Below are 57,115 nucleotides of genomic sequence, written 5' to 3'. Positions count from 1 at the left end.
ACCGCGTCGTGCGGGACGATCTCGTGGATCGCGTTGAAGACCGCGTCCACCGGGCCGTTGCCGTCGGCCTCCGCGGTGAAGACGCGGCCGTCCATCTCGATCTTCATCGTCGCGCGCTGCGGGCCCCGCGTGCCGGCGATCACGGACAGGGAAACGAGCTTGATGCGGTCGTGGGCAGTGGCGAGCTTCTCGTCCACCAGCGCCTCGATATCCTCGTCGTAGACGTGCTTCTTGCGATCGGCCAAAGCCTTGAAGCGCTCGAACACGTCCTGGAACTGGTTGTCGGACAGCGAGATGCCGAGCTCGCCGAGCTTCGACTTGAAGGCGGCCCGGCCCGAATGCTTGCCCATCACCAGCGAGGTCTTGGCGAGCCCGACCGAGGCCGGGGTCATGATCTCGTAGGTCTCGGAATGCTTGAGCATGCCGTCCTGATGGATGCCGCTCTCATGGGCGAAGGCGTTCCGGCCGACGATGGCCTTGTTGTACTGCACGGGGAAGTTCGCCGCATGGCTGACGAGCTTCGAGGCGCGGGTCAGCATCGTCGTGTCGATGCCGGTGTCGTAGGGCATCACGTCGGCACGGGTGCGGATCGCCATGACGATCTCTTCGAGCGCCGCGTTGCCGGCGCGCTCGCCGATGCCGTTGATCGTGCACTCGATCTGCCGGGCGCCCCCTTCCAGGCCGGCGAGCGAGTTCGCCACCGCCAGCCCGAGATCGTTGTGGCAATGCACGGAGAAGATCGCCTTGTCGGCGTTCGGTACGCGCTCGCGAACTTGACGGAACATCGCGCCGTATTCCTGCGGCGTGGCGTAACCGACGGTGTCGGGCAGGTTGATGGTGGTGGCGCCCGAGCGGATGGCCGCCTCGACGCAGCGGCAGAGGTAATCGATGTCGGTACGGGTCGCGTCCATGGCCGACCATTCCACGTCCTCGACGAGGTCGCGGGCCTGGGCCACGGTCTTGAGGATGATCTCGATCACCTCGTCCTGCGTCTTGCGCATCTGATGGGCGAGGTGGATCGCTGAGGTCGAAACGAAGGTATGGATGCGGCCGCGCTCGGCATGCCGCACCGCCTCGCCGGCCCGGGCGATGTCAGCCGGGATGGCGCGGGCGAGGCCCGCCACGGTCGCCCGCTTGGTGCGCCGCGCGATCTCGGAGACGGCCTCGAAGTCGCCGTTGGAGGCGATGGGGAAGCCGGCCTCGATGATGTCGACGCCCATCCCGTCGAGCAGCTCGGCCACCGCCAGCTTCTCGTCGAGCGTCATGGTGGCGCCGGGACATTGCTCGCCGTCGCGCAACGTCGTGTCGAAGATGACGACGCGGTCCTTCGCGCTCTGAGTCGTGTTCGCCATGGGTCTTCGTTCCTCGCAGCCGGCGCGCTCGACACTCTGGGAGCGGCGCCGGAAAAGCCTGTCTTCCGGTCGATGGGCGGCATCCCCTGAGAGCCCAGGCGATCGCGCCCGGACGGCCCTCAGGGGCGGCTAAGAAGCAGGCCTGCGAGAATGAGCGCGCACGACGAAGCGGCCGCGAGAGCGGCGCCATCGTTCGTCTGCGCAGGGCGGCCAGGGGCCACGCTCGATTCTCCTCAAGAGGCTGACTCGCCGGAAGACCGCTACGAGACCAGGGTGGCGGTATGTACCGATTGGCGGGGATCGTGACAAGCACATGCCTGTGCCGCGTCTCTCCAACGATTGACCGGCCCACGCGCGGAGGGCACAAACCGGCGGCCAAGCTTGGCTGCAGCGAACCTCCTCTCGCAACCGGAGAGACCCGTCGTGCCCGCGCCGCTTCCCCGTGCCATCTCCCTCCTCGTCCTCGGCTGCGCCTTGAGCGCCTGCCAGTCGAGCGCGCCGCCTCCGGTCGCGGCCGTGGCCGCAGCACCGGTTGTCACGGCCCTGCCGACCGGCACAGGGTGCGGCCCGACCATCGCTCGGACGCAGGCCATCGTCGCGGGCGACGTGAAGACCGGTGATCTGTCAGCAGTTGTCGGCACGCGCTTCAGCGCCGACCTCGACAAGGCGGCGGGCGCCTGCGCCGCCGGCCGCGAGGGTGAGGCGATGAGCCTGCTCGCGGCGGCCAAGGCACGCTACGGCTACCGGTAAAAGCCGGGCGTTCAGGCCGGGAAGATGCTCGCGAGATAGGCCTGCACGAAGCCCGGCATCCGGGCGGCGTCGATATCGGAGCGCGAGCGGGCAATGATGCTGCGGGCGAGTTCCGGCTCGTCCTCGTGGCCGCGATGCGATTCGATGCGAGCCTTCAGCGTCTCGGCCGCGCAGTCGAAACGGACCGGGCGCAGGAAGGCGAGTTGGCCGTCGCCGCGCAGGAGCACCCATTCCTCCTCCGCCCCGTCGGGAAGCGTCAGGCCGGTCTCCTCCAAAAGCTCGCGCGCGGCGCTGCCGGCGAGATCGACCGTGCCGTCGTCGCGCAGGTCGCCGGGATCGGGCGTGCCGCAGGGGAAGTAGATCTGTCCGGCATTGGCGGTCTGGGCGCCCATCACGCCGAGGAGAACCGCCCCGTCATGGCTGTGCGGGACGATCGCCGCGAAGGCGTTGGCCACCAGCGCGTCGGGCACGCCCGCATCGCGGAAGGCGAGGAAGCGCGAGTAGCGCACCTCGAACAGGCTCGCCTCGCAAGCCCCGTCCGCGAGGGTGCAGCCGCTAGCGAGGTAGACCGGCCCGTCGAAAAGGCCCGGCGTCTCCGCCCGGCGGCGCTCCCAGTTGCGGTCGATCGCCTCGGCGTTGTCCCGCGCCCAGGCCCAATCGTGCTCGACGCGCCGCGCGGAGATCCGCTCCAGCGGCGTGAGGCTGAAACCGGGCGCGGCGTCGCCCGCGATCTCAATCGACACGCAGCACGCCCTCGCTCACCACCACGGCCTGCCCGCCGATCTCAACGGAGCGCAGGGCGCCCTCCGCGATGACGACCTGAAGGTCGATCGTGCTCGGCCGCCCCATGGCGACGCCCTGGCGGATGGTCACATCGTGGGTGCCCTCGCCCAGCGGCTCGAACTGCATCAGCACGCCGGCGAAGGCCGCCGCAGCGCCGCCCGTCGCCGGGTCTTCCGTGATGCCGAAATGGGGCGCGAACATCCGTGCCTGGTAGCTTTGCCCAAGGCCCTCCGCGTCGAGGGCGTAGAGGTAGAGCGCGTCCGGCTCGGCATGTCGGAACAGGCGCTCGAACCGGGCGGGATCGAGCCGGGCCTGCGCCAGCGCCTCGCCGGAGGCGAGCGGCACGAAGGTGAAGGCAGGGCCGGCGCCGTGCCGGCTCGGCTGATGACGGTTGAAGCCGAGATCGCCGGGCTTCAGTCCCAAAGCCGTGGCCAGGGCTTCGTTGGCGGGGGCCTCGCCGAGATAGGTCGGCAGAACCGGCAGCTTGAAACGGGCACGACCGTTGCGGCCATCCTCCGCGGCCTCGACGACGCAGGAGACGATGCCGATCTCTTCCTCGAGGCCGAAGGCGGCGGCATCCGCCAGCGCCACTTCCTGCCGTTCGGCCCGGTCGCGGAGGGCGAGCAGCACCGCCGTTCCAACCGTCGGGTGGCCGGCGAAGGGCAGTTCACGGGCCGGTGTGAAGATACGCAGGCGGGCCCGGTGACGCGGCTCGGCCGGCGGCAGGACGAACACCGTCTCCGACAGGTTGAACTCGCCGGCAATCACCTGCATCGCCTCGGCGCTGAGCCCGTCGGCATCGAGCACCACCGCGAGCGGGTTTCCGGCCAGCGGCGCGTCGGTGAACACGTCGAGGGTGGCGAAGCGGCGTTCCGGCATCATGACTCCTTGAGAAGGTTCAAACGATCTCGACAGGGAAGGCCGCGCTCGGCGCGACGAATTCTTCCTGCGCGGCGACGGTCAGCAACTCGTCCGAACCGGCCTCGGCGGTCCGGCGCAGCAGGCCGTGGATCGAGGCCGCCGCCATGCCGAGCGCCAGGGCCGCCGAGCCGGTGCGCAGGTAATGCACGAGATAGAGCGCGGCGACCGCATCGCCCGCGCCCGAGACCGCTTTCAGGTCGAGCCGGGGCGTGCGCACCCGCCAGAACGAGCCACCCTCGGCCGCCATCATGTCGATCGCGTCCGGCGGCGTCTCCGCCGTGACGAGCGAGGTGACGAGCAGGACACGCGGGCCGAGCGCCTGAACCGAAGCGGCCGCCGCCTTGGCGGCCGCCAGCGTGTCGCTCGGCGCATCCGAGATGAGGTCGAGTTCGAACTGGTTCGGGGTGAGGATGTCGGCTGCCGGAACGGCCTGCGATCGCATGAAGTCGGCGATGCCGGGGCGGACGTAGACGCCGGAATAGGTGTCGCCGATCACCGGATCGCAGCAATAGAGCGCCTCGCGGTTGGCCGCCCGCACGGCGGCGACCGTCCGCAGGATCGCGGTGCCGATATCGGCCGAGCCCATATAGCCGGAGAGCACGGCGTTGCATTCCTTGAGCGCGCCGCGCTCGGCCACGCCCTGCACCACCTCCTCCACCGCCGGCCCATCGAAGACGCGCCCGCGCCACTGCCCGTAGCCGGTATGGTTGGAGAACTGCACCGTGTGCACCGGCCAGACCTCGACCCCGAGCCGCTGCATCGGGAACACGGCGGACGAATTGCCCACATGGCCGTAGGCGACGTGCGACTGGATCGACAGGACCTTCATGGTGCTCCGGTATCCGCTCCTGCATCGTGATAGCCCGGCGGGCCCCCGCGCGCATCCGATCGGTGCAGCGGCGCGTTAGGGCTCGGCCGACCTTGAGCGCATCCCGACGAAGCGGTCACCGCTTCGTCGAAGGAATGTGCATCAAAACAAAGACCTAGAGACGCCGGCCGGATGCCATCAGGGTGGATACGGCTCTCGGCCCATCTTCCGGAGTGAGTATGGATTTCGACGCCGCCCGCCAATCCATCCTCACCTTCCTCGAGACATACAAGGCGTGGGCACCGCTGGTGACGGGGGTGATCGCCTTCTGCGAATCGCTCGCGGTCCTGTCGCTGCTGGTACCGGCCACGGCGATCCTGCTCGGCATCGGCGCTCTGATCGGCAGCAGCGGCCTGCCGTTCTGGCCCCTGGTGATCGGGGCGGGCATCGGCGCCGGGCTGGGGGATTGGGTCTCCTACGAAGTCGGGCACTACTACAAGGACGGCGCGAAGCGTCTCTGGCCGATGAGCCGGTACCCGGAAATGACGGCCAAGGCCGAAGCCTTCCTGCGGCGCTGGGGTGCGGGGGCGATCCTCATCGGCCGCTTCATCGGTCCGGCGCGGGCAGTGGTGCCATTGGTCGCCGGCAGCTTCGGCCTCGCGCGCATTCCGTTCCAGCTCGCGAACTGGAGTTCGGCCTTCGTCTGGGCCTTCGTGCTGCTTGCCCCCGGCGCGGGCCTGCTGACGTGGCTTCATTACTGACGCGCCATGCGACGCTTCCCGCCCGAACGCATCGTCTGCCTCACCGAGGAGACCGTCGAGACGCTCTATCTGCTGGGCGAGGATCGCCGCATCGTCGGCGTCTCGGGCTACGCCGTGCGCCCGCCGCAGGTGCGCCGGGAGAAGCCGCGGGTCTCGGCCTTCACAAGCGCCGATCTGCCCAAGATTCTCGCCCTCGAGCCGGACCTCGTCCTCGCCTTCTCGGATCTCCAGGCCGAGATCGTCGCCAGCCTCGCCCGTGCCGGCGTCGCGGTCCACCTGTTCAACCAGCGCGATGTGGCCGGCTGCCTCGCGATGATCCGCACCGTCGGCGCCCTCGTCGGCGCGGCGGAGCGGGCCGAGGTGCTGGCGCAGTCCTACGCGGCCCACCTCACCGAGGCCGTCGCCGAGAGCGCGGGACGCGTCCGGCCGAAGGTCTATTTCGAGGAGTGGGACGAGCCGATGATCTCCGGCATCGGCTGGGTCTCCGACCTGATCGGCTATGCCGGGGGGCAGGACGTGTTTCCGGAATTGAGCCGCGCGCAAGCAGCGAAAGACCGGATCGTGACCGCGGCGCAGGTGATCGCGGCCGCGCCCGACGTGATCCTCGCCTCCTGGTGCGGCAAGCGCGTCAACATCGAGCGCATCCGCGCCCGGCCCGGATGGGGCGCCATTCCCGCCGTGGCGGCGGGGCGCATCCACGAGATCAAGTCGCCGCTGATCCTCCAGCCGGGCCCGGCGGCCCTCACGGACGGGTTCGCGGCGATCCGGGCGGCTTTGTCATTGACGACAGGTCGATAATCTGCAGAATTTGCATTTGACCTCATATATTGCTTTTGTACTGAGTATAAGTAAATTTATAAGATTTGCCATAAAAAAATATCTGTTTCATCGTGATTTTAAGGTAAATCATACAGATAATGCTTCGAAAACCCGGAGCCGAAATGACTAGAGAGCCGTCTCAAGTTTTCGACGAATTCACCATCTCGCTACTATTTCGCTCATACGGATGGAGTGATTTAGACATCATAACCTCTCGAAAAAATTTAAATTGCCGCGTCTCCGCAGTTTTTACTGATGTCATCGAGAAACTTATCTGCTTTTGCAGCATGCTGATCGACAACCATGGCGGAGAGATCCTGCTTCAAGATGAGCCCGGTGGATATATTTGGTCGCTCACTCCAGTTGATGTACAGCGGCATACGATGTTTTTCACCGTTGATGAGTTTGATGGAATCTGGGACTTCAACTCGCCCCCCCTCAATCGAAGGCGGGAGATGGAGTTCGTCGTCAAACGCAAATCGATGGCAACAATCCTGATCGGCGAGTTGTGGAAAGTTTCGACGCTGTCCATCGAGCCGTCCTACCAAAGGAGCCGTGAAGTCTTCGCTCGCGAGGGGTTCGAGCGCCTGCTCGACCGATGGGAGGAGTGGACATCGGGCAGAAGCAGGCTGCCAAGCAACGCCTGATTTACTGGAGCATCGTCCCTAATCCGTTTTTTGGACCATCTCCTGGCAAGATCATGGTTCGGATACCCAGCGGCTCGCGGTGGCGATCTTTGAATCCAACCAAGAGGTTTGCCTGTGCTGCCCGTGCGCATCTTCAGCAACGACCGCCTGATCGGCCATGCCGATCTCTTCGCGTCAGATCCGGGGATGGGCGTAGCGTCGGGAGAGTTTCGTCCGACCGAAGCCTACTTCGAGATCCGCTCCGCAGTCGATGCGATCTGCAACGGCCTGTCATCGGGCTATGAAAGCCTCGGCCTCCGCGCGGAAACGGAGCAGGGCGTTCGCCTGGAAGCGGCAGGCGGCATCGTCATCCTAGATGCCATAGAATTCGATATCGGACCTCCGCAAGTGGACGTATGCGGAATCAGCAATGCGAACTATCGCTATGGAGAGTGGTTCGGGGACGATCCATTTTACAAGAGCTACTTCTCGGGCGAGCCGTGACCTGATGTCGGCGACTGCCCCGTGCGGCAAAGCGGCCGGTGACACCGCGGTAATCCGGCTGGCAGGATGCGCGGACTCGATTCGGCCTCATCCGCAAGCCAACGCCCCGGCATGTCCACAGCCCTCGCCCACATCGTCCTGCCTCCGGACCGGCGCCAGTCACCGACCGCGCTCAATATCCAGCGCGGGGTCCGACGCCTGCTCGCCGAAATGGGCTGCGTGAGCCTGCCGGAGTTCTCGCTCGCCAACGGGCGCCGCGCCGACGTGATCGCGCTCTGCGGCGCCGGACGGCTCACCATCGTCGAGATCAAATCGAGCGTCGCCGACTTTCGCGCCGACCGGAAATGGCCGGATTACCGCGACTATTGCGACCGCTTCTTCTTCGCGATCCCCGAGACAGTGCCGGAATCGCTGATCCCGGAGGAATGCGGCCTCATCGTCGCCGACTCCTTCGGCGCGGCGATCCTGCGTGAGCCGCCGGACCATCCGCTGAGCCCGGCCCGGCGCAAGTCGGTCACCCTACGCTTCGCCCACTCCGCCGCCGGCCTCCTGCACGCCCTGGCCGATCCCGGCGCGATTCGCGAGGGGGCCCTCTGAAGGCGCGCGCTCGTCACGAAACACGCCGAGCACGAACACCCGGATCGCCGAGGAGAGGTTGCGCGCGCCTCGCTCGGAATCGATGGTGCCGATCAGCGCCTGCACCGATTGTCCGCGCGCCTGCGCGATCTCTTGAAGCGCCGTCCAGAACTCCGCTTCCAGCGAGACGCTGGTGCGGTGGCCCGCGATCATCACCGAGCGTTTCGCGTTCTCCCGCAGGGGCGCACGCGTCATTCCTTGTCGGAATCGGCGAGGCGGTGCCCCTCGTGGCGGGACTGCTCGATCGCCTTGCGCGTCTCGGCCAGCGTCTTCGCCTTTTTCGGCCGGCCGAACAGGATGCGGTTCTCCGCGGCCTTGGCCTCTTTGCCCGCCTTCTCACGGTCCTTGCGCACTTGGCGCAGGTTGATGATCTCGGCCACCGTGTCAGCCCTCCGGACGACCCGGCGCGGAGAGTCCGCGCCGGGAAGCGAAACTAGCGCTTATTCCGCGCTGGGCGCCAGCATGGTTTCCGGGCGCACGACCCGCTCGAACTCCTCGTCCGTCACGTAGCCGAGCCGCAGCGCCTCCTCCTTCAGGGTGGTGCCGTTCTTGTGCGCGGTCTTGGCGATCTCGGCGGCCTTGTCGTAGCCGATCGAGGGCGCAAGCGCCGTCACCAGCATGAGCGAGCGGCTCATCAGGTCGCTGATCCGGTCGGTGTTGGCCTTGATGCCGACGACGCAGTTGTCGGTGAAGCTGACCGAGGCGTCGGCCAGAATCCGCACCGATTGCAGCACCGCGTTGGCGATCACCGGCTTGAACACGTTGAGCTCGAAATGACCCTGTGAGCCGGCAAAGCTCACCGTGGTGCCGTTGCCGATCACCTGCGCGCAGACCATCGTCAGCGCCTCGCACTGGGTCGGGTTGACCTTGCCCGGCATGATCGACGAGCCGGGCTCGTTCTCCGGCAGCGACAATTCGCCGAGGCCCGAGCGCGGTCCGGAGCCCAGCAGGCGGATGTCATTGGCGATCTTGAACAGGCCCGAGGCCAAAGCCGTTAGCGCGCCCTGGAGGAAGACGAGGGCGTCGTGGGTGGCGAGCGCCTCGAACTTGTTCTCGGCCGAGGTGAAGGGCAGCCCGGTCAGCTCGGCGACCTTGGCCGCGAACCGCTCCGCGAATTCGGGATGCGCGTTGAGGCCGGTGCCGACGGCCGTGCCGCCCTGCGCCAGCGCCAGCACTCCGGGAAGCGTGGCGGCGATGCGCGCGCCGCCGAGCGCGACCTGCGCGGCGTAGCCGGAGAATTCCTGGCCAAGCGACACCGGCGTCGCGTCCTGAAGGTGGGTGCGGCCGATCTTGACGATGCTCTCGAACTCCTTGGCCTTGGCGTCGAGCGCGGTGTGCAGGTGGGAGAGCGCCGGCAGCAGCCGCTCGTGGACCTCGCGGGTGACCGCGATGTGCATGGCGGTGGGAAAGGTGTCGTTCGAGGATTGGCTGCGGTTGCAGTGATCGTTGGGGTGGACCGGCGACTTGCCGCCGCGCTTGCCCCCAAGCCGCTCGTTGGCGAGGCTCGCGATCACCTCGTTGGCGTTCATGTTGGACTGCGTGCCCGAGCCCGTCTGCCACACCACCAGCGGGAACTCGTCGTCGTGCTGTCCGGCGACGACTTCGGCGGCGGATTCGGCGATCGCGTCGGCGATCTTCGGATCGAGGCCGCCGAGATCCTTGTTCACCAGCGCGGCGGCCTGCTTGACGGTGCCGAGCGCGTGGACGAGCGGTGCCGGCTGGCGCTCGGTGCCGATCTTGAAGTTCTGGATCGAGCGCTGCGTCTGGGCGCCCCAGTAGCGGTGGGCGGGCACTTCGATCGGGCCGAAGGTATCGGACTCGGTGCGCGTCTCGACGGAAGGGTTCTCGTGCGGCGACATCGTGGCCTCTTCGTTGGCTCGGATGCGGCCCTACTTAACGAAGCACGATGACAAGCGCGATGCCAGCCCGGAACGGGGGATGACGCATCGTGCACTCCGTTACCGCCGAGGTTGTTCGCCTGCCGATGCTGGATACGCTGCCCCTCGCGCCTCCGACGGACACACCGCTTTTCCGGCCCAAGGTACCGCCGCCGCTCACGCGGCCGCTCGGTCTCTTCGCCTTCCTGAAAAAGGTGCGCGAGAACCCGATCGCCACCTGGATGGACGTGCATTTCGAGGAATTCGTCGTCGCGGGCGAGACGGCGATGGGACGCATCACCGTCGTGAGCGACCCGGCCCTGGTGCGCTACCTGCTGGTGGAGCGGGCAGCTTACTACCGCAAGGACGACCTGCAGAAGCGCGTGCTGGCGCCGGGCCTCGGCAACGGCCTGCTCACGGCGGAAGGCGACGAGTGGCGGCTTCAGCGTCGCACGTTGGCGCCGATTTTTTCCGCACGCCATGTCGCCGGCTTCGTCGCGCAGATGGAAGCCGCCGGCGCACGGCTCGGCCGGCGGCTGGCCCGGCGCGACGGCGCCACGGTCGATATCGCCCTGGAGATGACCCGCGCCACGCTCGACGTGCTGGAGCGGACGATCTTCACGCAAGGCCTGCCCGGCGATCCCGACGCGCTCGGGCGCGCGATCACCCGCCTGCTCGAATCGATCGGACCGATCGACCCCCTCGACGTGTTCGGCTTCCCCGCCTTCGTGCCGCGGCTCGGCCGGCTGCGAGCCCGGCCGGCGCTGCGGTTCTTCGCGGAGGTGGTCGACACGCTCCTCGACGAGCGCAAGGCCGCGCTCGCCCGCGGCGAGGCCCCCCATGACCTGATGACCCTGCTGCTCGCGGCTCAGGACCCGGAGACCGGTCGCGGCCTTTCCGACCTCGAGGTGAAGGCTAACATCGTCACCTTCATTGCCGCCGGCCACGAGACCACGGCCAACGCCCTGACATGGGCGCTCTACTGCCTGTCGCAGGACGAGGCGGCGCGCGCCCGCGTGGAAGCGGAGGTCGATGCCGCCGCGGGACCGGACGGCGCGCTGCAACTCGACCGGCTGCCCTTTACCAAGGCAGTGATGGAGGAGACGATGCGGCTCTTCCCGCCGGTGCCGTTCCTCAGCCGCCAGGCACTCCGCGAGGACCGGATCGGGCGGGTGAAGATTCCGCGCAACTCGACCGTCATCATCGCGCCCTGGGTGATGCACCGACACCGCAAGCTGTGGGAGGAGCCGGATGCCTTCATCCCCGAGCGCTTCCTCGGGGAGCGGCGCGACCGCGTCGAACGCTTCGCCTACCTGCCGTTCGGAGCGGGTCCGCGGGTCTGCATCGGCCAGAGCTTTTCTGTTCAGGAAGCGACGCTGGTGCTGGCCCACGTCGCGCGCGCGGTGCGGCTCACCTTGCCGGCGGATCATCCACCGGTGACGCCGCTCCACCGCGTCACGCTGCGGCCGAAGGAAGGCCTGCGGATGCTGGCGCAGCGACGCGCCTGATGCGCGCGACCGCTCCCCCGGAGGAGGAGCGGTCGCGCGAAAAAAATCAGTTCTTCTTACGGAAGGCGTCGAGGCTCACGACCTCTGCGGTGCCGTCGCGATCGGTCTTCTCGGCGGCCTCGGGCTTGGCCTCTGTGCCGTCCTCGGGCTTGCTGTCCGGCTTGAGATCCGTCTTCGCCTTACCCGCGGCGGGGAGGGCCGGAACGATCTTCGGGCCGTTCTGCACCGTGGTGAGACCGGTACTCTTCGGCTTGATCTCGGCAGGCTCGGAGCCCGCTCCGCGCGGACCGGCCTTGGCCGGGGCACTCGGCTGAGTCTCCTCCGCCTGATCACCCTCGGCACCCTCGTTGAGGTCGAACTTGAGGCCGAACTGCACCGACGGATCGAAGAAGCCGGACAGGGCGTCGAACGGGATCAGAAGCCGCTCCGGCACGCCCGAGAAGGACAGCCCGACCTCGAAGCTGTGCTCGGTCACGCCGAGATCCCAGAACTGGTGCTGCAGGACGATCGTCATGTCCTGCGGGTACTTCTCACGTAGGCGCTGCGACATGCGCACACCCGGCGCCTCGGTGCGGAACGAAATGTAGAAATGATGCTCGCCCGACAGCCCTTCACGCGCGGCGTCGGTCAGCACCTTGCGCACCACACCGCGCAGGGCGTCCTGAACCAGGAGATCGTAACGGATCAGATCTTCGGCCATCGGCGCTCGCTTCACCGGTCACGGCCGGGATTGGGCTGCGCCGGGTCGTGGAAATTGAGTGGAGGTTTCTGTTGCCAGGTACCTCCGAACCCCGCCTATGCGGTGCTACCCGCTAGGACTTTAGGTCGGTTTTTGGCACCGCTTACGCGGCGACAGCCACCGGAGCAAAGTTGTCGTTGGCAACTATTGCAAAGGCCCGATAACGGCGGAACCATGCCGAGCGAAAGTTCACCCTTTACGCCCTCGTCGATCCTATTTCGCCCCCGCCGGAACCCAACACGCTGAGGCCGTGCGGCCATCGGTCCTGGGTTCGGGTGGAGGCGCCGGGTACCGCCCCCGGGTCCGATAGGTTTATTTCGAAGAACGTTTATCGCCATAGCCGGCCTTGCGACCGGCAAAGCGAATATAGAGAGGCCGACGGCGGTTTTGAAGAGCGATCTGCGCTCAGACCCGCTCCGCGTTGCGAGCGTGGCTGATATGCCGCCCGCCGCCGCTGCCGACGCACGCCCGTCGAAGCCCCCGCTCGTCGCAGGTTTGTCATGGTTCGGCCGGGTGCTGCTGCTCATCGCGGTCCCGCTGGCGATCCTGCTTCTGGCCAGCGGACTCGCCATCCTCATCGTGCGTGTCGGCGGCGATCTGCGGCTTGGCATCGATCCCTTCGGGAACGCCGACGCGCGCCCGCGCCTGCCCCTTTCGGAAGTGACGGGGCGCGGCGTCATGATGGACGCCCTGCGGCAGGCGTTGATGGCCGGGTTCGTGATCGGGCTCGCCGCCTGGGCCGGCGGCGGTGCGTGGCGCCAGCGGCTCGGACTGGCCCGCCCCCTCGAACCACGCTTGCCGATGCGGCGGCTCTGGCTGCTGCTCCCGCTCTGGCCGCTGATCCACATCGCCTGGGTGACGACCACGGCAGCCGCGCTCCACATGAATTTCGGCAGCGGCGTCCGCCTGTCGCCCTTCCTGAACCCGACGATGCTCGGCCTGTGGTTCGCCTTCGTCGTGGTGCTGGCTCCGGTCGCGGAGGAATTGCTGCTGCGGGGCGAAACCTTCGCCCGGGCCAGCGCCTTCCTCGGGCCGGCGGGAACGATCGTGGCGACGGCGCTCCTGTTCTGCCTCGCCCACGTCTCCCTCGATCCGGGCGCCAAGAGCGCGCTCGCCCGGCCCCTCACCCTGCTGCCGCTCGCGCTGACCCTCGGCTGGCTGCGCTGGCGCACCGGCCGGCTCTGGCCCTGCATCCTGCTCCACGGCTGGAGCAATTTCTGTCTGCTCGCCTACCAGCTCGGGCCGAGCCTGCTTCGATAGCCCCCGAGCCGGCGTAACCAAGACCGGGGGAAAGCCGGGACGGTGGGCAGGCCCGACTCGACATCCGCCGGGGCAGTTGCCAGACCTGAGGGGCCATGCGCGCCTATCACGATCTGCTCACCCGCATCCTGTCCGAGGGCATCCGCAAGGAGGACCGAACCGGCACGGGCACGCTCTCGGTGTTCGGCCACCAGATGCGGTTCGATCTGGCGGACGGCTTTCCCCTGGTGACGACGAAGCAGCTCCACCTGCGCTCGATCGTCCACGAATTGCTGTGGTTCCTGAAGGGCGACACCAATGTCGCCTACCTCAAGGAGAACGGCGTCACGATCTGGGACGAGTGGGCCGACGCGAACGGCGATCTCGGCCCCGTCTACGGCAAGCAATGGCGCTCCTGGGCGAAGCCCGACGGCGGCAGCGTCGATCAGATCGCCTGGATCCTCGACGAGATCGCCCGCAACCCGGATTCGCGCCGCCTCATCGTCTCGGCCTGGAATCCGGCCGACCTCGACCGCATGGCGCTCGCACCCTGCCACTGCCTGTTCCAGTTCTACGTGGCGGACGGGCGCCTTTCCTGCCAACTCTACCAGCGCTCGGCCGACGCCTTCCTCGGCGTACCGTTCAACATCGCGAGCTACGCCCTGCTCACCGCGATGATGGCGCAGGTGACGGGGCTCGGGGCGGGCGACTTCGTCCACACCTTCGGCGACGCGCATCTCTACGCCAACCATCTGGAGCAGACCCGCCTCCAGCTTTCACGCGAATTGCGGCCCCTGCCCCGGCTGCGACTGAACCCGGAGGTGCGCTCGCTGTTCGACTTCCGCTTCGAGGACATCGTGATCGAAGGCTACGAACCGCATCCCGCGATCAAGGCACCGGTGGCGGTCTGACAATCAGGCCACTAAGAGCGGCAACTTGATTTGCTCTTCTATATTCATGTCATCTCTTTCGATCCTGGAGCGAAAGACAGGAAAATGTGGGAGTAATCTATCCGATTTTGATCCAACAAAAAATTCGCTTATCTTCCTATGCCGTGTGTACTTATTCTTTCGATCTAATATAGATATTTTAAATGGAAATTCGTCATCCTTAGACTGCTCATATTCCTTTTCTTGAACTACCAACCACTCTCTCATGTCAAATTTCTGATTGAAGTAAGCATCCCCACATTGAAATCGATGGAACACCTCAGTCAAATAGACTTTTGTAAACTGATCACAAAACATCTTGTATATTTGCGCCCCGCCAATCACAATTATTTGTGATTTTTCCTTAATTATTGAAAAAAAGTCAGCCAAATGTAGCGCCATTTCTGGACTATCGGCCCATAAAAGATTTTCGGCATCCTCACCAGGACTGCGAGAAATCACAATATTTAATCTCTTTGGAAGGGGCTTACCTAAGGACTCGAAGGTTTTGCGTCCCATGATCACGACATGACCTTCGGTCACTGACCGAAAAAACTTCATGTCTGTCTTAAGCCTCCAGGGCAGGTGATTCTCGCAACCGATTACGTCACCCGGATTGCTCCGGGCCACGATATAGGCAACTGAGGGCATTCTACGTTCGATCGGTTTCATCGAGGCAGTTTTCTCTACGCCAGCGCCTGTCGCGTTTGTCGTCGCTCGGGTCATGATCGTACGAAACGGTTAAGCTTATGTGCAGGCGCGCTGCGACCGGCAGGCGTGGTGAAGGAGTTGCGTGGGCAATTTGAGAATCGATACACGCCGTCTCATGAACCTTCGACCCATATTAAGGAAGCTCATTGCCACTCCTTTTCGCGCTCGTTGTCGCAGCTCGTTTGGGCAGTTGCGGTCGACCGCGATGATAACCACCTCCAAGCCTTGACAGGACTGCGCGGCGCCACTCAGGTGCGCAGCGTCCGTGCGGCACCGCAAACGCGTTCTGGCGCTTGGGAAAACCGGCTTTTCCCGCCCTGTGGTGGGGCGACGGATCGAGTTTAGGGCAAGGGTCGTCCGCATCCGCGGGGACCGGCTTCAGCAGGAGTTCACGTCGAGAATGCCTTGGAGCAATCAGAGCGGCGGCGGAGGTGGCCCCTGGGGCCGTCCCGGCGGCGGCGGCGGCGGTAACGGCGGCGGTCCCTGGGGTGGCGGGGGCGGCGGCAAGACGCCCCCCGATCTCGAGGATCTGCTCCGGCGCGGCCAGGATCGTCTCCGCGGCGTCATGCCCGGCGGAGGCTTCGGCGGCGGCAAGGGACTCCTCCTGGCAGCGGGCCTCGTGCTTAGCGCGTGGCTGCTGACCGGCTTCTACATCGTGAAGCCGAACGAGGTCGGCATCAACACGGTCTTCGGACGCTACACGAGCCAGTCCGCTGAAGGCCTGCGCTACAACTTCCCCTACCCGATCGGCTCCGTGCAGAAGCCCAACGTCGGTATCGTGAACTCGATTCCCATCGGCTACATGGCCGCCGGCAACACGACGCGTCAGCGCGACGTGCCGGAAGAGAGCTTGATGCTCACCGGCGACGAGAACATCGTCGACATCGATTTCGAGGTGCAATGGCGCGTCAACCCGCTCAAGGCGGAGGACTACGTCTTCAACCTCGCCAACCCGGACGGGACGATCAAGGCCATCGCCGAGAGCGCGATGCGCGAGGTGATCGGCCGCCGCAACATCCAGGCGATCCTGACCAACGAGCAGTCCAGCATCGCTCAGGAGGTCAAGGAGATCGTCCAGAGCGCTCTCGACGAATACGGCGCGGGCGTGCGGATCGAGGTCGTGCAGCTCACCAGCGTCACCCCTCCCCCGGAAGTCCGGCCCGCCTTCATCGACGTGAACGCGGCGCAGCAATATGCCCAGCAGGTGCGTAACGAGGCGGAGACCTATGCCAGCCGCGTGACGCCGGAGGCTCGAGGCAATGCCAGCAAGGTCCTGCAGGCGGCCGAGGCCTACAAGTCCCAGGCCACCTCGGAGGCGACCGGTCAGGCGTCCCGCTTCCGTCAGGTCTACGAGTCCTACAAGGTGGCGCCCGAGGTCATCCGCGAGCGGATCTTCCTCGAGACGATGGAGCGCGTGCTCGGTTCCGTGAACAAGGTGATCATCGATCAGAACGGTGGCGTGGCCGGTGCCAACGCCGCGGGCGTGCTGCCGGTGCTGCCTCTGATGGAGAATGGGCGGACGCAGACGAACGGAGCGACGGGCCGATGAACAATCCAGCCATTCGGACCGGCCTGGTCATCCTCGCGGCGGCAGCCGCGATCGGCCTCTACGCTTCCGTCTTCACCGTGGGGCAAATGCAGCAGGCCCTCGTGCTTCAGCTCGGCCGCGTGCGCGACGTGCTGAACCCCGTCGGCCAGAACAAGCCCGGCCTCTACTTCAAGGTGCCGTTCACCGACAGCGTCGTGCTGTTCGACAAGCGGGTGCTGGATCTCGACCTTCCGGTTCAGACCCTGCTCACCGCCGACCGGCAGAACCTCGAGGTGGATGCCTTCGTCCGCTACCGGATCATCGATCCGCTGAAGTTCTACCAAGCGGCGGGGACGATCGCCCTGGCCAACCAGCGTCTGGCGAGCTTCACCAACTCGGCGCTCCGCAACGTCCTGGCCCGGACCAGCCGCGACGCCATCGTGCGGACCGAGCGCGCCGACCTGATGAATACGATTCAGGAGGACGTGAACAAGCAGGCCAAGAGTCTCGGCATCGAGATCGTCGATCTGCGCATGACCCGTGTCGACCTTCCCGCCAAGAACAGCCAAGCGGTCTACGACCGCATGACGTCGGAGCGGAAGAAGGAGGCGACCGACATTCGCGCCAACGGCGATCAGGCGGCGACGCTGATCCGCGCCAAGGCCGATCGCGACGTCGTCGTGATCCTGGCCGAGGCCAATCAGAAGCAGGAAGAGCTGCGCGGTGAGGGCGACGCGGAGAGAAACCGCATCCTCGCCGAGGCGTTCAGCCAGGATGCCAACTTCTTCGCCTTCTACCGCTCGATGCAGGCTTACGAGCAGGCTCTGAAGGGGCAGGACACCCGGCTCGTGGTGAGTCCGAACTCGGACTTCTTCCGCTTCTTCAACGATCCCCAGGGACGCCGTCCGCAGGGTGCCCGCAACGGCGCCGAGCCGACGACTTCGGGCGCCGGCGCCACCACCGGCAACGTGCGCTGAACGATCTGCGACCGATACGACCATCGCGGCCGGCACCCTTGATCGGGGTGCCGGCCGCTGAATCTATAAGCCGGCCTGAAACGGGCACTCTTTGAGCTTGAGGAAACGTCCATGAGACTCGCCGCGAACGCCGTCCGGGCTCGAACGCCGTCGTTCGCCCGGCGCGCCTCATCGGCCCTGGCCGCCGCGGTGCTGGGCGTCACCGTCACGGTCACCGCCCTGCCGCTCCCCGCCTTCGCCCGCGGCCCGGAATCGCTCGCCGATCTTGCCGACAAGGTGACCGATGCGGTGGTGAACATCTCGGCCTCGACCACGGTCGAAGCCAGCAACCGCGGCGGCCGGACCATGCCGCAACTGCCTCAGGGCACCCCGTTCGAGGATCTCTTCGAGGAATTCTTCAAGCGACGCGGCCAAGGCGCTCCGAAGGGTGACGAGGACAGCCCGCGCGGACCGATGCGCAAGTCGAACTCGCTCGGCTCCGGCTTCATCATCGACGCCTCGGGCATCGTCGTGACGAACAACCACGTCATCGGCGACGCCAACGACATCCAGGTCATCCTCAGCGACGGCACCAAGCTGAAGGCGGAGATCATCGGCAAGGATTCGAAGATCGACCTCGCCTTGCTGCGGGTGAAGCCGACGGCCGAGCGCCCGCTCAAGGCCGTGCCCTTCGGCGATTCCGACAAGATGCGCCCGGGCGACTGGGTGATGGCAATCGGCAACCCGTTCGGCCTCGGCGGCTCGGTCTCCGCCGGCATCGTCTCGGCGCGAGGCCGCAACATCGAGTCCGGACCCTACGACAACTACATTCAGACGGATGCGGCCATCAACAAGGGCAATTCCGGCGGTCCGCTGTTCAACATGGACGGCGAGGTGATCGGCATCAACACCGCGATCCTCTCACCCTCCGGCGGCTCGGTCGGCATCGGTTTCGCGGTTCCCTCGGGGACGGCGAGCCAGGTCGTCGATCAGCTTCGTCAGTTCGGCGAGGTGCGTCGCGGTTGGCTCGGCGTGCGCATCCAGAACGTCGATGAGGCGACCGCCGAGGCGCTCGGCCTGAAGGGCGGCGCCAAGGGCGCATTGGTGGCCGGCGTCGATGAGAAGGGCCCGGCCAAGACCGCGGGGCTCGAGGTCGGCGACGTGATCGTCAAGTTCAACGGCGTGCCGGTGAAGTCGTCCAGCGAACTGCCGCGCATCGTCGCCGCGACCCCGGTCGGCAAGACCGTGGACGTTCAGATCGTGCGCAAGGGCGAGGAGCAGACGAAGGCGGTCCTGCTCGGTCGCCTGGAGGACGGCGAGAAGACTCAGGTCGCCAACCTCAAGCAGCCGGAGGCGGAGTCGGCCAATCGCCAGATTCTCGGCCTCAACCTCTCCGGTCTCAACGACGAGGCGCGGCGCCGCTACGGCATCAAGGAGAGCGTCAAGAACGGCGTGGTCGTCACCAAGGTCGACCCCAACTCGACCGCCGCCGACAAGCGCATCCAGCCGGGCGAGGTCATCGTCGAGGTCGGCCAGGAAGCGGTTTCGAACCCGGCCGATGTGACGAAGCGCGTGGAGGCTCTCAAGAAGGAGGGCCGCAAGTCCGTGCTGCTGTTGGTGGCCAGCACCGGCGGCGACGTGCGCTTCGTGGCGATCGGGTTGGAGTAAGCGGCGACCCGATCGACGCCTTTACCATCCTCTCTTCCCGAACCGGGGGAGAGGGGATGGGTACGCGGTCGGGCTGCGTCACGAAGCTTCGGGCTGTGGTCGGAAGAATCTAGGCAACGAACTCTGCGGCCGAGAAACCCTGAAGGTAGAGCAGCGCGGTCAGGTCGCCGTGTTCGATTCGCACCTGTGCCGCCTGCGCCACCTTCGGTTTGGCGCGAAAGGCGACACCGAGCCCGGCCTCTCCGAGCATCGGCAGGTCGTTCGCCCCGTCACCCACGGCGATCGTCTCCGCGCCACTCAAGCCCAACCGCTCGCGCAGTTCGATGAGGCTCGCGCGCTTGGCCTCCGCGCCGACGATCGGCTCGACCACCCGTCCCGTCAGGTGTCCGTCCGCCACATCGAGGCGGTTGGCGCGGGTTTCGTCAAAACCGAGACGGGTGCCGATGGGGCCGGTGAACAGGGTGAAGCCGCCTGAGACGAGGCAGGTGAAAGCGCCATGCGCCCGCATCGTCGCGACGAGGGTGCCGCCGCCCGGTGTGAGGCGGATGGCGTCGCGGATCAGACCGTCGATCACGCCGACGGATAGGCCTTTCAGCAGGCCCACCCGCTCGCGCAGGGCCGGCTCGAAGGCGACCTCGCCGCGCATGGCCCGCTCGGTGATCGCCGCCACCTGATCCTTGATGCCGACGACGTCGGCGAGTTCGTCGATGCATTCCTGCTCGATCATGGTCGAGTCCATGTCGGCGAGGAACAGCCGCTTGCGGCGGTGCTGATCGTGGGGGAGCACGGCAACGTCGATCGGTTCGGAGCCGAACGCCGCGCGCAGGGCCTCGGTGAGAGCCGGCGCGTCGTCGGGCGTGCCCGGCACCAGAAGTTCGGCCGCGACCTCACCATGGAGCGTTCGCGGTTGATGCTCCGTCCGCGTGACGCGGCGCGCCTCGGCGAGCACCGCATCGGTGATGGCGGGCCGAGCGGGGTTTGCTATCAGCGTCGCGACGAGGGTCATGGAGATGTGCCGTGCGGAGTCCGGACGGGCAGGAAACAGGGCGTCCGGCTGCCATCCTCATTGCAGGGCCCACCGCGTCGGGCAAGTCAGCGCTGGGCTTGCGGATCGCGCGCGCCTTCGGCGGCACGGTGATCAATACCGATTCGATGCAGGTCTACGCGGACCTGCGCGTGCTCTCGGCGCGGCCCTCCGCCGAGGAGGAAAGGCTGGCTCCCCATCTTCTCTACGGCCGCATCGACGGGGCGGTGAACTTCTCCGTCGGGCACTTCCAGCGGCAGGCGGCCGCGCTTCTTTCGAAGATGGACGCAGGAACCCTGCCGGTCTTCGTCGGCGGCACCGGCCTCTACTTTCGCAGCCTCGACGAGGGCATCTCGGATCTGCCGGAGGTGCCCGACGACGTCCGGCACCGGATCCGAGCGGAGGCGGACGGACAGCCGACCGAGACGCTTCACGCCGCGCTCGCATTGCGCGATCCCGAGAGCGCCCAGCGGCTGCGGCCCTCGGACCGGATGCGCGTGATGCGGGCGCTCGAGATCCACGCGGCGACCGGCCGCTCCATCGGCTCGTTTCACGAGGTCCGTGTGCCGGGCCCGCTCGCCGGAAAGCCGATGCTGAAGCTCTTCCTCGCCACCGAGCGCGAGACGCTGCGCCAGCGTATCGACGCGCGCTTCGTGACGATGATGGAGCAAGGCGCCCTGGAAGAGGTCGCCGCGCTCCGGGAGCGGCGTCTCGATCCGCTGCTACCGGTGATGCGCGCCCACGGCGTGCCGGGGCTGATCGCCCATCTCGATGGGACGATCTCCCGCCAGGAAGCGATCCAGCGTGGTCAGGGCGACACCCGCCGCTACGCGAAGCGCCAGTTCACGTGGTTCCGCCACCAGATGGGCGAGGATTGGCACTGGACCACGCCGGAGGAGGCGTGGTCCCTGGTGCAGACCCGGCTCAGCGCTCCAATCGGGCGATGAGGGACGAGGTGTCCCAGCGCTTGCCGCCCATGGCCTCGACCTCGGCGTAGAACTGATCGACCAGCGCCGTCACCGGCAACCGGGCGCCGTTGCGGCGCGACTCGGCGAGCAGGATGCCAAGATCCTTGCGCATCCACTCCACAGCAAAGCCGAAGTCGAATTTGTCCGCGTTCATGGTCCGGCCGCGATTCTCCATCTGCCAGGAGCCGGCCGCGCCCTTGGAGATCACGTCGAGCACGGCCTCTACATCGAGGCCGGCGCGCTTGCCGAAGTGGATCGCCTCCGAGAGCCCCTGCACCAACCCGGCAATGGCGATCTGATTAACCATCTTGGTCAGCTGGCCCGATCCGGAAGGCCCGAGCAGACGGCAGGACTTGGCGTAAGCCATGATGACCGGTTCGGCCTCGGCGTAGGTCGCCTCCTCGCCGCCGCACATCACGGTCAGCACGCCGTTTTCCGCGCCCGCCTGGCCGCCGGAGACCGGGGCGTCGATGAACCGAAGTCCGGCCGCGTCCGCCGCAGCGGACAGTTCGCGGGCGACCTCGGCCGAGGCGGTGGTGTGATCGACGAAGATCGCGCCCTTCTCCATGCCGGCGAAGGCGCCGTCCGCGCCGAGCACCACCGAACGCAGATCGTCGTCGTTGCCGACGCAGGCAAACACGATGGCGCATCCGGCCGCCGCCTCGCGAGGCGTTGCGGCGGCGTGGCCTCCGTTGCCGGCAACCCACGCCTCGGCCTTGGCGCCGGTGCGGTTGAAGACGGTGACGTCGTGGCCCTTCTTCGCAAGGTGCCCCGCCATCGGCGAGCCCATCACGCCGAGGCCCAGGAACGCGACTTTCGCCATGGATTTGGTGTCTCCGGTATCCGATCGTCTCAGGGCGTGCTCTAGCCCCGCGCGCATGACATTCAAAATGCAAAGCGCAGCAACGCCAGAGCGCTTTCCGACGAAGGGGACGCCGGCCCGAGGCAATTCGATCGGATACGGCTTCAGGGACAGCCGTTGCCGCTGCGGAGCCGGTCGGCTAGGGTCCGGCCGCCGATGCAAGACCGCGCCCGAAACCCCTATTCCGGTCTTGCCGACCACGCCTTCTGGGATCGCTCCGTCGGCTCGCTGCCGCTGTTCGCCCTCGACCCGATGGCCGGTCCGCCGATACCGGATGGGTTCCGTCTGACCCGGCAGACCCGGATCGCCACGGCGGGTAGCTGCTTTGCCCAGCACATCGCCGACAGACTCCAGGCGAGCGGCTACCATTACCTCGTCACGGAGGATGCACCCGAAGGCGTCACGGCGGACGAAGCGCGTGCGCGCGGCTACCGCCTGTTCTCGGCACGCTACGGCAACGTCTACACCGCGCGCCAGCTCCTGCAGCTCATCGAGCGGGCCTATGGCCGCTTCACCCCCGCCGATACCGTTTGGGAAAGAGCGGATGGGCGCTTCGCCGACCCGTTCCGGCCGCGCATCGAGCCAGCGGGCTTTGCCAGCCCCGAAGCGATCGAGGCGGAACGGCAAGCGCACTTCGCCCAGATGCGCCGGCTCTTCGAAAACCTCGACGTCTTCGTCTTCACCCTCGGCCTCACCGAGGGCTGGCAGGCAACGGCCGATGGGGCGGCTTTCCCGCTCTGCCCGGGCGTAGCCGCCGGCACCTTCGATTCGGAGGCCTACGTTTTTAGGAACCAGCCGGTCGAGGAAGTGATCGCGGATCTCTCCGCCTTCGCCGACGCCCTGAAAGCGGTCAATCCGCGGGCGCGCCTGATTCTGACGGTCTCGCCGGTGCCGCTTGTCGCGACCTATGAAGGGCGCCACGTGCTGCAATCGACCGTACACAGCAAGGCGGTGCTCCGGGTCGCCGCCCAGCGTCTGGCCGACACCCGCGACGATACGCTGTACTTCCCATCCTACGAGATCATCACCTCGCCCGAGGGCGCCTTCCGCTATCTCGAGAGCGATCTCAGGTCCGTCAGCAAGGACGGTGTCGATCATGTCATGCGGGTCTTTTTCCGCCATCTCACCGAGGGCGGGGACCACGACGCCCTCCCCGCTTCCAGCCGCAGCCTGCACGAGGCGCGCCATGAATTCGCCCGGCAGGCCGCCGTGGTCTGCGACGAGGAATTGCTGGCAGCCGGAGGCACGCGGCCGTGGCTAGGCGAATCGTCGTCGTCGGCAACAACTGCCAAGTCGCCGTCCTTGCGGGGTGCCTGGGGTTCCTTGCGCCGGATGCTGAGATCGCGTCGGTAGAGCCGGCGACGTTCTCGCAATTCGACTCAAGTCCCGCTCGGCTGCTGGACGCGGTCCGGGACGCCGACCTGACCGTGTGCTTTCAATTCGAGGCCGGTCCGTTCGGCGAGGTGACGCCCGCGCGGATCTTCGAGACCGCTCGGTTCGTCGTGCCCGTCCCGACGATCGTATTCCCGGCCTTCCACCCGGATATCGTCTACATCGCCCACAAGGGCGGCCTGTTCGGCTCGCCGATGGGCGATTATCACTCGGCGCTGATCGTCTACGGTTTCGCACGCGGCTTCTCGGCCGATGACATCGTCTCGCTGTTCCGGGCCGAAGTTTTTTCGCGCGTCGGCTATCTCGACGGCTGGTTTCCCAATCGCGACGCCCTGCTGGCGATGAGCCACGCGCACGGCTGCAACCTCGACCGCCTGTTCGCCGGGTGGATGCGCCGCGGCTGCTTCATGCACACGATCAATCACCCGAAGCTGTTCGTGCTCGCGGATCTCGCGCGCGACGCGCTTCACCGCGCCGAGATCCCAGCGCGATCGGCGGCCTGCGAGGATTACCTGCCCGATCCGCTCAGCGGCAGCATCTGGCCGGTCTATCCGGAGATCGCGGCTCGACTCGGCGTCACCGGCAGCACGACTTTCAAGCCGCCGCTCGGCGGCCTGAACTTCCTCGTGGATGCCGCCCGCTGCATCGAGTTGCGGACGATGGTTGAGGGATCGCTGGCGATCTACGCGCACACGCCGAAGATCGCCACGCAGTGCGATCGCGTTCAGAACTGGCTCGCGAATCGGGAGATTCGCGACAGTCTCGTCCCGGTCGCGGGCTGAAAATCGTCAGCCCCCAGTCACGCTCATATGCCGCGGTACGGCCGCCGGGCGCGCGCGCTCGATGACGAAGTCGTGGCCCTTGGGCTTGCGGGAGATCGCCTCTACGACGGCTTGCGTCACCAGCGCGTCGTCGGGCGAGGCGCGCAGGGCCGCGCGCAGATCGGCCGCATCCTCCTGGCCGAGGCACATGTAGAGCTTACCGGTGCAGGTGAGACGCACCCGGTTGCAGCTCTCGCAGAAATTATGCGTCAGCGGCGTGATGAAACCGAGCCGCCCGCCGGTCTCCTCGATCCGCACGTAACGCGCCGGCCCACCGGTGCGGTCGGGCAGCGGAGTCAGCGTGAAGCGTTGCTCCAGGCGCTGGCGGGCGACCGACAACGGCAGGAACTGGTCGGTGCGGTCGCCCTCGATCTCGCCGAGCGGCATGACTTCGATCAGCGTCATGTCCATGCCGAGCCCGTGGGCCCAGGTCATCATGTCGGCGATCTCATCCTCGTTGACGCCCTTGAGCGCCACGGCGTTGATCTTGACCTTGATACCGGCCGCGCGCGCCGCTTCGATCCCCGCCAGCACCACCGACAGGTCGCCGCGCCGGGTGATCGCCCGGAATTTGTCGGGGTCCAGCGTGTCGAGCGAAACGTTGATCCTCCGCACGCCGAGTTCGGCCAACTCGGGCGCGAAGCGGGCAAGCTGGGAGCCGTTGGTCGTCAGCGTCAGCTCGTCGAGGGTGCCGCTCTTCAGGTGGCGGGAGAGCCGGCGGAACAGATGCATGATGTCGCGGCGGACCAGCGGCTCGCCGCCGGTGATCCGCAGCTTGCGCACCCCGCGATCGATGAACACGCCGCAGAGCCGATCGAGCTCTTCCAGCGTCAACAGATCGCGCTTGGGCAGGAACTGCATGTCCTCGGACATGCAATAGGCACAGCGGAAGTCGCAGCGATCCGTCACCGAGATCCGGAGATAGGTGATCGCCCTTTGGAAAGGGTCGATCAGCGGCGCCGGCCGCACGGGCGCGAGGGTATCGTCGGCGGGGCCCCACATACGCGCCTCTGAACTCGACTCGGTGCCGGCATGGGTGGTTTTGTCGGCTGACAGATCCAACATGGCCATCCATATGAGGGCGGTGGCATTCCCCGGCAAGCGCGGGAGCGCAACGCCGGCATGAGAGCGTGGAATCGACCGTCATGAGTGAGCGCTGGCCCACCGAGATCCGCCTGTCCGGAGACAAGCGCATTCTGACCGTCGCGTTCGATGGCGGCGGTCGCTTCGAGCTGCCTGCCGAATACTTGCGCGTGTCGAGTCCCTCAGCGGAGGTTCAAGGCCATTCTCCGGCCGAGCGCAAGGTGCTGGGTGGCAAGCGCGATGTCGCAATCCTCTCGGTCGAGCCCATCGGCAACTACGCCGTGAAGCTGTTCTTCGACGACATGCACGATACGGGCATCTACGGGTGGGACTACCTGTTCGACCTCGGCCGCGAGTACCGGAACCGCTGGTCGACCTACCTGCGCGAGCTGGAGGAGCGCGGCCTTACCAGGGATCGCGTGGCCAGCGCTCCCGCAAAACCGAGCCATGGCGGCGGGAGCTGCGGAAGCGGCGGTTGCGGCTGCCACTGAGATCACGCTGAGATCGTCGAACGTGAGACGGGCCACGCTTGAAGGTGGCCCGCCAGACGCATCAGCTCGGCTGCTCCTCGACTTGGTCGAGATCCTCATCGGGGATCGCATCCGGCCGATGCGGCGGGGGATCCCCAGCCGGCGGCTGCGGAGCGGGGGCTGGATCACCGATCGGCTTCGGCTCGGACTCTGATTTCGGCCGATCATTCTGTGCAGTCACGGTTCTCTCCATGGACGGGGCGTCGGCTATCGGCCAGTGGCAAGGCCGAACGCCGTGCTCAGACGGGGCAAATTGACATTCGCTTACGCGGCGCCCGACGTGCTCCACTCCTTCTTCACCTCGTCGGCACTCCGATCGAGGCGGACCTGATCACCTTCGACGGCGATCACGAGGTCGATGGGGATGTAGTGGTGGAGCCCGCCCGCGTCCGCATCGCTCTTCGTCAGCTTGATCTCGCCTTTTCCGACGTGATCCACCGTACCGACATGTCCGCCATCGGAACCGACGACGGTGGCATGCTCGCGAATCTGGCTGGCATCGACCATGGCTGTGCTCCCTGTTGAGGGAGCCAACCGGCAGCGCGTGGGGAGGTTCCGCGTCGGCGATCCACGCAGCTCGGGGGAGGACCTGCGACGGTCCGCCATTGAACGATACCCCGCCCCGTCCGTTGCCGTGCGGTATTTCAACGGAGGTAGCGCGTGTCAGCGAACGAGTTCCAACACCGCGTCGGTCAGGACGTGGATTCCGTCGATCAGCTCAGCAGCGTCGTCATCCTCGGACTGGCCGTGGCGGGCGGCATCGCCGCGGTCGTGCTGGATCTCCTGCTGATCGGCTGACGCGTCGCTCGCTTGGACCAAGGCTAACTTGGACCAAGACCAACTTGGACCTCACCCAAACGAAAAGGGCCGGCATCGCTGCCGGCCCTTTCTCATTGACGTCTCGGACGGACGATTGTGCCCGTAGCCGAAGTTTGTCGGTTGGACCGATGCTAAGGCATTGAGATGCCTCAGCCCAGTTTTCCGATATTGCATCGAGTGCGTCGGCCTTTGTGTGTGAAGTTTGTCGGTTAAGCCCAGGCTACAGTCTGAACCGGTCGATCACGTCTGGTTCGTGCTCCTCCTCCACGGTTCGCCAGAGCGGTCGTGCATCGCCGAGATGAAGCACCGTGATGACCTTCTCGAAGGTGATCGCGTGGACCGTGAACTCCTCGACCTCCTCGTCGAACCAAACTCCTGGAGGGTGCGTAATGCCCGCGCGACACTCCGATGACAGGTCCGGTCGCATCGCTCCGGCGGCCGCTGGTATCTCGTGCGGAGGCCCCGACGTCCGGATGAAGCGGCCGGACTTGAACGCCGGGTCGCTGGACCGCGCCCAGAGGGCATAGCCCTCCGTCGAGACAACCATCAGCGAACGACGTTCGGTGATTTCGAGCCACCGAAGCGTCGCGGCCATCAACGACACGCCGTAGCGGTCGGCTAATGCACCGAGATCGGCCAGGGTCGGCTTGGCTCTCGGATCTATCTGTCGTCTGAGGTCGTGAAGCGGCATGAGCAAGGCCGCTGCGAAGGTGTCAGCCTCCTTCTCGATGTCTTCGCCGTTGCGGCGGCTGACGTCCTCCTCGCTGCAATAGATGCCTTCCGGCGGGAGCAGGTGCCGATGCAGGACCCAATGCGCGAATTCGTGAGCGACGGTGAAGCGCCGTCTTCCTGGCGTGGCCAACACATTGCTGACGATAAGCCACCCACCCGGATCAGCCCGAAGTGGGACGAGCGCCCCCTCGAACCCCTTGAGCGGTTCGGTCACGATGTCCTGGATGGGATCGTCCGCCGCGGTTGCACGCGAATATTCCCGGGCCAGTTGCTCGACATCGACGGGGTAGCGGTCGAGCCCTTTTGTAAGGTCGAGCAACTGGGTGAGTTGGTTTGCCCGACGCAGCGGGCCCATCTGTGCGGAAACCGGCATTGCCCCTGAACCCGAATCGCCTCGGACCAGGGTTGCAGGTAGGCCAGGTCACGACAACCTCGGCCTCAGCATTCATCCTCGAACCTATTTCTTGAACGTCTCAGTGATCCGACGGATTTGTTCCTTCACGTCTGGGTCGAGGCCCTTGTATTTGCGGAAAAATGCCTCGTCCTCAGCAGTTGACAGGTCCGCCTCAGCATCCATGAGGTAGTCAGACGTCACACCCAGCGCTTTTGCAATTCTGTCGATCTTCTCGGCCGAGGGCCTGGGCGGGGCCTTGTTCTCCAATTCCCAAACGTACGACTTGCTGGAGCCTGTCATCTCGGCGAGCTGTTCCAGCGTCAAGCCGGCCTTCTTCCGCAACTCTCGGATCTTCTCGCCGAACGTCGCCACCGTCCCATCCCTCCCGAACGCCACCGCTCAAACCAAAAAGTTCGCTGTAGGATAACACCGCAGCCTTGAAATGCGATACGGCCAGGCACAAGTTCGGTGTAGACATACTTAGCGGTTCGCTACCGCGGTGTCCTGGACGGAGCGGGGGTATGGAAGAAGAGCACCGAACGGACCCCGACGAGGCGATGGCCGCAATTCCTGCTCGCGTGCGCGATCCCCTTTCTGAGAAGGAGGCGGTCCAGGCATTCGCAGGTCGGCCTGCTGCATTGCCGATCCGGTTGGCGCTCTCCGGTGGGGGCGTGCGAGCGGCCGCCTTCCATGCCGGCGTCCTGAGGCGCCTCGCGCATGAGGATCTCCTCGAACGGGTCTCGCACGTCTCGACCGTATCGGGCGGAAGCCTTCTCGTATCGGCCGTCATGACGTTGAACGGGCTTACGTGGCCTGGATCGGCTGCCTATCGGGACGTGGTCTTCCCATCACTGCGGCGCCTGCTCACCACAGTGGACCTTTTCTCGGCCAAGGCCATCGGCTGGAGCGGGCTCTTTCGCTTCAATCGGCGGCTACTGACGCATCGGGCCAGCGTGCTAGCCGACTTGCTGGCTGATCGGTGGGGAGTCACCGCTCGTGTGCGAGACCTGCCGGAAAGCCCGATCTGGTTCATCAACACAACTTCCTTGCACAGCGGCAAGAATTGGCGGTTCTCGTCCCGTGAGATGGGCGATTGGGTCTTCGGACGCCACTATGCACCGGACGTGAGGCTGGCCGAAGCTGCGGCCGCCTCCGCGGCGGTGCCATACGTTTTAGGCGCCTTCTGGCTCGACCTACCCGCCGAGGGGTGGTTCCGAACCGATCCGGCAACACGCAAACCCCTCCAGCGTACGCAGCCTCCAACGACACGGATTGGGCTGTGGGACGGCGGCGCCTACGAGAACCTCGGCCTTGAGGCCATCTACAAGCCGGGACAGGCACCCGCCCCGGAGGCGTTCGTCATCTGCAGCGACGCCTCGGGGCCCGTCCCACCCTTCGGCGCGACCTCACCCTTCGCCATCCTGAAGGGACGCCTCGCCGGTCCCAGGCTGTTCGACATCGCCTCCGACCAGATCCGCGCCCTGCGCTCACGCATGTTCATGCGCGACGTGGAGGGCGAGACCCTGCGTGGAGCCCTGTTCAAGATGGGTGTCTCCGTCCGCGACGTGGATATCCTTGCCCGGCGCACCCGGCCCGAGCGGGATTACGACGGGTACCTCCGAGATGCTGACGTGCGCGCGGCGCTCGGCCATCCGACCGACCTGCGGGCGATGTCGCCGGCCGTCTTCGAACGGATCTCTCGCCACGGCTTCGAGGTGGCCGACACGGTCCTCACCACCCACTCGCCGGACCTGTTTCCCGAAACGCACCGCTGGACGCCGGCAGCCGACACCCGGCCCTGACCCTCGGAACAAGGAGAACCCCCATGCCCGCCTACGTCACCTTCTACCCGCTCGGGAACGCAGACGGCGCGCTCATCGAGCTCGCGAACAAGCAGATGCTGCTGATCGACTTCGGCAACCAGCGCAGCCCGAACGACCCCGAGGACGAGCGCTGCGATTTGGCCGACGAATTGCGCAAGACGCTGCGCAAGGCGAACCGCAACTCCTTCGACCTCGTCTGCTTCACCCACCTCGACGACGATCACTGCCAGCGCATGGGCGAGTTCTTCTGGCTGCGCCACTCAACCGCGTACCAGGACGCCGACCGCGTCAAGATCGACGAGCTCTGGGTCCCGGCCTGCGCGCTCACCGAGGCCAACCTCACGGGAGACGCGCGGCTGGTGCGGCAGGAGGCCCGCCACCGCCTGCGCGAGGGCAAGGGTATTCGGATCTTCTCCCGCGCCGAGCGCCTGAAGGACTGGATGGCGGCTGAAGGCATCGACTTCGAGAGCCGCAAGCACCTCTTCGTCGACGCCGGCAAGCTCGTGCCCGGCTACGAAAAGTCGGGTGCGGCGGCAGTTGAGTTCTTCGTCCACAGCCCGTTCGCATGGCGCCAGGATGAGGGCAACGTCATCGACCGGAATGGAGATAGCATTGTCTTCCAGGCGACGTTCGTGGACGGCGGGGAGGAATCCTATGCCATCTTCGGCTCGGACGTGGATTACCTGGCCCTCACCGACATCGTGAGCATCTCCCGTCGATACGGCAACGCCGACCGGCTGCGTTGGGATCTCATGAAGCTGTTCCACCACTGCTCCTATAAGTCCTTGGGCCCGGTGCGGGGGGTGACCGAGACGGAAGCAGTCCCGAACGTGAAGTGGTTGTTCGAGACCCAGGGCCGGAAGCGCTGCACCATCGTTTCCCCGAGCTGGCCCATCCCGCTGCCGGGAACGCCGGAAGACGCAGACAAGCAGCCTCCGCATCGCCAGGCCGCCACCCACCACCGTCGCGTTGTGCGCGAGAAGCAGGGCGACTTCATCGTCACGATGTCGCCCGCCGTCGGCAAGCCGAAGCCCGTCCGCTTCGAGATCAGCCGCTTCGGAGTGGGCATCGCGCTCGCCGCGCCGAGCGTGGCGGCGGCGTCGACTACGACCACGGCGCGTCAGGGCTGAACGCGATGTCCTGGATCGATGAGTGGGTTCTCGTTCCGCCCAGCGAGCTGTCTTTGCCGCAGGCCAAGGCTGTCCTGGTCTATCTGCAATCGGCCGTAGAGATCGCCAGCGTCTCCGAGACCCATCGTCACCCCAGCGGGGTTGAGATGATCGTCGCCAACATCCAGACGGGAGCGCCGCAACGCCCCGTCGTGGAGATAGAGCGCATCGAGCCCATCGGCATTGTGTTCGGGCCTGAGGCGGCCATGCCAATGGTCATGATGCTGCGGGATGATTTTCCGGACACCGAGCACCAGCAGTTGGTGCCGGATGGTTTTCCCGCAGCGATGTGCATTGACGACCGACCTTGGGACGAGGCGCGCCTCACCTGGACGCCGGCGGAGATGCTCCAGCGCATCCAGCTTTGGTTCCGGCGCGCCGCGCGCGGCGAGCTCCACGACCCACATCAGCCGGTCGACCCCTTCTTCGGGCTCTCGCCGCTCAAGATCGTCATCCCAGCATCCGTGTTGTCGAACACCGAGGGCTTGGAGCTCGTCGGCTTCCGCACCGTGCCGGACGACCCGGAGATCTTCACTGTCATGCCGGCCGGCTCGATGCCGCAGGCCACGGACGCGCACCGGCTGATCCCCGTCACCTACTGCGTGCCGCCGGAGCGGATGTCTCGGATGAGGAAGGCGCCGCGGAACTTGGCGGCCCTCGGCGCAATCCTTACTGACCGGGGGGTCGACATGCTGGGCGACCTGAGGGCGCGGATGCGCGTTTGGGCCGGTTCGGAGGAGAGGGACCGAGCACGGCTCAACGGTGTCCTCGCCATCATCGTCGCTTTCCCCGTAATCGCGCCGGACGGCAGCGAGAGGCCGGGGCTCCTCGACCTTCGCGTGTTCATAACGCTCAAGTCCTTGGGCGAGATCGGTGTTGCCCTCGGACAGTTGCATGCCCATGAGGGCACCGCCGCGTCCGGCTTCGCGCGTGCGATTCCCACCGGCGACGTCGACGAGGCTGCCCTTGCCGCATGTCCGATCCAGATGGCCCAGGTTCATCGCGCCTTCGACCCCGATTGGGCGGCGACGCTCGCTGGCCGGGCGGACCGGGACCCTAGGAAAGTCGTGCTGGTCGGCGCAGGCGCCATCGGCTCACACCTGGCTGAGTACCTCATCAGGGAGGGCCGGTTCGACTGGACCGTAGTCGACGACGACCGGCTGCTTCCGCACAATCTGGCGCGCCACACGCTGGGCGGGATGGAGAATGGCCACGTCAAGGCTTCTGCGCTCGCAAACCGTCTGAACTCTATCTTCAGGCCGACGACCGAGCCGCCGGTGGCACGGTCCATCGACGCCAACGTACTCCGCCCCGGGTCGAGGGAAGGCGAGCTCGATGAAGCGCTCGCTGCGGCATCGGTGATCATCGACGCGTCCGCCTCGGTCGCGGCGAGCCGTCACTTGGCCGACCTCGACGTGCCGGGAAGGCGGGCGAGCGTCTTCTTCAATCCCTCCGCCGAGGCCGTGGTGGCGCTGGTCGAGCCGGAGGATCGGTCCCTGACGCTGCGCGACTTGGAGGCGCAATATCACCGTGCCGTACTCCAACGCCCCGAACTGGAACGCCACCTGACAGCGATTGGCGAACGCTTCGCCTATACGGGTGCGTGCCGTGCCGTCACCAACCGAGTGCCTGAGAGCCGGATCGCTCTCTTGTCCTCGCTCGCATCGGCGGGTCTGGCGCAGGCGCTCAGCAACGCCGGAGGGTCCATCCGCGTGTGGTCCGCCGACCCTGACGGTCGGGTCATCCTCAGCGACCCGATGGTTGCACCGGTGTCGAGATACCCCCTGCTGAATTGGGAGATCACGGTCGACGCGGATGCGCACGCCCAGATGGTCGCGATGAGGGATAGGTTCTTGCCCAGCGAGACAGGGGGGGCCGCAATTGGGATTGTCGACAGTCTCGCCCGCAAGGTGCACCTCGTCGAGGCTCTGCCGGCGCCTCCGGACAGCAAGTGTTCGCCGAGCGGGTTCGAGCGAGGCATCGCTGGTCTCTCGGACGACGTGACCGGCAAGCTGGCCAGGACCATGGACCAGACCCAGTACATCGGCGAATGGCACTCCCACCCGCCGGATCACCCCTTGTCACCGAGCCCCACGGACGTCGTCCAGCTCTGCCGGTCGGCTCTGAACGCATCGCTGGAAAGCCTGCCAGCGCTGTCCCTCATCGTCGGCGACGAAGGGCTCAACGTCCTAATTGGTGAGAGCCGGCTTGAACTCGGCGGAATTAATTAGGTCAGTATTTTTTACGACCACACCATGCGCCCTTGTCAGTGTCGAACAGATTAAACCCGAGGTGATACCCTTTGATGGCGCTTCGAACGTTTCAGGAACTGATCGACCTTTATCCAGATCTAGGTCCGCTGGGCTGTAGGGAGGAGGCGCGAAACTGCGGGCCCGATCCAGCGGTTGCTCCGCTGCTCAAGCAGGCTGCGGACGGGTATGGTCATGACCTCCTTGAAGCCCTTGAATACTGGACCCGGAACAACGACCGCGTAGTCTTCTTCTTAGTGGATCGAAACGAAAACGGCGACAAAGTTGCCAAAAGCAACCTGATGTCGGCGCGACTGTTAAAATTGCGTAATATTATTAGCTTATACGGTGACTCCATTGCCGTGGATGAGGCGGAGAAGGCGGCATCGGCTTGCGTCGAGACAGTCAGCCGCCATGCAGACCTTATCCTCCAGAGCTTTAACTCACCCCTATTTCCCCAGATGGCGGTTAGCGTCTATCGAGGCACCGCGATCTACCGAGACGAGTTGAATGCCAAATTTGCGCCAGGATGCCTAATAAGGCATGGGCTTCCGCTGGCGTGCACTCTGAACAGAGATTTCGTTCCCTTACATTTCGCCTGGAAGCGTCGGAACAAGCTCGCAGACCGCGAGCCCGGCAGGCCCATCGCATCAATTATTCTGGAGATTAGGCCACAAGCCGGCATCGAATGCCCGATGCTCTGGTCAGGCCACTTTAAGCAACAACTAGCTGGAGCCGACTTCCGCTGGCAGCAGGAAGTGCTGATCCCACCCAACCTTTCAATTAAGGTTGAGACCTGCGACCCCATGTCGAACGCAGAGCTCTTTCATGTTAGGGCGGCGGGGGAGTTGCCGTAAGATATCTTGCCATAACATTGCACAATTCTAGCTCCGAAGCGCCTCGACAGCACACATTTCGTAGAAGGTAGCATTGAACTCTGCCTTGGTCAGGGCCGGCTTGATCCCCCGCGCCAGGAGCGCGCCCTGCACCCTCGGCAGGGGGATACCCAGCATCTCAGCAACCTCCGTCATCCGTACGTATCGCGCGCGGAACTTGTCGAAATCGTCCTTGACGACCACGAGGATGTCCCTGGGCAAGGTAGGATGGCGCTGGACGCTCGTGCCTAGGAAGCCTCTCTCGATCAGGATGTTCACGGTACGGCTTGGGATGCCGAGTGCCTGCTCGACCTTCCTTCGAGTAAGACCTTCTAATTCGGGGCGACGAAGCCGGGAGCGGACTTCGACGATGTCCAGCAGTACCGACCCAAGTCCGCTCGATCCTTCGAGGTATCCGACCCACCTCAGGCTGCCGCTCCGCACCAGGCCGACCACATCGACGAGGCAGGATTGCGCCCTGCGAACCGCATGCAGCAGGCTGCAGGTGCCATCGGGAAGCGACTGGACGGTCTCGGCCCCACTGCGGAGCAAGCCCATGAAGGCGTCGAACTCCGCTTTGGCGATGCGTGGAGAGCCGGCCCCCATCACATCCGCGTCCAGCATCCGCAGGTGACCGGCATCGACGAGTTGCTTCGCACGGCTCCACTCGATGCCGAGGTCGGACGCGACCTCGGTGACCGTCATCGCGGTCGACACCCGGAGGAGCAAGCTGGACGCCTGGGCCGCGTCGAAGGTGACTTCATGATCCGGCACCGCCTCATGCCCAGGCCTCAGATGCCCAGCGTGGTTCAAAACCTTCCTCAACCGGATGCCGTTGAGACCGGTCTCGTTCGCGGCCGAGCGGATCGAGTGCAGCTTTCGATAGGGAAGTGACTTTCCGAACATCCTCTCGTTCGGGTTGAACGGGGCGTTGTCGGCCACACACCTTACGAGCAGATCGCGGATCGGGTCGTAGGCGTTGTCACGCGTTTGATTTTCAAGCCAGTCGTAGAGGGCACCGAACCAAGCCTGCGGCCCGACCGGCGTCGCGCGCTTGCCTTCGTAGTCTGCGATCAACGTTCGGATGGCGTCGGCGATGGCCCCGGGGCCCGCCGCGGTAATTTCGAACCCCTCGGCGCCGGAACGTGCCCAATCGTCGGGACCGAGACGCTTTGCCTTCCGCGCCGGCCCAAACACCAATACCGAACCGAGCATTTCGCAGGTCCGGGCCGCGGAGTAGAAGGGGAGCCGATCAAGCCAATTGGATGTCGGTCGCCCCTCCAGCCGATCCAACAGGTACGCCTCAAAGCCCGACGCCCGCCGGGGCCTTGCGTTCGCGGTCTCGGCGCCCCTGCCCATCACCCAGGGCCCCACGACCGAGGCATGGTCCTGCTTGGTAGTGCGGGGTGCCCCGGGCAGGTCGATCATCACCATGTCGTGGACCGGGCAGGTGCGGATGTGTACGACCCTCCAGGCCGTTCGCCCATAGGTCGCCACTTGGTTGGGCATTGCCCCCTGGGCAAACCGGATGTCGTCCACAACGCAGGCCGGGCACACCCTCACGCTGGCCCCGACGAAGCTTGATACGACGAACGACTGTCCCCTGAGTCGGTACAGTGACCGCCTCGCCTCGGGAATGCAGGCCTCACGGTGGAACTGGTCGACGTGTGTCCCGGTGAGCTCGCAGATGCGGTCAACGGATGCCGCATCACCCTCGACGAGGCCCATGTAATCGATGCCGAGATCCTTGCAGAGGTCGCGTCCGCTCGGCAGGCCGTTGATCCACGCGAGCCGCGAGACGTAGCTCGCCGGGGTCTCGGCCGGCATGAAGGGTAGGCTCGGATGCAGCCTCATCGACGGCCCTTCTTTCGGGGCGCGACCGGCTTTGCGTCCTCGCTCGCCCGCATGACCAGTGTGCAGTCGATCTTTCTCCAGTTCGCCACGACGAATGGGTTCGCCGCGTCTGAACATCCCGTACGGATGCGGTAGGCCAGCTTGAAGTGCTCGATGCCGAGCACGGTGGCCCGAGGCTTGGCATCGAGAGCTAGGCCGATGGCGTCGTGCGCGATCTGCATCGTAGTGCCGAGCTCGTACAGGGCCGCGTGGATGAGCCGGGGCGCGAGCTTCACGTCGATGTTGGCGGGGACACCCATCCCGGCCACCCCGGCCATGTCGGCGACGGCCGCGGCGATCATCGAGGGGTCGTGGCGGCTCCGGAGCGAGCGCAGGTTCACGAACACGGCCCGCCGGCGCACCTCCCCCTTGGTGTCGGCGTTCGCCCTCCCGTCCTCCTCGGGCTCGTTCAGTCCCTCGAAGAACGGGACCACCTCCGGCAGGCCCGACAGGACGAGCACCACCGGCCAGTTCGGCGAAATCAGGAACGCCTTCAGCAGCGTCCGGATCTGGGTGAGCTCGCGCTTGTTCGCCGTCTCTAGGACGTTGTGGATCTCGTCCAGGTGCAGCACGACCTTACCGAGGAATTCGAGGCGGTCGCGGACTCGGCCCCACACCGCCGGCACGGGTCGCTCCGCCGCCATGGGAAAGCCGAGCACCCGCAGGATCTCCAGACCGAGCGCCTTCGGGTTGCACGGCGACGGCGTCTGGACCGACACCGCCCGGCAACCGAAACCCGGAACTCCGAAGCCGGGGAAGGCGGGATGGTCGGATACGATACGAGAAATCATCGAGCTTTTCCCCGCACCCGTCCTGCCGACCAGCACCAGGGCCCGGGTTTCACTCCGGTTGCCGGCCCCCAGGGGGCGGGCGGGATCGAGGCGGGTCACCAGGTCGGCGTAAAGCTTCCGGAAGGTCTCTGCGGTCTCATCGTCCCGATCCGGTGTCCTGAGGATGCGCGATCTCACCCGCTCCATGACGTCGAGAGTCTCGCGCTCGTCCGGCGACATCGCCGCGAGCAGTTCCTGCAGCACGTCCGTGCCAGCGCCTTCGAACGCGCTCATCGCCCTTCCTCACTTCGGCCACCGATGCGCCACGTGGGTGTGGCCTGGGGCGCCGCAGTCTCCGGCGGTTGCTCCACGGCGGCGTCGGTCCCGCCGCCCATCGCTGGGATGACGGCGTCGAGAAGATCGCCGGCGCTGCCGCCGGCCTCGTCATCGTCCCATTCGGGCAGAGCGAAGCCGTAGCCGAGGGCTTCGCGGGCGCGACGGAGCGTGTCAGGAGTGTCGAGGGCTTCCATGATGCCGGCCTCGAGACGGCAATCCTCGGCGATGGCCGCGAAGGCGGAGACGGAGGCGAGCACGACCGGCCGCGACAGGGACGCGTCCCGGGCATGGCGTGCCCGGAGATCGGCGGCTGCCTCCTGCCAGACTCGTAGCGGTACGCCGCGGAGCTCCGGCTTCCAGCAGGATACCGCGACCCAGTCGTCGCCGAGCTTCACCGAGGCATAGCCGACGTCCTCCGGGTCGACCCGGCAGGGCACGTCGTGGATGCCCTTATGAGTGAACCATTCGTAGAGCTCCCGATTCTGGTAGCGGAGCCCCAGGATCGTCACGCCGGAGTTATCGAGCGTTACGCTGTCCTCGATGCCGAAGATCACCCGTTTGGTGTGCCGGTCCGGGACCGGGATGCGCCCGGTGGTCCTGCGTAGACGGAGGAAGGCGTTGCGAGGCGTCTCCCCACCCAGGCCTGGGTGTGGCCTGTTGTGGTAGTCGTCGACGACGTGACGGACGAGGGCGCGCGCGAGCACGTCCAGTGGAACGCTGGCGTTGTTCTCGGCCTTGTAGGTGCCCCTCTGGACGACGTTGGAGAAGGTGCGGCCCGTGAAGTGGCCCATGAACCTCTTTTCAATGGACGAGAACATGCGCTCGATGGTTCCGCGCAGCCCGGGCTTGCCGGCCGGGGGGTGGTCAAAGGTTGCGCCCATCGCCCGCACGACGCCGCGGGTCTCCTCGGCATAGAAGGCCGAACCCCAATCGGTGACGAGCGTCCCAATGCCGGTCGACATGAACCAGTCGGTCAGCGCGCCGGCCCCGTTCGAGAGCGCGGCCTTGTTGCTCATGATCATGCGGATGGTGGCGACGGCCTCGGAGGCTCGCGGCTTCTCGACCAGGCGCATGCCAAGCACGCATCGGCTCGCCCGGTCGATGGCGACGTAGAGCCACCAGCGGGCGCGTCCCACGGCCTTCCGGGTCTCCGGGTCGAGATCCTTCCAGACCCTGGCCTGGACGAGAAGCGTCTGCAGGCTGACCTGCCACTCGTCCATCTCGATGCGGTCGCCGATCCGGGTCACGGCCGGCCCGTCCTCGACGGCGGCGAACTTGCGGCACGCGGCTTCGAGGGTGTGCCGGCGCGAGTAAACCCAGAAGGCGTCGAGCGACTTGATCTCGGCATAGAAGCGACGCCGGCTCGGCAGCCTGAGCGAGGGCAATCCGACCTTGGCCAACTCCGCGTTGCGTTTCCTGATGGCGTCGTCCAACTCGTCGTAGAGCAAGGCTCTTGGCGGCCTCGCCTGCGAGGCGTAGGTGCGGGCCTTTCCGACCATCAGGTCGTGGGCCTCGGGCTCCAGCTTGGGCGTGCGGTCTCCGCAGTGGCGGTAGTTGTCGCGCAGCGCCTCGGGGGCCCAATCGCAATCCTCCATGATGCGCAGCCAGCGCTGCAGCGTCCGGTAGCTCGGCGGCGCGCGGCTGACGATCACGGTGCCCGAACGAACCTTGCGCGGGTTGCCGTCCTTGTTGAGCGGAACGGGCTTGCCTTTGGCGCGCTTCTCGTCCGTGCGACGGACGATCCTGGCGCATTCGAGCTGGTTCACCTCCACCGCGATCTTCCTGATGGCCGCGGCCATGCCCTCGTTCGAGCGGTCGGCCTGTCCCCGATCCACCATGGCGGTGAACCGCTCGACGTACTCCACCTTCCACAAGACCTTTGGCTGCTCGCGCTTCGGGATCTCGGCGAAGTTCGTTACCCCGCTGCGCTGGCGCGCGCGGGACTTTCCGTCGTTGAACCAGTCCCTGTCGTAGCGGTACTGACCCGAGTTCTCATGCGCCGCCATCTCGGCGTGCGTGAAGTTCTCGAACATGTCTGGATCGTCGACGCGCCGGAACCGGTGGCCGCGCTCGTCCGTCTCGACGCAGGTGTAGGCCACCTTGCCGATGCGGATGCGGTCGTGCTCCCCGAACGCGATGCGGTCGTCCTCACGGTTTGGCCGGGTCATGGCGGCCCCCCGGGGACGGCCCGGCGGACCATCATGTCCAGGTCGATCAGTCCGCGTCGGGTCGGCACGAGGATTCCGTCGCCGATGGCGCGGGCCACCGCGGAGAAGCCCTGGTCGTGATGTTCGAGGCCCGCGGTCCTGACGATGCAGGCGATGGTCGAGGCGCCGTTCAGTTCCTCCGCCACCCCGCGCACTCGCGCGTCGAGCTCAGGGTCGGGCAGGCGGCGGGCGTCATGGATCAGCCTGCCGTTCTGGACGTCCGCGCGGGGCATCATCGCGTCGGTCATGAGCAGCGCGCCGTCCGCGAAGGCGGGCTCCATCTGCCGCGCGATCAGGGTGATGAGCGCCTTGGTGCCGTGCTTGTCTGCGATGGCCTTCGGCTTGACGGCAACGGCGATCCTGCGCCCGGACTTCAGCATTAGGAGGAAGTCAAAGGTGTGGGTGCGTCGGACACCCTCGTGGTCCCGGTACGGTACCGGGGCGGGCTGCTCGAACAGCCGGGCGCAGTCGGGCCTCGCCAAAAGGATAAGGGCGGCCTTGGCCTCTAGCTCACTCTCCGTGAGGATCTCGCGGTTGTCGTTGGGCTCGACGATGAAGGAACGCCCCGACCACTGGGGGGTCTGTGCGTACCGACGCGTCGCCACAGAACGCGACGGCTCGCGCCAGCGGTGGGCCGGCTCGTCCGAAGCGAAGGTTGCGGGGATCGTCGACACGTTCGTCTGCCTCGATGGAAGAGAATTGACCCGGGCTGGGTGCCGAGGACGTTGGGAAAAGGGCGCACGGCATCAGCCCGCTGATGCACCGTGACCAACCGTGGGCGTCGATTGACGCGGCCCAAGGCCGCGGCCGTGAGCGGCGCGGCCCCTACTCGGGGCCGAGAAGCGAATTTCGAGGTGTGCTGCTGATTCCGTCCGCATTTGGCACGGGTCGGCAATCGCTCGGGCTGGATGCCCGTTGGTCGTCCTGTTAATGCCTCACCGGCAGACCGTCCGGCGTGGTCGTGAGCCGTGGAGCGGAAGCTGCACCTGTCGCTCTCGATGTCACCAGGACGGAAGGCTACTTCGAAGGTTTCTGCATGTGGTGTGCAACTAGTCGAAATATATTTGTAGATTTGCGCTTTCACTGGAAGCGTCCACGCGCATTGCTTCCAAGCTACATCACTTGCTTCATCTTAAGCTCTACGGCGCAGTTGGCATTGAGGCTGCCGGCCTCAAGCTCCGGGCTCGATTTTATCGATATCGTTCAGTAGTCTATATGCGTATCGCCAGATTGGTATCGGCGGCGCGATCTGCCTACATGCTATTGTGACTTGCTTAAGAAGCCGCATCACGTTGACGATGTGCTGCTTTCTTGCTGGCCTTCGAGTCTGCGTAGCGCGTGCGTCATAAGTCGGCGCTGAGATGCTTGGAGATTGGAATGCTGTGGGTGCATGCTGCTTGCCTCCCCTGGGTATCAGGCAGCACGCATGGCTCAGCATAATCCGCTTGCGGCTGAAGCCGGGCGTAGGCATTATGCCGCCGTGATTGCTGCGCGATTCCTCTGGAATCGTCAGTGTCGCTGATAGGCCGTCCGGTTAGCTGCCACGCCTGGCGGACGGCTTAGTGATTGGGCGCTCAGGATCTCCTGAGCGCCTTTCTCATTTGTTCCATAGCTGCATTGTTCGTCCTCTGGTTAGCTGCTGCTCGAGTGCTGCTGAGCGCTCGTCAAATGTGGCGAGCTCGTATCGGCACTCCAGCGATTCGCTTATGCATTGCAGGAAGGAACGGCGAACGCAAGCCTCCCCTCAAGCAACGAATGCGATCTTCAGCCGCCTCGATAAGCAGAACTATCGGTCCGAAGCTCCACCCCGAGCAGTGGCGCCAGGATTGACTGGATATCGGTACGAATCGGAAACGATGTGACTAGGTTTATTCTGCCGGATGCATATCGATCGTAGATAGTCAATTTTTAAATAGGCGACATTGTGTGGAACTTGCATAAAAGGAATCGGTTTTGTTCGAAATGCACATTTATTTATAATCAAAGGAGCGGAGCGTCCATTTTTGCCTGCTCATTCCTTCGTCGCAGGGACATCGGAGCTCATTTAGGAGGGCGAACCATTCCTTCGAAGCGCAGAAAAATTTGGCTGGCGCGTCGTAAATTTGCAACGCAATCGCGCTTCTGGGTGAGGGCCTCAAACAGAGAGTGTTATAGCTTGTAGGCTTGGGTCGCTATGCGGGGAGTAGCCCCCGACCTGCTCTTTTCAAAAACCAAAGGGCACACGCTTTTCGTGGCAGCTCATTGGGACAGCGCGTCGATCACGTCTGCACTTAGATCGCCAGCGCACTGGCTAGGCGATCCTGCCGTGGAGCCGATTCACCGAAACGACGTCGTACAAGGGTCTCCGGCGATAGCCCTTCCCCAGGCTCTAGGTCCGCCTGACCGGCGCAGACAAGTGCAAGGACTGCTGCTGCTGGCTCGAGATCTGAGCTTCGCACACAGTTGGCGAGTTCGCCGAGCGTCAACCCCGCTTCAGCGTCATTCAGACGCTCCAGAATTCTGAGCCGGTCTCCGACAGGGATTACGAGCTTGCGAGCTGCCCAAACTGCCCGAGCGGTGGAGCATCGCGGTTCGGACAGAACGTAGGATCTGGTGATCAAAACGTGGTCAGGAAAGTTTTTTTTGAGGACAGCTCAAGGCGACTGGTGGTGGCCATGATTAATCGCCGCTGGACTCCGGCAACTACAATAAAACTAAAAATTCGCTCATTACGGTACAGTGGATCTCCTGGTTCTATTGCCGAAATTGAACTCTCAAGAGTCGCTTGAATGAGAATGTCTCGGTGCCATCGTCGAGGATAATCAATCGGCACAGCTGTTTTAAACGAACGAAAGCCAGGTCTCACTCTCTGCCCAGGTTCTTCGCTGGTCGAGGTAAGCCTCACCGAATGCTGATCGGACATGGAGCCGCCGTGGCCTTCGAATGTGTCGGGTGCAGCAGATCCGGAAGGTGGCGGCTCTGCTGATTACGGTCATAGCTGTCTTTTCAGCATTTTATCCTTTATGCGCTAAGGCCGTATTCTTGGGCCCTAATAAAGATTGGCGTCGATAGCCTGCGCTTCATTGCACGAAAGCATGGGGGCAATTTCTGCCTTTAGCAAGTCCAATATGTTTTTTGGGATTGTGGGGATATTGTTGATATGCGAGCCAATGTAGCAGTCTAATTTTCTACATAGTAAGATTTTTAGGTGTTCTGCCTCCGGCCACGGAGGCCTACCCTGGGACCCGCACGCTCCACCGTCGTTGATGTCGGAAAAGTAGCGAGGCATGGAGCGTCAAACCTGAATTGAAATAATTTTCTTCTCTGCAATGCGCAGGTAACTAGGTTTTATTGTGCCGGGTACAATGCTGATTGCGCGCGGATAGAAGTTGCGTTTATCTTTCGATTTGGGATATTCCGCAAGCACACTGCGGCTGCTTCTGCAATAGCATTATTCAACCGCGTTCTTAGCCGCCGCGATCTTCTCGCAGGCTTTGTTGCGGCGACGGTCGAAGGTGGGGGGCCATCGCATGCGCCAGCTGAGCTCGGCGAGCGATCCTCCGACCTTACCGTGAATGACTATCGCCCGCGCTCAACGGTGCACGACATGGCGAGCTCCGCTTTTGTCACTGAGCATGGTGCTGGATAAGGCGACGATATCGAAGGTTGCGCCTAGCACGTCGCCCGCTGCCAAATGGAGCGTGTTGCCACGCGGGGTATAGCTTGGCGTCGTGGGCATCGGCGGCGGGCCGCCTTAAGCCACACGGCAGGCCGACCGTGACAATCTTAAGGAGACCTGGACCGACCATTCCGTTTCAATAGCAGCTCTCGGGCGACAAGCGTAAGCGTCGTCTGGCGGGCACCTTTCGTTGGAGGCGGCCGGAGGGACATACGGAGGGAGACAGGAGCTCCGTCCCATGTCGATGTCAGAGCGTATGTGTCAACGGGCACCGAAGTCTCCGCAATTGTGGGCTTTCAAAATTCCCTGGCCAGCGGGTTCGGTGCGGATCGGTGATCAGGCGGCCGTGTGATCGGAGGCAGCCTTTCCGGGTGGACGACCGCGACGCCTGGGTGCGGGCGGCGGAACGATCAGGGCCTTGGAGCGGACGTGCTCGGGGACGAGGTCGGCGTGCTGGCGCAGGCGGTAGCTCGCCCCCTCGATCTGGATCACCACGGCATGGTGGAGGAGTCGGTCGAGCAGGGCTGTCGCCACGACCGGATCACCGAACATCTCGCTCCACTCGGCGAAGCCGCGGTTCGAAGTCAGGATCATCGCCCCGCGCTCGTAGCGCGCGTTGACGAGTTGGAAGAACAGGTTGCCGCCACCGGGGACGACGGGGAGGTAGCCGATCTCGTCCACGACCAGCAGCGAGGCCCGGCAGAGATAGCGGATGCGCTCGCGCAGGGAGCCGTCGCGCTCGGCCTTGGCCAGCGAGGTCACGAGATCGGCCAGCGTCGAGAACACCACGCTGCGTCCGGCCTTGACCGCCTCAACGGCAAGCGCGATCGCCAGATGGCTCTTGCCGGTGCCGGGTGGTCCGAGCAGATGGACGACCTCGGCCCGGTCGATGAAGGTCAGTTCCGCCAGCGCCAGGATGCGCTCGCGGTCGAGCGAGGGCTGGAAGGCGAAGTCGAACCCGGACAGCGTCTTGATTGTGGTCAGGCGCGCGACCAGCAGGGCGGTCTTCACGCGGCGGTTCTCGCGCAGCGTCAGTTCCTCGGCCAGGATCACGTCGAGGGCGGCCAAGCCGTCGATCTCGCCCTGCTCGATGCGCCGGACTGTCGCGTCGAGGACCTCCAGGGCGCGCGGCATGCGCAGGCCGACCAGGCTGCGCTTGATGCTGTCGAGGGTCGTGATGGCACAGGATGCGGTGCGGCTCATCGCTGGCCTCCGATCCCGCCGGCGAGGCGTTCGCCGACTGCCTGGTAGACGGCCAGCGAGCGCCGGGCGACGTGATCGCCATGGCGGCCGATCGGCAGACCGTCGGGATGGCCGCGGCGCATGGCCCGAGCGGCCGTGCCTTGCCGATGGTCGGGGTCGATGCGGTACTGCCGTCGTCCCTCCAGGATCGGATGGCTCGCGACGAGCCGGCCACCATCGAGGATGCGGATCGTGTCGGGCAACTGATGCACCTCGACGACGCGCCGGGTCCGATCCGGTACGCTGTATCCGATCCGGTACGCTGTAATAGTTGCCACCGATCGAGACGAGGCCATCGTGGCTGACGCGCCGCTCCAGCGTGAGCAGAGCGTCGAAGGGCAGAGCCGGCAAGGGCTGCAACTCAGGCCGCTCGGCGGCGAAGGCTTCCGAGACGATCCGCTGCGTGGTGCCGTGCAGGCGGACGTTGGCGACGGTATCGAGCCAGATCCGAAGCTGGCGATTGAGGTCGTTGAGGTCGCGGAAGGAACGTGCCAGGAAGAAGTCCTGGCGGATGTAGGAGAACGGTCGCTCGACCTTCCCCTTGGTCTTGGCCCGGTACGGGCGGCAGGCGCGCGGCAGGAATCCGTAGTGCTGGGCGAGTGCCAGAAGGGATCGGTTGTAGACGATGTGGCCGTCCGCATCCTCGCCGGTGACCGCCGTCTTCATGCGATCGTAGAGGATCTCGATCGGCACGCCCCCGATCGCGGTGAAGGCCTGCATGTGACAGCGCAGCAGCGTCTGCAGATCCTGGTGCAGGACGAAGCGTGCCTCGATGTGCCGGGAATGGCCGAGCACCAGCGAGAACAGCCAGACGATGCAGGTCGTGCCCGGCGCATCCGTGAAGGTGACGACGAAGCGGGCGAAGTCGACCTGCGCCTGCTGGCCGGCCGGGGTCTCGAAGCGGACCTCGTAGGGCTTGGCCTCGGGCGGCCGGATCGCGGCGGCGAACCGCTTCACCGCGGTGTAGGCACCGGTGTAGCCGCGCTCGCGCAACTCGCGGGTCAGGCGCACGGCACTCAGGTCGGGGAAGGCGGTGATCCGCTCGCGCAGATAATCGAGATAGGGCGCGAGTTTGCTCGGGCGGCCCGGCTGACGCGGGCCGTAGGCCGGCGGTTCGAGGCCGCGCTCGATGTACTTGCGGATCGTCTTCGGATCGCGGCCGGTCCGGCGGGCGATGGCGGAGACGGACAGGCCCTGTCGGTGCAGGTCCAGGATCATGACGAGTTCTCCCAGCAGGACCATCCTCGTCGCTCCCAGCCGATCGGTATCGGCGGGCATGGTGGCTGAGGATGGAAAAGCCCGAGAGGGCGCGGGGCGTCGCGCCCCTACGGGCCAGGGCACCGACCAGGGAATTTTCGATGCCCACAATCAGGGAGTATTCAACGCCCGCTGACAGTATGGCCATGTCGGAGCCGGTCCGGCGTCTGGAACTGTTCACCGGGGCCGGTCGGCGGCGGACGTGGTCGGCGGACGAGAAGGCCGCCATCGTCGCCGAGAGCGAGGGGCCCGGCGTCTCGGTCAGTGCGGTGGCGCGTCGGCATGGCCTGAGTGCCTCGCAGCTGTTCACATGGCGGCGTCTGGCCCGCCATGCCGGATCGGACTGCGACACGGGCGAGTTGCGCTTCGTCCCGGCCGTGCTCGGGTCGGACCGGCAGGGGCGGCCTCCCGATGCGGATCGTGGCGCGGCGAGCGATGCGCCGGGTCGCGGCTCCATCGCCCCTGGGATCGAGGTCGAACTGGCCAGCGCGACGATCCGGATCGGCGCAGGGGCGAGCGCGGCTCAGATTGCGGCGGTGATCGCTGCGCTGAAGGCTCCAGCATGATCGGTCCCTCGGGCACGGTGCGGGTGATGCTTGCCTCGCGGCCTGTGGACTTCCGCAAGGGGATGGACGGGCTGGCCGCGCTGGTGCGCGAGGCGATGGGGGCGGAGCCGTTCTCCGGCACGGTCTACGTGTTCCGTGCCAAACGGTCGGACAGGGTCAAGCTTCTGTTCTGGGACGGCAGCGGTGTGGTTCTCGTGGCCAAGCGACTGGAGGCCGGTGGGTTCTGCTGGCCGAAGCGGCAGGACGGCGTCGTGCACCTCACCGCGGCCCAGCTCTCGGCGCTTCTGGAAGGGCTGGACTGGAAGCGTGTGCATCCGGCGCGCGTCGTCACGGCCCCGGCGATGGCCGGTTGAGCGCAAAAGACCGGCACGCGGGTTCGTCAATGGTGGCAAGCCGCTGACGGATATGATCTTATCTGTCCCGTGGCCGCGCCCGCTTCGCCCTCCCTCGACGATCCCGCAACGCTCAAGACGCTGCTCGCCGAGGAGCGCGCCGAGAACGAACGGCTGCGCCAGATCATCAAGGCGCTGCAGCGGCACCGCTTCGGACGCCGCGCCGAGAGCCTGCCCGAGGACCAGCATCTGCTCGGGCTGGAGGAGGCCGAGCAGGTCGAGGCCGCAGGTCATGCCGCCGAGGAGGTGGTCGCAACGGTGAGGGTGGAACGGGCAGCGCGACGGCGCTCGAACCGCGGGGCGTTGCCCGCCCATCTGCCGCGCGTGGAGCATGTGGTCGAGATCGAGAGCCTCGTCTGCCCGTGCTGCTCGGGCGGCCTGCACCGGATCGGCGAGGACGTGTCCGAGCGTCTCGACATCGTGCCGGCCCAGATGCGGATTCTCGTCGTGCGCCGCCCGCGCTATGCCTGCCGCGCCTGCGAGGACGTCGTGGTGCAGGCCCCCGCGCCGGCTCGGCTGATCGAGGGCGGGTTGCCGACCGACGCCCTCGTCGCCCAGGTTCTCGTGTCCAAGTACGCCGACCATCTGCCGCTCTACCGGCAGGCACAGATCTTCGCCCGCCAGGGCGTCGGCCTCGACCGTTCGACGCTGGCCGACTGGGTCGGACGCGCCGCCTTCCTGCTCCGGCCGGTCCACGCGCGCTTGCTGGAGCGGTTGAAGGGGTCGGGCAAGCTGTTTGCCGACGAGACCACCGCGCCGGTGCTCGATCCCGGCCGGGGCCGCACCAAGACGGGTCAACTCTTCGCCTATGCCCGCGACGACCGGCCCTGGGGTGGGACCGATCCGCCAAGCGTGGCCTACGTCTACGCGCCCGACCGCACGGCCCGGCAGCCGATGGCGCATCTGTCCGGGTTCCGGGGCGTGCTCCAGGTCGACGGCTACGCGGGCTACAAAGTATTGGCCCGACAGGGCGAGGTGCAGCTCGCGTTTTGCTGGAGCCATGTGCGCCGGGGGTTCTACGAGCTCGACGGACCGATCGCGGCGGAGGTGCTGGCGCGCATCGCCGGCCTCTACCGGATCGAGGCCGAGATCCGCGGCCGCCCCGCCGAGGAGCGCTGCGCCATGCGTCGGGCACGCAGCCGTCCGATCCTGGCGGCAATGGAACCTTGGCTGCAGCAGCGGCTCGGGCTGATCAGCCAGAAGAGCAAGCTGGCCGAGGCAATCCGCTATGCACTGACCCGCTGGGCAGGCCTGAGCCTGTTCCTCGACGATGGGCGGGTCGAACTCGACTCGAACATGGTCGAGCGCACGATCCGGCCCCTGGCCCTGACGCGCAAGAACGCGCTGTTTGCCGGATCGGACGCGGGAGCCGGACACTGGGCGGTCGTCGCCTCGCTCGTCGAGACCTGTAAGCTGGTCGGCGTGGAGCCCCGCGCCTACCTCGCCGACGTCATCACCCGCATCGTCGAGGGCCATCCCAACCGCCGTCTCGACGACCTGCTGCCGTGGGCCTACCCAACCACTTCACCCCTCAGGGACGTGGCCTGAAGACACCGCTTACCGACAAGCGGCCATTCCGCTCGCTTTGGGTGAAGGTCTGGAAGTGGCGCGCAGCCGAACAATCGGCGCGCGAACTCCTGACCCGTTGCAGACCTTCCACCCCGCCGATGCGAATGTCCGCTCGGGGGTTTAAAGCGGCCCCAAAAGCGGCGGCCATGACGTCAGGAGGTTGTGTCACATTAGCGATCACCGACAGGCCTGCTTCGGTGGGAGGGCATGCCGTTAAGGCTCTATCGGCAAGAGGGCCTCCCTTCCTTCCAGCGATGCAGCGAATGTCGACAAAGCCTCTACTACCCCCACACGGCCGTATGGCCTGCACGGCCTGCTTCCCCGGCGGAGCGGTGTGGGGAAGGACGAAGATCCAGTCCGAGGATGGCTGGAGCCTGGAGAACAACCCCTGCGCATGGGGTGCCCAGAACCCCCGCTTCCTCCTGCTGGGCTTCTCGAAGGGCGAACGCCAGTCGAAGGACATCCTGGCGAAGCACCACGACGCAATACCCTACGCCGGCTTCCGCGACCGCCTGACGGGCGGCCTGAGGATGCTCACCCTCTTGGATGAGGGCGACACCCTGGACAACCACCTTAGGTCCGACGAGCAGGATTGGGCCTTCGGGTCCCTGGTCCGCTGCTCGCTGGCCGAAAACGGCAGGAAGTCGGGCACGATCATATCGTCCTCGGCTGCCGCCAAGAGCTACGAGGAATGGCGGGACCGGTGTACTGATCTCTACCTCTCCCGTCTGCCGCCCAGGCTCCAGATCGTCCTCATGCTGTCGAACGACACGTCCTACATGAAGAGCTGCCGTGAACGAATCACCAGGCTTTATCCGGGGACCCGCCAGATCAACGAGGTGGCTTACGGCGATGGAAAGGTGACCTGGGTACACATCGTCCATTTCGGCGGGCAGGGCTTCAACCACATGAATTCCTGGACGGCGCTCGCGGACAACAAGGCGGGGCGGAAGGGGCGTGCTGCCCGGGACGCCGTCCTGGCAGCGCTGGCAGGGAGTGATGCGCGAGCGACGACCAAGGCGATGTGAACCGGATTGGCGCCCGTTCCCCCTCAAATTCTGGGTAAACGTGATTCGATGGCAATGCCCGGAGCTCCGCAATGAACGCAGCCACGCAGTTCCCGACCCTTGCCGACTTTGGCAATGATGGCCGGCACGTTCTCGTCGAGCTCATCGGGGCGTCCGCTTGGCGCTCTCTCGACCAGGCGCTCGCCTCGCTCACGGTCTTCGCTCATCCTGATGCCGTACAAGCAGTAGGCGCGCGAGCTGTGTTCCGTACGATCCGGGGAGGCCCAAAGGGCACGATCCTCGGGGATGTGATGCTGGACGACAATGCAAGCCCGGCGACTGCGTTCGAATGGGCCACCGGCCTCAAGCGGGGTGCCGACCTTCAGTGCAACCACCTTTACTCAGATGCACGGGACCCAGCGTCGTACAGCGACCTGCGCAACATCTGCTATACGCCCACGTTTATCGCTAAGCTCACGGACAGCCAGCGCGAGGTCGTGCCTGACGAACACCTCTCCCAGTTGCTGCGCTACAGGGCATTCGAACTTCACGGCTACACGGGTCCGCGTACTTCCTCTCTTCCGCCCAAGCCCTCAGGGTACGACACCTTAACCTGGCCCGATCCCATCGGCGGAGGAGCGACACCCAAGGAAGTCGCTAGAACTTTCCGGCGGAGAATGGCGCGTCGACCGAAGGACCGGCTCGCAAAGGCAGCTCGGCTCGTGGGGTGGACCTTCTCGGATAACAGCCCCGACGAAACGGTGATCTATTCGGGCAGCCAGTGACCTTGCCCCCTGCTTGCCCCCGTTCATAACCAGAGTCCGTTCTGGTTCTGGCCCTGTTTGGACCGGGTTGCAAACGCTTTCGGGGTGAGCCCGCCGAGGCTCGTGTGAGGGCGGCAGGTGTTGTAGTCGATCCGCCACGCCTCGATGATGGTCCGGGCCGCCGGCAGGCTCCGGAACAGATGCTCGTTCAGGCACTCGTCGCGCAAGCGCCCGTTCAAGCTTTCAACGAAGCCGTTCTGCTTTGGCTTGCCGGGCGCAATGTAATGCCACGCGACCGCACGCTCCTCCTGCCAGCGCAGGATGGCGTGCGAGGTCAGTTCGGTGCCGTTACCCGAGACGATCATCAGCGGCTTGCCACGGCCGGCGATGATCCGGTCGAGTTCACGCGCGACCCGCCGCCCGGACAGCGACGTGTCGACCACCAGCGCCAGGCACTCTCGCGTGCAATCGTCGACCACGACGAGGATGAGGAAGCGGCGCCCGTCGTCGAGCGTGTCGGAGACGAAGTCGAGGCTCCAGCGCTGGTTCGGCTCCTGCGGCACGGCAGCGGGGGCCCGCGTGCCAAGGGCTCGTTTGCGCCCACCGCGCCTGCGCACCGACAGCCGCTCCTCCCAGTAGAGGCGGAAGAGCTTCTTGTGGTTCAGGGTGAGGCCCTCCCGCCGCAGCAGAATGAGCAGGCGCCGGTAGCCGAACCGGCGGCGCTCGCGGGCCAGGCTGCGCAGGCGTACCCGCACAGCCGCATCGTCACCTCGCGTCGAGGCGTAGCGGTAGGTCTTCGGCTCCAGGCCGATCAGCCCGCAGGCGCGACGCTGCGAATAGCCCTTCTCCGCGATGGCCCAGCTCACGGCCGTTCTCCGTGCGCCGGGCGTCAGAAGTTTTTTCCCAGCGCCTCACGCAGCGTCGCCACGTCGAGCATCGCTTCGGCCAGAAACTTCTTGAGCTTGCGGTTCTCCTCGTCGAGCGCCTTCAGGCGACGCGCGTCCGAGACCTCCATGCCGCCGAAGCGCGAGCGCCACGTGTAGAACGTCGCGTCGCTGATGCCGTGGCGGCGACACCTTCCATCACCGAACAGACATGACGCTTCGCATGTCGAACTTGCCGATCAGTGTAGGGGCGCCGACGGGGTAAGGGTAGCCCCTGCGGCCTTAAAGGAGATGCAAAACCTCTTCAACCCAAGCTCCGTAGCGGCGGGCTCGATGGGGTGCGCTTCGAGGTCAGTCCAATCGGATGCGGCCCTGCCTCATCTCCGAGCCATCAAAGGTTGTACCGGTCGGCTCCGTGCATGGTTGGTATTATCTGGAACGTCTACCGGAGGGCGATAGGTTGTCAGACATTGGTGTGCCGACTTTAAAGCCGAACCTTCGGCGCGCCCGAATGTCGTGCTGGACAAGGCCGCGCCCAGCCAGGAAACTTGGCCGCAGGATTCCTGGTCGATTTCGATGTCTCGTCCCCACCTCAGCGCCAGCATCGTCGAGCTTGAACGCATCTTCTCGACCGCCGCGGGCGACAGGAAGGTCCTCAAGACCCTCCTCACGGAACTCGGCCAGCGCTCGACGGAGAGAGCCGGTCGCCTCAAGGCTAGGGTGACCGCGGCTCTGGAAGGCGCCGAAACATTTGAGGCGTCTCCACGCGCCACGACAGTTTCCCCGCCACCGTCGAAGCCTCCGGAGCCTCCCCAGCGCACCGCTACCAAGGAACCGCCTCCCGAACCGAAGCCTGAGGCGAAGCCCTCATCGTCGCCGCCATGGCTGGATCGCGGCCCGCGCCGGCAGCCTCCGCCGGTGAGGGATCGGGCCGAGGACGTGCTCTCGGCCTGGACGGCGTTAGAGGTGCTGTCCCCCATCACCTACCGCAAGCCTGCGGACATGGCGGACGGCGACGCGCGCCGGATCGCCCCCCTTGACGGGGGCCTGCCGTGGCGGCCGCCCGGCGAGAGGGCAAAGCCGAACAAGCAGCTCTTCTACCAGGTCGTCCTCGGCGCCATCCGCATGGACGAGGCGACGAACGCCCTGCTGTCCGTCTTCGTGGACAAGCATCAGGACCGGCCTGCCGCGCGAGGCATGGCGGCCATCGCGACCGTCACCGTCGACAAGGCCGGCGTGCTGGTCGAGGAGGGCGAGGCCGCGGCGTTGTCGAGCTTCGCCTGGGGCCTGCCGCTCGCCCTCAAGCAGGATCTGGTCGGCCTGGGCCGCTGGCCCGAGGCCGAGACCAAGCTGAACGAGGATCTCGATCGTCGGCTCCGTCGGGTAAATGACGAGGGCAAGCCGCTGCCGCTGGACGCCACCGCGATCCGGGGCGCCTACGACTGGCTCATCGGGACGCTGGGACTTCATCCCAGCCTCGTCGAGGGGCCGACCTTCGCGATCCGCGTCTACCACTATTGGAAGGCCCAGGATCCGCCCGACGCCCCGCTGATGGGGAGCTTCTTCCTTGAGGACCTGGCTGCGGTCAGGAAGCTCGTGACGGCGGGGACGGTCCCCACCGCTCTCCGGTCCTACCTCGGGATCACCAAGCGGGCCGAGCGGAAGGACGTCCTCGCCGGCGAGGCGGTGATGGCCGCGTCGGTGGCCCCCGGGCGCTTCCCGCCCGGACGCTGGCCGGCGCCGGGTCGCCATCCCCTCGTCCTGCTGCAGCAGGGCGCCGTCAACGTAGCGATGTCGGACCTGCCGGGCATCGATCTCTTCCCGGTCAACGGGCCGCCCGGGACCGGCAAGACCACCCTGCTCCGTGACATGGTCGCCGCGCTTGTCGTCCGCCGCGCCGAGGCGATGTGCACCTTTGAGGCTCCCGAGAAGGCGTTCACGGCCACCGGCGCGAAGCCCAAGGTCGGTACGGCGACCGTGCCCATCCACCGGGTGGACGAACGGCTGCGCGGCTTCGAGATGCTCGTGGCCTCATCGAACAACAAGGCGGTCGAGAACGTCAGCCGCGAGCTACCCGCCCTGAAGGCCATCGCGGACGACGCCGGTAGCCTGCGCTACTTCAAGACGGTGGCCGACAAGGTCGGCGGTGGGGTCGAGGCCTGGGGCCTGATCGCGGCCGTGCTCGGCAACGCCTCGAACCGCTTCGCCTTCCGCGAGGCGGCCTGGATGGATCCAGATCATGGGCTCCGGACCTACCTGGCCGAGGTGGCGGGCAGCCCGCAATGGATTGAGGAGCCCGACCCGAGTGCGCCCGGGAAGGTCCGCAAGCGCCGCCCCCTCGTCATCGACCGCGAGAGCCCGCCTCGCAACCGGACCGAAGCCCTAAAGCGGTGGCAGGAAGCCCGGTCTGCGTTCCAGGCCGAGGTGGCCAAAATCCGGAATTTTCTCTCCGAGATCGAGGCTGCCCGGAAGGAGGTCGCCGCGCTGCCTGAACTTCGGTCGGCGGCCACGAGGGCGTCCCGTGCCGTGGATGCCGCTGAGGCTGCGGCCGCGGCAGCTAAGCAGGATCACCAGGAATCGGTGACGGAAGCCTCTCGGACGAAGCAGGCGCGGGATCGGGCGCAGCAGGCCTTGGACGCGCACCAGGCCCGTCGGCCCGGCTTCCTCGCGCGGACATTCGGGACGAGGTCGGCGAGGGACTGGTCCGCAAGCAACGACCAGCTTGGATCGGTTCTGGAGCGCGTCGACCGTGAGGCCAACGATGCCGCCGCGCGCTCCGCATCCGCCCAGGGCCGACATGGCGCGGCCGAGAAGGCGAGGAAGTCGGCCGACAGGGAATTCCAGCAGGCGGTCGTGATCCGGGACCAGGCGGAGGAGCGGGTCGCCCTGATGCGCCGGAGATGCGGCGCGCGGGCGGTCGATGCCGCATTCTTCGCTCGGGACAGGGAAGTCCTTCATCTCGCCGCGCCGTGGCTCGACGCCGCCGCGCACCGGGAGCGTGCCCAGGTCTTCGAACTCGCCCTCGCGGTCCACAAGGCCTTCATCGACGCGGCCGCGGTACCGGTCCGGAGCAACCTCGAAAACCTATTCAAGGCGTTGATCGGCCGGAACGCTTGGCAGCCGAAGACTCGACCGCACATGCCCGACCTATGGGCGACCCTGTTCCTCGTCGTGCCGGTGATCTCGACGACCTTCGCCTCCGTCACGCGCATGCTCGGATACCTGCCGCCTGAGACGCTCGGGTGGCTGCTTGTGGACGAGGCCGGGCAGGCTGTGCCCCAGGCCGTGGTCGGCGCGATGATGCGCACGAAGCGGTCCGTGGTGGTCGGAGACCCCCTCCAGATCGAGCCGGTGACGTCCTTGCCGACCGAGCTGGCCGAGACGATCTGCGCGGACTTCGGGGTCGACCCGGAGAGGTGGAACGCGCCGAAGGCGTCGGTGCAGGCGGTGGCCGATGCCTCTGCGACCTTCGTGGCCGAGTTCCAGCAGACCGTGGGCTCGGTGCAGGTCGGCTTCCCCCTGCTGGTACACCGGCGCTGCGCCGACCCGATGTTCAGCCTCTCGAACTCGGTCGCCTACTCGAACCTCATGGTGCACGCGACGCCGTCTCGGACCTCCGCCATCCGGGACGTGCTCGGCCCTTCCCGCTGGGTCGACGTCGTCGGTGGGCGCACCGAGGACAAGTGGTCCGAGGCGGAGGGCGCCGCGGTGGTCGCGATGCTGCGCCGTCTCTCGGATGCCAACGTGGCCGAGCCCGACCTATACATCGTCAGCCCGTTCGTCATCGTGGCCCAGCAGCTGCGCGAGCGTGTGATGAAGTCCGGCCTGCTGCAGCGCTGGACGTCCGATTCGTACGCGTGGACCCGGGACCGGATTGGCACGGTGCATACCGTTCAGGGGCGCGAGGCGGACACCGTCATCCTCGTGCTCGGAGCCCCGCTGCCGACGCAGCGCGGTGCTCGCGGCTGGGCCGGGGGCTACCCGAACATCCTCAACGTGGCCGTCACTCGCGCCAAGGAGAACCTCTACGTCGTCGGCTCCCAGGACACTTGGCGCGAGGCCGGCGTGTTCCGGCATTTGGCGACACGCTTACCTGCGCGAGCCTTGGAAACGGCCGACCCAATATGATGGATGGCCAGCATGTCATGCCACATCAAGCAGCCGCTCTTCCGTTTGCGAGCGCTGGTTGCGGCGGCCTCATGGGCGCCCCCGTAATTCAGCCTTAGATTGATCTGGCCGGTCTGGCGCAGTGGGCTGGCGTACCAGGGGCAAAGGCCATGAACGTCGACGAAGCCATCTATGTACACCGCGAGGACCTGATCGGCCTGGCCGACCGGGAAATCAACTTCGTCGAGCTGGTCGAAGCTATCCATGAGGATGCCAGGGGTGCCACGGAGATATCCATCCTCGGAGGCTACTATGCCGTCGAAGCGCTGGTGAACGTGTGCCGGAAGGTGCCTCGCTCGGCGCGGCGCGACTGCACCCTTAGGATCGCTGTCGGCCTAGAGGCTACTGCCCTCATCCCTCGGACCTGGGGAGACATGCGTGAGGTGGAGAACAGGCTTCGAGGCGTCGGCTTCAGAGATGTGACCGTCAAGGTCGTCATGAACTCGCCGGTACACTTCCATACCAAGCTGTTTCGCATTCTTAGGCGGACGCACCCGGTTTGGTACGTCGGGTCCGCCAATCCGGGCAGCAAGCGCCATGAGATGATGGTGCGGCTCTCGGGACGGCACGAAGCCCTGATGGCTTACATGGATGCTGTGTTCGATGAGGCGAGGTCCGTCGCGGATCCTCAGCCTGCCGTCGACATCCGGACGCTGCGAGATTTCTTCCTGGCCGGAGAGCTCTGCCACAAGCCGCCCACGCCACGCCTCTTCACCTTCGACGCTTTCCGCTTCACGCCGGACAATAGGGAGAAGATCGGGGCGGTTCTCGCCGGCGAGGCCGGCGTCGAGCATGCCCGCCCACGCACGGAGGGATTCGGTTTCAGTCTCCGCAGCGCCCTAGGCCTAGATGACTTGCCTGTCCTAGAGGGCGAGGAGGCGGTGGCTCAGCGCACGCAGTACCGTCGGTCGAGCATCGACACCGTGCTCGGATTGTGGATGCCCAGGAAGTATGCCCGCGAACTCAGGCTGCGCATCGCGGACGATGAGGGCGAGCGGCTGAGAAAGCTCACTGAGATAGCCGAGGAACTGAACGCCGGTCCCGGGCAAGAAAGGGTCCGCGCAGCGTTCGATGCGCACGTGACTTCATTGCAGGGCCTGCTCGACAGGCATGGGATCGAGGTTCAGCCGGTCCCGAACCGCGCTGAGTTGTTCGAGCGGTTCCTGCGGTCGAGGAGCACAACGTTGTCGGACGAGGACGCGCGCAAGCGCTTGGCCCGCACGCTAACGTTGGTCGACATGCCAGACATCTGGGAGGACGAGCATGCCGTCCGTGATTTCGAGACATCCTTCTTCGAGGACCTGACCTACCGCGCCAGCATCACGACCGGCGGGACCGGTCGGATCATAAGGTCGTTCATCGAGAGGTTAGGCTTCCTCGGGGCACATGCGCCGGCCGAGGTGCGTTTGGAGCTGGAGGAAAGCCTGGCCGAAGCGGGCTGGCGCGAACCCGATTGGATTCCATAGGAAAATTCAACGATCAATGATGTGGGAGTCCTCGTGCTTCGGGGTATCCGAAGCGTTTGTGCGAACAGAGACCTAATTTTCTTGAGGCCGAAACGGTCAATTGCGGTTATATCCGAAGTCGCCACGAGTAAGCAGCGCCTCTTTCCAATGCGTTTCTCGACTGATGATGACCTTGTCCTCGGTTCGGTAAGGCCACGCTTCCAGCAGCGTCATACGGAAGTTTTCACGGGCGTAAGCAATACCCTTGTCCGCAATAAGTTCTACTAGGGCTACGTTCCACCCATGGCCGGTCGCCGCGTACGCGGACCAGCGCGACCATATTCCAATGTCATTGTAAGCCGATCCGACATATTTTTTACCAGAACTTTTATCGACAATAAGATAGACTCCCTTGATATTTTGCAGAGCAGTTCTCCAATCAAGGCGCCCGTTCCTGATAATTGTCTCTAGCATTGAAAAATCAAGACTTACGTTGTCAAACCCAGCAAACGGGTCGCCCGAGTATGGCTCCTTCAACACCTCTGTAACGACGACATCGTCAATAATGCCTTCAAACTTGAAGGATTTTCCGCGGCTCAGCTCAAGGGAGATCTTCAGCCGTCCAATCAATTCACTTCCCTGCTCGCATGCAGTAATTTCGTAGCTCGGGCCTTCAACAGGCTGTCGCGCGATCACCTCGAACATTCCGCCGAAGAGCCAAGCGTGGCGCTCAGGATAGAAATCGATAAATGAAATAATGTATCGGCGATTGAAATCGTCTCTCTTCCCGCGCCACCTGTTCCAGCCGACCCACTCCTCTCTATCCCGGGTAAAAACGTCCAGCGGCTGATACTCGCCATTCCAGCGCGCCGCATGAAATTTGAAATGCGTGGCGTCCTCGATATCGAGAATGCTTTTGAGATTGAAAGGCATGGATTTCCTTCGACTATCTTTTGCGGAAGACGTCGTAGCGCACGGCGGCACTACCCGCGCTGCTGAAGTCACATTGACCGGGTCTATTCGGTAAGCCGACCTGTTCCACGTTATGAGGAAGATTCAGGCATGTTCGTCCCGCGCCCTTGTCCGATCTGGACATCTCATC

49 protein-coding genes, 1 other RNA gene and 2 pseudogenes (1 of these 52 cut by a window edge) are annotated in these 57,115 nt (G+C 65.5%); 28 read left to right on the top strand and 24 right to left on the bottom strand.

From position 1 onward, the window contains the following. A protein-coding gene (locus tag E4V01_RS16125) for a 2-isopropylmalate synthase (protein ID WP_135299042.1) crosses the window boundary here: on the bottom strand, window positions 1-1,352 show its 5' portion. The gene continues 211 nt to the left of window position 1, outside the view; the window shows 1,352 of its 1,563 coding nt (coding positions 1-1,352); it begins with the start codon at window positions 1,350-1,352; the stop codon falls past the left edge of the window. A gap of 423 nt (window positions 1,353-1,775) precedes the next feature. On the opposite strand from E4V01_RS16125, the gene E4V01_RS16120 reads away from it, so the two are divergent. Beyond that, window positions 1,776-2,102 (top strand): hypothetical protein, encoded by a 327-nt coding sequence (locus tag E4V01_RS16120; protein WP_135299041.1) that lies wholly within the window; start codon window positions 1,776-1,778, stop codon window positions 2,100-2,102. Between the two features lie 11 nt (window positions 2,103-2,113). Here the strand turns inward: E4V01_RS16120 and E4V01_RS16115 are convergent, their stop codons facing one another. The 3 genes from E4V01_RS16115 to pdxY are packed head-to-tail and all read right to left on the bottom strand — an operon-like array spanning window position 2,114 to window position 4,635. Further along, window positions 2,114-2,845: an NUDIX hydrolase gene (locus tag E4V01_RS16115; RefSeq protein ID WP_135299040.1), complete on the bottom strand. Its 732-nt coding sequence runs from the start codon at window positions 2,843-2,845 to the stop codon at window positions 2,114-2,116. Next, complete coding sequence (locus E4V01_RS16110; RefSeq protein ID WP_135299039.1) at window positions 2,835-3,764, bottom strand: PhzF family phenazine biosynthesis protein; 930 nt, start codon at window positions 3,762-3,764, stop codon at window positions 2,835-2,837. Before E4V01_RS16110 ends, E4V01_RS16115 begins: the two co-directional genes overlap by 11 nt. Window positions 3,765-3,783: 19 nt before the next feature. Further along, the gene (pdxY, locus tag E4V01_RS16105; protein ID WP_060770105.1) at window positions 3,784-4,635 is read right to left on the bottom strand and encodes a pyridoxal kinase PdxY; all 852 of its coding nucleotides are present in this window, start codon (window positions 4,633-4,635) and stop codon (window positions 3,784-3,786) included. 218 nt (window positions 4,636-4,853) lie between these two features. Here pdxY and E4V01_RS16100 point away from each other — a divergent pair, with 218 nt between their 5' ends. The 5 genes from E4V01_RS16100 to E4V01_RS16080 all read left to right on the top strand — a co-directional run bounded on the left by E4V01_RS16100 (window position 4,854) and on the right by E4V01_RS16080 (window position 7,921). Next, window positions 4,854-5,375: a DedA family protein gene (locus E4V01_RS16100; RefSeq protein ID WP_135299038.1), complete on the top strand. Its 522-nt coding sequence runs from the start codon at window positions 4,854-4,856 to the stop codon at window positions 5,373-5,375. A gap of 6 nt (window positions 5,376-5,381) precedes the next feature. Then, a complete protein-coding gene (locus E4V01_RS16095; RefSeq protein WP_135299037.1) occupies window positions 5,382-6,173 on the top strand; it encodes a cobalamin-binding protein in 792 nt (263 codons plus the stop codon). A gap of 143 nt (window positions 6,174-6,316) precedes the next feature. Further along, on the top strand, window positions 6,317-6,841 hold the full coding sequence (locus E4V01_RS16090; protein ID WP_153227050.1) for a hypothetical protein: 525 nt from the start codon (window positions 6,317-6,319) through the stop codon (window positions 6,839-6,841). A 114-nt stretch (window positions 6,842-6,955) separates the two neighbouring features. Further along, window positions 6,956-7,324 carry a hypothetical protein gene (locus tag E4V01_RS16085; protein ID WP_135299035.1) on the top strand — a complete coding sequence of 123 codons (369 nt, stop codon included), beginning with the start codon at window positions 6,956-6,958 and terminating at the stop codon, window positions 7,322-7,324. A 111-nt stretch (window positions 7,325-7,435) separates the two neighbouring features. After that, window positions 7,436-7,921 (top strand): MmcB family DNA repair protein, encoded by a 486-nt coding sequence (locus E4V01_RS16080; protein WP_060770099.1) that lies wholly within the window; start codon window positions 7,436-7,438, stop codon window positions 7,919-7,921. Here E4V01_RS16080 and E4V01_RS16075 read toward each other — a convergent pair. From E4V01_RS16075 to fumC, 3 genes are read right to left on the bottom strand one after another with little or no spacing between them, the layout of a single operon-like run. Beyond that, entirely contained in the window at window positions 7,844-8,155 is a 312-nt protein-coding gene (locus E4V01_RS16075; RefSeq protein WP_135299034.1) for a ribbon-helix-helix domain-containing protein, read from the bottom strand. The two genes, E4V01_RS16080 and E4V01_RS16075, sit on opposite strands and share 78 nt — an antisense overlap. Beyond that, window positions 8,152-8,340 (bottom strand): DUF4169 family protein, encoded by a 189-nt coding sequence (locus E4V01_RS16070; RefSeq protein ID WP_135299033.1) that lies wholly within the window; start codon window positions 8,338-8,340, stop codon window positions 8,152-8,154. Before E4V01_RS16070 ends, E4V01_RS16075 begins: the two co-directional genes overlap by 4 nt. 60 nt (window positions 8,341-8,400) lie before the next feature. Continuing rightward, window positions 8,401-9,819, bottom strand: coding sequence for a class II fumarate hydratase (gene fumC / locus E4V01_RS16065; RefSeq protein ID WP_135299032.1), 1,419 nt, complete (start codon window positions 9,817-9,819; stop codon window positions 8,401-8,403). 125 nt (window positions 9,820-9,944) lie between these two features. On the opposite strand from fumC, the gene E4V01_RS16060 reads away from it, so the two are divergent. Further along, entirely contained in the window at window positions 9,945-11,345 is a 1,401-nt protein-coding gene (locus E4V01_RS16060) for a cytochrome P450 (RefSeq protein WP_135299087.1), read from the top strand. Between the two features lie 46 nt (window positions 11,346-11,391). Here E4V01_RS16060 and E4V01_RS16055 read toward each other — a convergent pair whose 3' ends face one another. After that, window positions 11,392-12,045: an SspB family protein gene (locus tag E4V01_RS16055; protein ID WP_135299031.1), complete on the bottom strand. Its 654-nt coding sequence runs from the start codon at window positions 12,043-12,045 to the stop codon at window positions 11,392-11,394. Window positions 12,046-12,102: 57 nt separating this feature from the next. After that, window positions 12,103-12,480: a transfer-messenger RNA gene (gene ssrA / locus E4V01_RS16050) on the bottom strand. Between the two features lie 42 nt (window positions 12,481-12,522). Between ssrA and E4V01_RS16045 the strand changes: the two genes are divergently transcribed. Beyond that, entirely contained in the window at window positions 12,523-13,344 is an 822-nt protein-coding gene (locus E4V01_RS16045; protein WP_135299030.1) for a CPBP family intramembrane glutamic endopeptidase, read from the top strand. A gap of 95 nt (window positions 13,345-13,439) precedes the next feature. Then, entirely contained in the window at window positions 13,440-14,234 is a 795-nt protein-coding gene (locus E4V01_RS16040; RefSeq protein ID WP_135299029.1) for a thymidylate synthase, read from the top strand. Between the two features lie 3 nt (window positions 14,235-14,237). Here E4V01_RS16040 and E4V01_RS16035 read toward each other — a convergent pair whose 3' ends face one another. Continuing rightward, a complete protein-coding gene (locus E4V01_RS16035; protein ID WP_193763213.1) occupies window positions 14,238-14,924 on the bottom strand; it encodes a dihydrofolate reductase in 687 nt (228 codons plus the stop codon). Between the two features lie 439 nt (window positions 14,925-15,363). Here E4V01_RS16035 and hflK point away from each other — a divergent pair, with 439 nt between their 5' ends. The 3 genes from hflK to E4V01_RS16020 all read left to right on the top strand — a co-directional run bounded on the left by hflK (window position 15,364) and on the right by E4V01_RS16020 (window position 19,115). Next, window positions 15,364-16,512, top strand: coding sequence for an FtsH protease activity modulator HflK (gene hflK, locus E4V01_RS16030; protein ID WP_135299027.1), 1,149 nt, complete (start codon window positions 15,364-15,366; stop codon window positions 16,510-16,512). Further along, window positions 16,509-17,468, top strand: a complete 960-nt coding sequence (gene hflC, locus E4V01_RS16025; RefSeq protein WP_135299026.1) for a protease modulator HflC — start codon at window positions 16,509-16,511, stop codon at window positions 17,466-17,468. The genes hflK and hflC overlap by 4 nt, the downstream gene beginning before the upstream one ends. 111 nt (window positions 17,469-17,579) lie before the next feature. Beyond that, window positions 17,580-19,115 carry a DegQ family serine endoprotease gene (locus tag E4V01_RS16020; protein ID WP_135299025.1) on the top strand — a complete coding sequence of 512 codons (1,536 nt, stop codon included), beginning with the start codon at window positions 17,580-17,582 and terminating at the stop codon, window positions 19,113-19,115. A gap of 109 nt (window positions 19,116-19,224) precedes the next feature. Here the strand turns inward: E4V01_RS16020 and serB are convergent, their stop codons facing one another. Further along, entirely contained in the window at window positions 19,225-20,121 is an 897-nt protein-coding gene (serB, locus tag E4V01_RS16015) for a phosphoserine phosphatase SerB (RefSeq protein WP_060770088.1), read from the bottom strand. 11 nt (window positions 20,122-20,132) lie between these two features. Between serB and miaA the strand changes: the two genes are divergently transcribed. Beyond that, entirely contained in the window at window positions 20,133-21,086 is a 954-nt protein-coding gene (gene miaA / locus E4V01_RS16010; protein ID WP_135299024.1) for a tRNA (adenosine(37)-N6)-dimethylallyltransferase MiaA, read from the top strand. Here miaA and E4V01_RS16005 read toward each other — a convergent pair. Beyond that, on the bottom strand, window positions 21,064-21,930 hold the full coding sequence (locus E4V01_RS16005; RefSeq protein ID WP_135299086.1) for an NAD(P)-dependent oxidoreductase: 867 nt from the start codon (window positions 21,928-21,930) through the stop codon (window positions 21,064-21,066). The two genes, miaA and E4V01_RS16005, sit on opposite strands and share 23 nt — an antisense overlap. Window positions 21,931-22,125: 195 nt before the next feature. Between E4V01_RS16005 and E4V01_RS16000 the strand changes: the two genes are divergently transcribed. Continuing rightward, window positions 22,126-23,322: a GSCFA domain-containing protein gene (locus E4V01_RS16000; protein ID WP_135299023.1), complete on the top strand. Its 1,197-nt coding sequence runs from the start codon at window positions 22,126-22,128 to the stop codon at window positions 23,320-23,322. Next, on the top strand, window positions 23,223-24,143 hold the full coding sequence (locus tag E4V01_RS15995) for a WcbI family polysaccharide biosynthesis putative acetyltransferase (RefSeq protein ID WP_135299022.1): 921 nt from the start codon (window positions 23,223-23,225) through the stop codon (window positions 24,141-24,143). The genes E4V01_RS16000 and E4V01_RS15995 overlap by 100 nt, the downstream gene beginning before the upstream one ends. Before the next feature lie 6 nt (window positions 24,144-24,149). Here E4V01_RS15995 and moaA read toward each other — a convergent pair whose 3' ends face one another. Beyond that, a complete protein-coding gene (gene moaA / locus E4V01_RS15990) occupies window positions 24,150-25,184 on the bottom strand; it encodes a GTP 3',8-cyclase MoaA (RefSeq protein ID WP_135299085.1) in 1,035 nt (344 codons plus the stop codon). Between the two features lie 143 nt (window positions 25,185-25,327). Between moaA and E4V01_RS15985 the strand changes: the two genes are divergently transcribed. Continuing rightward, window positions 25,328-25,756, top strand: a complete 429-nt coding sequence (locus tag E4V01_RS15985; protein WP_060772273.1) for a gamma-butyrobetaine hydroxylase-like domain-containing protein — start codon at window positions 25,328-25,330, stop codon at window positions 25,754-25,756. A gap of 303 nt (window positions 25,757-26,059) precedes the next feature. Here the strand turns inward: E4V01_RS15985 and E4V01_RS15980 are convergent, their stop codons facing one another. Next, on the bottom strand, window positions 26,060-26,302 hold the full coding sequence (locus E4V01_RS15980) for a DUF2171 domain-containing protein (RefSeq protein WP_135299021.1): 243 nt from the start codon (window positions 26,300-26,302) through the stop codon (window positions 26,060-26,062). Between the two features lie 153 nt (window positions 26,303-26,455). On the opposite strand from E4V01_RS15980, the gene E4V01_RS25740 reads away from it, so the two are divergent. Beyond that, entirely contained in the window at window positions 26,456-26,593 is a 138-nt protein-coding gene (locus tag E4V01_RS25740) for a hypothetical protein (RefSeq protein WP_193763212.1), read from the top strand. Window positions 26,594-26,834: 241 nt separating this feature from the next. Here E4V01_RS25740 and E4V01_RS15970 read toward each other — a convergent pair whose 3' ends face one another. Then, on the bottom strand, window positions 26,835-27,719 hold the full coding sequence (locus E4V01_RS15970; protein ID WP_135299020.1) for an ImmA/IrrE family metallo-endopeptidase: 885 nt from the start codon (window positions 27,717-27,719) through the stop codon (window positions 26,835-26,837). A gap of 84 nt (window positions 27,720-27,803) precedes the next feature. Then, window positions 27,804-28,112: a helix-turn-helix domain-containing protein gene (locus E4V01_RS15965; RefSeq protein ID WP_135299019.1), complete on the bottom strand. Its 309-nt coding sequence runs from the start codon at window positions 28,110-28,112 to the stop codon at window positions 27,804-27,806. A 65-nt stretch (window positions 28,113-28,177) separates the two neighbouring features. Here E4V01_RS15965 and E4V01_RS15960 point away from each other — a divergent pair, with 65 nt between their 5' ends. The 4 genes from E4V01_RS15960 to E4V01_RS15945 all read left to right on the top strand — a co-directional run bounded on the left by E4V01_RS15960 (window position 28,178) and on the right by E4V01_RS15945 (window position 33,838). Further along, the gene (locus E4V01_RS15960) at window positions 28,178-29,542 is read left to right on the top strand and encodes a patatin-like phospholipase family protein (RefSeq protein WP_210234752.1); all 1,365 of its coding nucleotides are present in this window, start codon (window positions 28,178-28,180) and stop codon (window positions 29,540-29,542) included. A 23-nt stretch (window positions 29,543-29,565) separates the two neighbouring features. Then, the gene (locus E4V01_RS15955; protein WP_135299018.1) at window positions 29,566-30,693 is read left to right on the top strand and encodes a hypothetical protein; all 1,128 of its coding nucleotides are present in this window, start codon (window positions 29,566-29,568) and stop codon (window positions 30,691-30,693) included. Between the two features lie 5 nt (window positions 30,694-30,698). Next, complete coding sequence (locus E4V01_RS15950) at window positions 30,699-32,963, top strand: ThiF family adenylyltransferase (RefSeq protein WP_135299017.1); 2,265 nt, start codon at window positions 30,699-30,701, stop codon at window positions 32,961-32,963. Window positions 32,964-33,037: 74 nt separating this feature from the next. Beyond that, window positions 33,038-33,838 carry a hypothetical protein gene (locus E4V01_RS15945; protein WP_135299016.1) on the top strand — a complete coding sequence of 267 codons (801 nt, stop codon included), beginning with the start codon at window positions 33,038-33,040 and terminating at the stop codon, window positions 33,836-33,838. A 27-nt stretch (window positions 33,839-33,865) separates the two neighbouring features. On the opposite strand, the gene E4V01_RS15940 is transcribed toward E4V01_RS15945, so the two are convergent. The 6 genes and pseudogenes from E4V01_RS15940 to istA form a co-directional block, all read right to left on the bottom strand. Then, on the bottom strand, window positions 33,866-35,683 hold the full coding sequence (locus E4V01_RS15940) for a TniQ family protein (protein WP_193763211.1): 1,818 nt from the start codon (window positions 35,681-35,683) through the stop codon (window positions 33,866-33,868). A 23-nt stretch (window positions 35,684-35,706) separates the two neighbouring features. Further along, window positions 35,707-36,813 (bottom strand): TniB family NTP-binding protein, encoded by a 1,107-nt coding sequence (locus E4V01_RS15935; RefSeq protein ID WP_135299014.1) that lies wholly within the window; start codon window positions 36,811-36,813, stop codon window positions 35,707-35,709. Then, entirely contained in the window at window positions 36,810-39,023 is a 2,214-nt protein-coding gene (locus tag E4V01_RS15930) for a DDE-type integrase/transposase/recombinase (protein WP_135299013.1), read from the bottom strand. Before E4V01_RS15930 ends, E4V01_RS15935 begins: the two co-directional genes overlap by 4 nt. Then, window positions 39,020-39,736, bottom strand: a complete 717-nt coding sequence (locus E4V01_RS15925) for a TnsA endonuclease N-terminal domain-containing protein (protein WP_135299012.1) — start codon at window positions 39,734-39,736, stop codon at window positions 39,020-39,022. Before E4V01_RS15925 ends, E4V01_RS15930 begins: the two co-directional genes overlap by 4 nt. A 3,320-nt stretch (window positions 39,737-43,056) precedes the next feature. Beyond that, on the bottom strand, window positions 43,057-43,923 hold the full coding sequence (gene istB, locus E4V01_RS15920; RefSeq protein ID WP_135299011.1) for an IS21-like element ISMex13 family helper ATPase IstB: 867 nt from the start codon (window positions 43,921-43,923) through the stop codon (window positions 43,057-43,059). Beyond that, window positions 43,920-45,204: pseudogene (istA, locus tag E4V01_RS15915) on the bottom strand (IS21 family transposase). Before istA ends, istB begins: the two are co-directional and overlap by 4 nt. Before the next feature lie 161 nt (window positions 45,205-45,365). On the opposite strand from istA, the gene E4V01_RS26585 reads away from it, so the two are divergent. The 5 genes from E4V01_RS26585 (at window position 45,366) to E4V01_RS15890 (ending at window position 49,538) form a co-directional block, all read left to right on the top strand. After that, on the top strand, window positions 45,366-45,785 hold the full coding sequence (locus E4V01_RS26585; RefSeq protein ID WP_371688526.1) for a transposase: 420 nt from the start codon (window positions 45,366-45,368) through the stop codon (window positions 45,783-45,785). Then, window positions 45,782-46,138, top strand: a complete 357-nt coding sequence (gene tnpB, locus E4V01_RS15905; protein ID WP_135299009.1) for an IS66 family insertion sequence element accessory protein TnpB — start codon at window positions 45,782-45,784, stop codon at window positions 46,136-46,138. The genes E4V01_RS26585 and tnpB overlap by 4 nt, the downstream gene beginning before the upstream one ends. Before the next feature lie 69 nt (window positions 46,139-46,207). Next, window positions 46,208-47,725 carry an IS66 family transposase gene (locus tag E4V01_RS15900; RefSeq protein ID WP_135299008.1) on the top strand — a complete coding sequence of 506 codons (1,518 nt, stop codon included), beginning with the start codon at window positions 46,208-46,210 and terminating at the stop codon, window positions 47,723-47,725. 320 nt (window positions 47,726-48,045) lie between these two features. Further along, on the top strand, window positions 48,046-48,774 hold the full coding sequence (locus tag E4V01_RS15895) for a hypothetical protein (protein ID WP_135299007.1): 729 nt from the start codon (window positions 48,046-48,048) through the stop codon (window positions 48,772-48,774). Between the two features lie 71 nt (window positions 48,775-48,845). Next, a complete protein-coding gene (locus E4V01_RS15890) occupies window positions 48,846-49,538 on the top strand; it encodes a hypothetical protein (protein ID WP_135299006.1) in 693 nt (230 codons plus the stop codon). Window positions 49,539-49,561: 23 nt separating this feature from the next. Here E4V01_RS15890 and E4V01_RS15885 read toward each other — a convergent pair. Beyond that, window positions 49,562-50,592: pseudogene (locus tag E4V01_RS15885) on the bottom strand (IS3 family transposase); the annotation flags it as partial. A gap of 775 nt (window positions 50,593-51,367) precedes the next feature. On the opposite strand from E4V01_RS15885, the gene E4V01_RS15880 reads away from it, so the two are divergent. Together E4V01_RS15880 and E4V01_RS15875 are read left to right on the top strand one after the other, a co-directional pair. Continuing rightward, a complete protein-coding gene (locus E4V01_RS15880; protein WP_153227049.1) occupies window positions 51,368-54,529 on the top strand; it encodes a DEAD/DEAH box helicase in 3,162 nt (1,053 codons plus the stop codon). A gap of 149 nt (window positions 54,530-54,678) precedes the next feature. Next, on the top strand, window positions 54,679-56,034 hold the full coding sequence (locus E4V01_RS15875; RefSeq protein WP_135299004.1) for a restriction endonuclease PLD domain-containing protein: 1,356 nt from the start codon (window positions 54,679-54,681) through the stop codon (window positions 56,032-56,034). Between the two features lie 96 nt (window positions 56,035-56,130). Here the strand turns inward: E4V01_RS15875 and E4V01_RS15870 are convergent, their stop codons facing one another. After that, on the bottom strand, window positions 56,131-56,946 hold the full coding sequence (locus tag E4V01_RS15870) for a GIY-YIG nuclease family protein (RefSeq protein WP_135299003.1): 816 nt from the start codon (window positions 56,944-56,946) through the stop codon (window positions 56,131-56,133). Window positions 56,947-57,115: the final 169 nt, after the last annotated feature.

Source organism: Methylorubrum sp. Q1 (assembly GCF_004683995.1).
In the GTDB taxonomy this organism is placed as follows: Bacteria; Pseudomonadota; Alphaproteobacteria; order Rhizobiales; family Beijerinckiaceae; genus Methylobacterium.
The sequence above is the reverse complement of the archived record's forward strand: the minus strand, read 5'-3'. Positions and strand labels throughout refer to the sequence as shown.

What these genes read in the sequence shown, in the direction of transcription:
- E4V01_RS16110 (WP_135299039.1), bottom strand. Translation starts at nt 3,764, where the DNA reads ATGCCGGAACGCCGCTTCGCCACCCTCGACGTGTTCACCGACGCGCCG.
- pdxY (WP_060770105.1), bottom strand. Translation starts at nt 4,635, where the DNA reads ATGAAGGTCCTGTCGATCCAGTCGCACGTCGCCTACGGCCATGTGGGC.
- E4V01_RS16100 (WP_135299038.1), top strand. Translation starts at nt 4,854, where the DNA reads ATGGATTTCGACGCCGCCCGCCAATCCATCCTCACCTTCCTCGAGACA.
- E4V01_RS16095 (WP_135299037.1), top strand. Translation starts at nt 5,382, where the DNA reads ATGCGACGCTTCCCGCCCGAACGCATCGTCTGCCTCACCGAGGAGACC.
- E4V01_RS16090 (WP_153227050.1), top strand. Translation starts at nt 6,317, where the DNA reads ATGACTAGAGAGCCGTCTCAAGTTTTCGACGAATTCACCATCTCGCTA.
- E4V01_RS16080 (WP_060770099.1), top strand. Translation starts at nt 7,436, where the DNA reads ATGTCCACAGCCCTCGCCCACATCGTCCTGCCTCCGGACCGGCGCCAG.
- E4V01_RS16075 (WP_135299034.1), bottom strand. Translation starts at nt 8,155, where the DNA reads ATGACGCGTGCGCCCCTGCGGGAGAACGCGAAACGCTCGGTGATGATC.
- fumC (WP_135299032.1), bottom strand. Translation starts at nt 9,819, where the DNA reads ATGTCGCCGCACGAGAACCCTTCCGTCGAGACGCGCACCGAGTCCGAT.
- E4V01_RS16060 (WP_135299087.1), top strand. Translation starts at nt 9,945, where the DNA reads ATGCTGGATACGCTGCCCCTCGCGCCTCCGACGGACACACCGCTTTTC.
- E4V01_RS16055 (WP_135299031.1), bottom strand. Translation starts at nt 12,045, where the DNA reads ATGGCCGAAGATCTGATCCGTTACGATCTCCTGGTTCAGGACGCCCTG.
- E4V01_RS16045 (WP_135299030.1), top strand. Translation starts at nt 12,523, where the DNA reads ATGCCGCCCGCCGCCGCTGCCGACGCACGCCCGTCGAAGCCCCCGCTC.
- E4V01_RS16040 (WP_135299029.1), top strand. Translation starts at nt 13,440, where the DNA reads ATGCGCGCCTATCACGATCTGCTCACCCGCATCCTGTCCGAGGGCATC.
- E4V01_RS16035 (WP_193763213.1), bottom strand. Translation starts at nt 14,924, where the DNA reads ATGAAACCGATCGAACGTAGAATGCCCTCAGTTGCCTATATCGTGGCC.
- hflK (WP_135299027.1), top strand. Translation starts at nt 15,364, where the DNA reads ATGCCTTGGAGCAATCAGAGCGGCGGCGGAGGTGGCCCCTGGGGCCGT.
- hflC (WP_135299026.1), top strand. Translation starts at nt 16,509, where the DNA reads ATGAACAATCCAGCCATTCGGACCGGCCTGGTCATCCTCGCGGCGGCA.
- E4V01_RS16020 (WP_135299025.1), top strand. Translation starts at nt 17,580, where the DNA reads ATGAGACTCGCCGCGAACGCCGTCCGGGCTCGAACGCCGTCGTTCGCC.
- serB (WP_060770088.1), bottom strand. Translation starts at nt 20,121, where the DNA reads ATGACCCTCGTCGCGACGCTGATAGCAAACCCCGCTCGGCCCGCCATC.
- E4V01_RS16005 (WP_135299086.1), bottom strand. Translation starts at nt 21,930, where the DNA reads ATGGCGAAAGTCGCGTTCCTGGGCCTCGGCGTGATGGGCTCGCCGATG.
- E4V01_RS16000 (WP_135299023.1), top strand. Translation starts at nt 22,126, where the DNA reads ATGCAAGACCGCGCCCGAAACCCCTATTCCGGTCTTGCCGACCACGCC.
- moaA (WP_135299085.1), bottom strand. Translation starts at nt 25,184, where the DNA reads ATGTGGGGCCCCGCCGACGATACCCTCGCGCCCGTGCGGCCGGCGCCG.
- E4V01_RS15985 (WP_060772273.1), top strand. Translation starts at nt 25,328, where the DNA reads ATGAGTGAGCGCTGGCCCACCGAGATCCGCCTGTCCGGAGACAAGCGC.
- E4V01_RS15980 (WP_135299021.1), bottom strand. Translation starts at nt 26,302, where the DNA reads ATGGTCGATGCCAGCCAGATTCGCGAGCATGCCACCGTCGTCGGTTCC.
- E4V01_RS15970 (WP_135299020.1), bottom strand. Translation starts at nt 27,719, where the DNA reads ATGCCGGTTTCCGCACAGATGGGCCCGCTGCGTCGGGCAAACCAACTC.
- E4V01_RS15955 (WP_135299018.1), top strand. Translation starts at nt 29,566, where the DNA reads ATGCCCGCCTACGTCACCTTCTACCCGCTCGGGAACGCAGACGGCGCG.
- E4V01_RS15950 (WP_135299017.1), top strand. Translation starts at nt 30,699, where the DNA reads ATGTCCTGGATCGATGAGTGGGTTCTCGTTCCGCCCAGCGAGCTGTCT.
- E4V01_RS15945 (WP_135299016.1), top strand. Translation starts at nt 33,038, where the DNA reads ATGGCGCTTCGAACGTTTCAGGAACTGATCGACCTTTATCCAGATCTA.
- E4V01_RS15940 (WP_193763211.1), bottom strand. Translation starts at nt 35,683, where the DNA reads ATGCCGGCCGAGACCCCGGCGAGCTACGTCTCGCGGCTCGCGTGGATC.
- E4V01_RS15935 (WP_135299014.1), bottom strand. Translation starts at nt 36,813, where the DNA reads ATGAGCGCGTTCGAAGGCGCTGGCACGGACGTGCTGCAGGAACTGCTC.
- E4V01_RS15930 (WP_135299013.1), bottom strand. Translation starts at nt 39,023, where the DNA reads ATGACCCGGCCAAACCGTGAGGACGACCGCATCGCGTTCGGGGAGCAC.
- istB (WP_135299011.1), bottom strand. Translation starts at nt 43,923, where the DNA reads ATGAGCCGCACCGCATCCTGTGCCATCACGACCCTCGACAGCATCAAG.
- E4V01_RS26585 (WP_371688526.1), top strand. Translation starts at nt 45,366, where the DNA reads ATGTCGGAGCCGGTCCGGCGTCTGGAACTGTTCACCGGGGCCGGTCGG.
- tnpB (WP_135299009.1), top strand. Translation starts at nt 45,782, where the DNA reads ATGATCGGTCCCTCGGGCACGGTGCGGGTGATGCTTGCCTCGCGGCCT.
- E4V01_RS15895 (WP_135299007.1), top strand. Translation starts at nt 48,046, where the DNA reads ATGGCCTGCACGGCCTGCTTCCCCGGCGGAGCGGTGTGGGGAAGGACG.
- E4V01_RS15890 (WP_135299006.1), top strand. Translation starts at nt 48,846, where the DNA reads ATGAACGCAGCCACGCAGTTCCCGACCCTTGCCGACTTTGGCAATGAT.
- E4V01_RS15875 (WP_135299004.1), top strand. Translation starts at nt 54,679, where the DNA reads ATGAACGTCGACGAAGCCATCTATGTACACCGCGAGGACCTGATCGGC.
- E4V01_RS15870 (WP_135299003.1), bottom strand. Translation starts at nt 56,946, where the DNA reads ATGCCTTTCAATCTCAAAAGCATTCTCGATATCGAGGACGCCACGCAT.